The 45,089-nt window shown below is 71.2% G+C and carries 39 protein-coding genes, 1 tRNA gene and 1 pseudogene; 27 read left to right on the top strand and 14 right to left on the bottom strand.

Annotation, left to right across the window (positions count from 1 at the left end):
• Positions 1-2,149: pseudogene (locus ACFPIJ_RS57530) on the bottom strand (hypothetical protein); the annotation flags it as partial.
• Positions 2,150-2,298: 149 nt separating this feature from the next.
• Between ACFPIJ_RS57530 and ACFPIJ_RS57535 the strand changes: the two are divergent.
• On the top strand, positions 2,299-2,661 hold the full coding sequence (locus ACFPIJ_RS57535; RefSeq protein WP_380128047.1) for a VOC family protein: 363 nt from the start codon (positions 2,299-2,301) through the stop codon (positions 2,659-2,661).
• Entirely contained in the window at positions 2,658-3,515 is an 858-nt protein-coding gene (sigJ, locus tag ACFPIJ_RS57540; protein ID WP_380128048.1) for an RNA polymerase sigma factor SigJ, read from the top strand. Before ACFPIJ_RS57535 ends, sigJ begins: the two co-directional genes overlap by 4 nt.
• Here the strand turns inward: sigJ and ACFPIJ_RS57545 are convergent.
• Complete coding sequence (locus ACFPIJ_RS57545; RefSeq protein ID WP_380128049.1) at positions 3,504-4,643, bottom strand: NAD(P)/FAD-dependent oxidoreductase; 1,140 nt, start codon at positions 4,641-4,643, stop codon at positions 3,504-3,506. The genes sigJ and ACFPIJ_RS57545 overlap by 12 nt on opposite strands.
• A 151-nt stretch (positions 4,644-4,794) precedes the next feature.
• Between ACFPIJ_RS57545 and ACFPIJ_RS57550 the strand changes: the two genes are divergently transcribed.
• Entirely contained in the window at positions 4,795-5,268 is a 474-nt protein-coding gene (locus ACFPIJ_RS57550) for an SRPBCC family protein (RefSeq protein ID WP_380128050.1), read from the top strand.
• 69 nt (positions 5,269-5,337) lie between these two features.
• Complete coding sequence (locus ACFPIJ_RS57555; protein ID WP_380128051.1) at positions 5,338-6,156, top strand: MerR family transcriptional regulator; 819 nt, start codon at positions 5,338-5,340, stop codon at positions 6,154-6,156.
• A gap of 67 nt (positions 6,157-6,223) precedes the next feature.
• Here the strand turns inward: ACFPIJ_RS57555 and ACFPIJ_RS57560 are convergent, their stop codons facing one another.
• Positions 6,224-7,108, bottom strand: coding sequence for a dienelactone hydrolase family protein (locus ACFPIJ_RS57560; RefSeq protein ID WP_380128052.1), 885 nt, complete (start codon positions 7,106-7,108; stop codon positions 6,224-6,226).
• A 185-nt stretch (positions 7,109-7,293) separates the two neighbouring features.
• On the opposite strand from ACFPIJ_RS57560, the gene ACFPIJ_RS57565 reads away from it, so the two are divergent.
• The 13 genes from ACFPIJ_RS57565 to ACFPIJ_RS57625 all read left to right on the top strand — a co-directional run bounded on the left by ACFPIJ_RS57565 (position 7,294) and on the right by ACFPIJ_RS57625 (position 22,571).
• Positions 7,294-8,424 (top strand): hypothetical protein, encoded by a 1,131-nt coding sequence (locus ACFPIJ_RS57565; RefSeq protein WP_380128053.1) that lies wholly within the window; start codon positions 7,294-7,296, stop codon positions 8,422-8,424.
• Between the two features lie 102 nt (positions 8,425-8,526).
• Complete coding sequence (locus tag ACFPIJ_RS57570; RefSeq protein ID WP_380128054.1) at positions 8,527-11,607, top strand: ExeM/NucH family extracellular endonuclease; 3,081 nt, start codon at positions 8,527-8,529, stop codon at positions 11,605-11,607.
• A gap of 161 nt (positions 11,608-11,768) precedes the next feature.
• Positions 11,769-13,637, top strand: a complete 1,869-nt coding sequence (locus ACFPIJ_RS57575) for a hypothetical protein (RefSeq protein ID WP_380128055.1) — start codon at positions 11,769-11,771, stop codon at positions 13,635-13,637.
• A gap of 87 nt (positions 13,638-13,724) precedes the next feature.
• Positions 13,725-15,317: a GDSL-type esterase/lipase family protein gene (locus ACFPIJ_RS57580; RefSeq protein WP_380128056.1), complete on the top strand. Its 1,593-nt coding sequence runs from the start codon at positions 13,725-13,727 to the stop codon at positions 15,315-15,317.
• A 70-nt stretch (positions 15,318-15,387) separates the two neighbouring features.
• On the top strand, positions 15,388-16,296 hold the full coding sequence (locus ACFPIJ_RS57585) for a LysR family transcriptional regulator (RefSeq protein ID WP_380128057.1): 909 nt from the start codon (positions 15,388-15,390) through the stop codon (positions 16,294-16,296).
• Positions 16,297-16,403: 107 nt separating this feature from the next.
• Entirely contained in the window at positions 16,404-16,817 is a 414-nt protein-coding gene (locus ACFPIJ_RS57590; RefSeq protein WP_380128058.1) for a VOC family protein, read from the top strand.
• A gap of 148 nt (positions 16,818-16,965) precedes the next feature.
• On the top strand, positions 16,966-17,400 hold the full coding sequence (locus ACFPIJ_RS57595) for a YdeI/OmpD-associated family protein (protein WP_380128059.1): 435 nt from the start codon (positions 16,966-16,968) through the stop codon (positions 17,398-17,400).
• Between the two features lie 85 nt (positions 17,401-17,485).
• The gene (locus ACFPIJ_RS57600; RefSeq protein ID WP_380128082.1) at positions 17,486-18,427 is read left to right on the top strand and encodes an SDR family oxidoreductase; all 942 of its coding nucleotides are present in this window, start codon (positions 17,486-17,488) and stop codon (positions 18,425-18,427) included.
• Between the two features lie 74 nt (positions 18,428-18,501).
• Positions 18,502-19,476 (top strand): sigma-70 family RNA polymerase sigma factor, encoded by a 975-nt coding sequence (locus ACFPIJ_RS57605; RefSeq protein ID WP_380128060.1) that lies wholly within the window; start codon positions 18,502-18,504, stop codon positions 19,474-19,476.
• 9 nt (positions 19,477-19,485) lie between these two features.
• Positions 19,486-20,088 carry a TIGR03086 family metal-binding protein gene (locus ACFPIJ_RS57610; protein ID WP_380128083.1) on the top strand — a complete coding sequence of 201 codons (603 nt, stop codon included), beginning with the start codon at positions 19,486-19,488 and terminating at the stop codon, positions 20,086-20,088.
• 54 nt (positions 20,089-20,142) lie between these two features.
• Positions 20,143-20,682, top strand: coding sequence for a DUF5134 domain-containing protein (locus tag ACFPIJ_RS57615; RefSeq protein WP_380128061.1), 540 nt, complete (start codon positions 20,143-20,145; stop codon positions 20,680-20,682).
• 132 nt (positions 20,683-20,814) lie between these two features.
• Positions 20,815-21,519: a DUF899 domain-containing protein gene (locus ACFPIJ_RS57620; protein ID WP_380128062.1), complete on the top strand. Its 705-nt coding sequence runs from the start codon at positions 20,815-20,817 to the stop codon at positions 21,517-21,519.
• A 305-nt stretch (positions 21,520-21,824) separates the two neighbouring features.
• Entirely contained in the window at positions 21,825-22,571 is a 747-nt protein-coding gene (locus ACFPIJ_RS57625) for an alpha/beta hydrolase (protein ID WP_380128063.1), read from the top strand.
• Between the two features lie 58 nt (positions 22,572-22,629).
• Here ACFPIJ_RS57625 and ACFPIJ_RS57630 read toward each other — a convergent pair whose 3' ends face one another.
• Positions 22,630-23,880 carry an RNA polymerase sigma factor gene (locus ACFPIJ_RS57630; protein WP_380128064.1) on the bottom strand — a complete coding sequence of 417 codons (1,251 nt, stop codon included), beginning with the start codon at positions 23,878-23,880 and terminating at the stop codon, positions 22,630-22,632.
• A 2-nt stretch (positions 23,881-23,882) separates the two neighbouring features.
• The gene (locus ACFPIJ_RS57635) at positions 23,883-24,266 is read right to left on the bottom strand and encodes a YciI family protein (RefSeq protein ID WP_380128065.1); all 384 of its coding nucleotides are present in this window, start codon (positions 24,264-24,266) and stop codon (positions 23,883-23,885) included.
• Between the two features lie 174 nt (positions 24,267-24,440).
• Here ACFPIJ_RS57635 and ACFPIJ_RS57640 point away from each other — a divergent pair, with 174 nt between their 5' ends.
• Positions 24,441-24,884: an SgcJ/EcaC family oxidoreductase gene (locus ACFPIJ_RS57640; RefSeq protein WP_380128066.1), complete on the top strand. Its 444-nt coding sequence runs from the start codon at positions 24,441-24,443 to the stop codon at positions 24,882-24,884.
• Positions 24,885-24,951: 67 nt separating this feature from the next.
• Here the strand turns inward: ACFPIJ_RS57640 and ACFPIJ_RS57645 are convergent, their stop codons facing one another.
• The gene (locus ACFPIJ_RS57645) at positions 24,952-26,379 is read right to left on the bottom strand and encodes an MFS transporter (protein WP_380128067.1); all 1,428 of its coding nucleotides are present in this window, start codon (positions 26,377-26,379) and stop codon (positions 24,952-24,954) included.
• Between the two features lie 208 nt (positions 26,380-26,587).
• On the opposite strand from ACFPIJ_RS57645, the gene ACFPIJ_RS57650 reads away from it, so the two are divergent.
• Entirely contained in the window at positions 26,588-27,598 is a 1,011-nt protein-coding gene (locus tag ACFPIJ_RS57650; RefSeq protein WP_380128068.1) for a sigma-70 family RNA polymerase sigma factor, read from the top strand.
• A gap of 22 nt (positions 27,599-27,620) precedes the next feature.
• On the opposite strand, the gene ACFPIJ_RS57655 is transcribed toward ACFPIJ_RS57650, so the two are convergent.
• Entirely contained in the window at positions 27,621-28,823 is a 1,203-nt protein-coding gene (locus tag ACFPIJ_RS57655) for an MFS transporter (protein WP_380128069.1), read from the bottom strand.
• A 65-nt stretch (positions 28,824-28,888) separates the two neighbouring features.
• On the opposite strand from ACFPIJ_RS57655, the gene ACFPIJ_RS57660 reads away from it, so the two are divergent.
• On the top strand, positions 28,889-29,869 hold the full coding sequence (locus ACFPIJ_RS57660) for an ArsR/SmtB family transcription factor (protein ID WP_380128070.1): 981 nt from the start codon (positions 28,889-28,891) through the stop codon (positions 29,867-29,869).
• Positions 29,870-29,889: 20 nt separating this feature from the next.
• Here the strand turns inward: ACFPIJ_RS57660 and ACFPIJ_RS57665 are convergent, their stop codons facing one another.
• Entirely contained in the window at positions 29,890-30,750 is an 861-nt protein-coding gene (locus ACFPIJ_RS57665) for a LysR family transcriptional regulator (RefSeq protein ID WP_380128071.1), read from the bottom strand.
• Positions 30,751-30,832: 82 nt separating this feature from the next.
• Between ACFPIJ_RS57665 and ACFPIJ_RS57670 the strand changes: the two genes are divergently transcribed.
• Positions 30,833-31,738, top strand: coding sequence for a zinc-binding dehydrogenase (locus ACFPIJ_RS57670; protein WP_380128072.1), 906 nt, complete (start codon positions 30,833-30,835; stop codon positions 31,736-31,738).
• A gap of 172 nt (positions 31,739-31,910) precedes the next feature.
• Here ACFPIJ_RS57670 and ACFPIJ_RS57675 read toward each other — a convergent pair.
• The 3 genes from ACFPIJ_RS57675 to ACFPIJ_RS57685 form a co-directional block, all read right to left on the bottom strand.
• Positions 31,911-31,982: transfer RNA gene (locus ACFPIJ_RS57675), tRNA-Arg, on the bottom strand.
• Positions 31,983-32,026: 44 nt separating this feature from the next.
• On the bottom strand, positions 32,027-32,656 hold the full coding sequence (locus tag ACFPIJ_RS57680; protein ID WP_380128073.1) for a DUF305 domain-containing protein: 630 nt from the start codon (positions 32,654-32,656) through the stop codon (positions 32,027-32,029).
• Positions 32,657-32,666: 10 nt separating this feature from the next.
• Positions 32,667-33,593, bottom strand: coding sequence for a DUF3105 domain-containing protein (locus tag ACFPIJ_RS57685; RefSeq protein WP_380128074.1), 927 nt, complete (start codon positions 33,591-33,593; stop codon positions 32,667-32,669).
• 177 nt (positions 33,594-33,770) lie between these two features.
• Between ACFPIJ_RS57685 and argS the strand changes: the two genes are divergently transcribed.
• Genes argS through thrC form a run of 4 tightly spaced genes read left to right on the top strand, consistent with a single transcriptional unit; the run spans position 33,771 to position 39,152 of the window.
• Complete coding sequence (gene argS, locus ACFPIJ_RS57690) at positions 33,771-35,429, top strand: arginine--tRNA ligase (RefSeq protein WP_380128075.1); 1,659 nt, start codon at positions 33,771-33,773, stop codon at positions 35,427-35,429.
• Positions 35,430-35,432: 3 nt separating this feature from the next.
• Complete coding sequence (lysA, locus tag ACFPIJ_RS57695) at positions 35,433-36,818, top strand: diaminopimelate decarboxylase (protein WP_380128076.1); 1,386 nt, start codon at positions 35,433-35,435, stop codon at positions 36,816-36,818.
• Positions 36,819-36,826: 8 nt separating this feature from the next.
• The gene (locus tag ACFPIJ_RS57700; protein WP_380128084.1) at positions 36,827-38,098 is read left to right on the top strand and encodes a homoserine dehydrogenase; all 1,272 of its coding nucleotides are present in this window, start codon (positions 36,827-36,829) and stop codon (positions 38,096-38,098) included.
• Positions 38,099-38,102: 4 nt separating this feature from the next.
• Positions 38,103-39,152 (top strand): threonine synthase, encoded by a 1,050-nt coding sequence (gene thrC, locus ACFPIJ_RS57705; protein ID WP_380128077.1) that lies wholly within the window; start codon positions 38,103-38,105, stop codon positions 39,150-39,152.
• A 308-nt stretch (positions 39,153-39,460) separates the two neighbouring features.
• Here the strand turns inward: thrC and ACFPIJ_RS57710 are convergent, their stop codons facing one another.
• Genes ACFPIJ_RS57710 through ACFPIJ_RS57720 form a run of 3 tightly spaced genes read right to left on the bottom strand, consistent with a single transcriptional unit; the run spans position 39,461 to position 41,796 of the window.
• The gene (locus ACFPIJ_RS57710) at positions 39,461-39,697 is read right to left on the bottom strand and encodes a type II toxin-antitoxin system antitoxin (protein WP_380128078.1); all 237 of its coding nucleotides are present in this window, start codon (positions 39,695-39,697) and stop codon (positions 39,461-39,463) included.
• An 11-nt stretch (positions 39,698-39,708) separates the two neighbouring features.
• Positions 39,709-40,560 carry an SPFH domain-containing protein gene (locus ACFPIJ_RS57715; protein WP_380128079.1) on the bottom strand — a complete coding sequence of 284 codons (852 nt, stop codon included), beginning with the start codon at positions 40,558-40,560 and terminating at the stop codon, positions 39,709-39,711.
• Between the two features lie 39 nt (positions 40,561-40,599).
• Complete coding sequence (locus tag ACFPIJ_RS57720; RefSeq protein WP_380128080.1) at positions 40,600-41,796, bottom strand: MFS transporter; 1,197 nt, start codon at positions 41,794-41,796, stop codon at positions 40,600-40,602.
• A gap of 41 nt (positions 41,797-41,837) precedes the next feature.
• Here ACFPIJ_RS57720 and thrB point away from each other — a divergent pair, with 41 nt between their 5' ends.
• A complete protein-coding gene (thrB, locus tag ACFPIJ_RS57725; protein ID WP_380128085.1) occupies positions 41,838-42,785 on the top strand; it encodes a homoserine kinase in 948 nt (315 codons plus the stop codon).
• A 289-nt stretch (positions 42,786-43,074) separates the two neighbouring features.
• A partial coding sequence (rho, locus tag ACFPIJ_RS57730; protein WP_380128081.1) for a transcription termination factor Rho occupies positions 43,075-45,089 on the top strand: 2,015 nt, incomplete at its 3' end.

Here is a 45,089-nt window from a genome sequence, read left to right on the forward strand (position 1 = left end):
TGCCGTCCGCGTCCGCGCCTGTTCTGCCGTCCGCGTCCGCGCCTGTTCTGCCGTCCGCGTCCGCGCCCGTTCTGACGGCCGCTCCGGCGTCCGCGTCCACGCTCGTTCTGACGGCCGCGTCCGCTCCGGTGCCCGCGCCCGTTCCGCCGATCGCGGCGGTGGACGCGACGAGCGGCGGCAGCGGCGACGCCGTGACGTACGCGGGCAGCTTCGCGGCGACCCCCGGGTCCTGGTCGAGCAACGCCGTCAGGTCCGAGGCAAGGGAACCGCCGACAACACCGGCAAGAGCGCCGGCCTGCGCGAGGAGCAGGGGCCGCTGGCCCTGTGCGTCGAGATAGCGCAGGACCCGAGCGACCGAGGCGTCCGTCGGCGTCGAGGACCACAGCGCGACGGCGCCCGCCGCGGCGTGTGCGGGGTGGCGCAGCAGCCAGGAGCGGGCGAGGCGGCGCAGCTTCTTGCCGGCGAACGCCTGCACGACCGGCGCGGTGAGCGACACGTGGCCGACCGGCTGTGCCGCCTGCAGGGCGGGCTCCACGCTGCGCGGGTCGGCGAAGGCGGCGAGCAGCGGGGCGACGTGACCGGTGCCGTGCCGGAGCAGCAGGAGCGGCATCAGGTGGCGGATCCAGTAGTGGTGCTGCTCGAACCCGAGCGCTATCAGCCGCTCGTGTGTCCACAACGGCGCGAGGGCGAGCATGGGCAGCGTGGTCGGCAGCGCCCAGTGTTCGCGGTGCTCCAGCCAAGCGGTCACCTGCGCGGTGTCGCACCGGCTGATCGGCACGCCGTCCCACTGGACGCCGTCCTCATGAGTGCTCTGCCGCTCGGCAGCCTCCCGCTCCTCGTCGCGCCAGCGCAGCACCGGCTCGACCACCAAAGCCGCCGCCGCGGGCGAGGCCACCAAGGGCGCCGCCGCCGCGGGCGAGGCCACCAAAGCCGCCGCCGACGAGGCCACCAAAGCCGCCGCCGCGGACGAGGCCACCAAGGGCGCCAGCCAGACCGGGTGCGCGGCGGCGGGCGGCACGTAGTCGCGGGGAATGCCTTCCGGCACGGGGGTCACGGTCGAGGGGTCGGTGCCGGGCTCGAAGGACGCCAGGTCGGCGAGCGGACCCAGCGTCGCCCAGATGTGGCCGGCCTCCCGCTCGCGCCGAAGGGCGTCGCGGGCGGCATCGTCGTCGATGTGGGCGAGCAGGCTGCACCACACGCCGTTGTGGTGCGCGTGGTCCTCGAACGGGTACGCCGGCTTCATCCCGGCCAGGACCGGACCCGCCGCGGCGCCCGCGATCTCCAGGATGCTCGCCAGGTAGATCCGGCCGCCGGACGTGCCGAAGAACTCCCACCGCACCCGCCGCTGGTTGGCCGCCAGGAACCGCTCCAGCGTGCCGAGGTCACCGGCGGCCAGCCCGCACGCGTGGGCGTCGCCGTGGCCGAACTCGACCATGTACCGCAGCGCGGCGGCGTGCGCGCGCCGCTCCGCGTCGCCGGCGAGCGGGCCGAGCGGCAGCAGGAACGACGTGACCCAGAACAGGTCGGCGCGCAGGCCGCCGGTGTGCCGGGCCGCCAGCCGGTCGCGGACCTCCAGCACCGCGTCGCGGGCCTGCGCATAGGTCGGCTCGTCGGCCAGGACCAGCAGCTGCCGGAGCCGGCCGAAGACGCCGACGCCGACATAGGGCAGCTCGACGTGCAGGCCGCCGAGGATGCGCCGGCACCCCTCGACCAGCCCGTGCGCGGCGACGAGGAAGTCGGCGAGCCACTCGTGCGCTGGACCCGACAGGTATTCGAACCGGGACCGGCAGGCCTCGACCAGCCCGCGGTCCTCCGCGGCGGTGCCGACGCGGGGCACCGGGTCGAGCAGCCGCAGCCCGACCGCCCGCTCGTCGGCCGACGACGAGGTGACCAGCTCCCAGACCCGGGAGGCGTAGCCACGCTCGCCGATCGCGCGGTCCTCGGACCACACCCCGCGGCGCAGCCCGGCCCACGCCTCCTCGACACCGGCGAGCGGCCGGACGGGCGTGACGATCCCGCCGCGGCGCGGGTGCAGGACCGACCGCAGCCACGGGCTCACCGCGACCCCGTCCCGCCACTCGAGAGGAGAAGGCGGCGGCAGGAACGGAGGCGGCGCGGGCGACGCCGGCGGCGCGGTCCATGTCATCACCGCGCCACAGTAACCAGACCCCCCGACAAGAAAAGCCGGGAAACCAGGCCCCCCGACAAGGAAAGCCGGGAAACCAGGCCCCCCGACAAGGAAAGCCGGGAAACCAGGCCCCCCGACAAGGAAAGCCGGGAAAGTGGTAGGAACAGAAGATGCTCACGGATTCGAAGGCGTTCAGCGGGTTCTCGGCCGACGACATCCCCGCTGCCAAGCGGTTCTACGGCGACACGCTCGGCCTGCAGGTCGACGAGGCGAACGGCATGCTGCACCTGCACCTCGCCGGCGAGAAGGACGTGCTCGTCTACCCGAAGCCCGACCACCAGCCGGCCACGTTCACCGTGCTCAACTTCCCGGTCGCCGACATCGAGGCCACGGCCGCGGCACTGCGCGCCAGGGGCGTGGTGTTCGAGCAGTACGAGACCACCGACGAGCACGGCATCCACCGCGCCGGTGGGCCGCTGATCGCCTGGTTCAAGGACCCGGCCGGCAACATCCTGTCGATCCTGCAGCAATGATCGCGGCCGAGGTCTTCGATCGGCACCGCGGGCGGTTGAACGCCGTCGCGTACCGGGTGCTCGGCCGCGTCGGCGACGTCGAGGACGTCGTGCAGGACACCTGGCTGCGGTGGAGCACCGTCGACCCGGCGACCGTCGAGGACCCCGAGGCCTATCTGGTGCGCGTGACGACCCGTCTCGCGATCGACCGCCTGCGCAGCGCCCAGGCCCGCCGGGAGCACTACGTCGGGCCCTGGCTGCCGGAGCCCATGCTCACCACCCCCGACGTCGCCGAGCGGGTGGCCCTCGCCGACTCGGTGTCCACCGCGATGCTGCTGGTGCTCGAGTCACTGTCGCCGTTGGAGCGCGCCGTGTTCGTGCTCCGCGAGGCGTTCGGCTACTCCCACGCGGAGATCGCCGGGTTCGTCGGGAAGAGCGAGATCTCGGTCCGGCAGACCGCGGTGCGGGCCCGCGCCCACGTCGAGGCGCACCGCGTCCGCTACGACACCGACCTCGCCACCCGCACCGAGGTGACCGAGCGGTTCCTGGCCGCGTGCGCCGGCGGGGACCTGCGGGAGCTGATCGCCGTGCTGGCGCCGGGCGTGGAGCTGGTCAGCGACGGCGGCGGCCTGGCACCCGCGCCGCGCAAGGTGATCGTGGGCCTGGAGCTCGTCGCGCGGGCGCTGCTCACGTTCGCCGGACGGTTGCCCGACGCCCCGAGCATCCGGCTCGAGCAGGTCAACGGCGGGCCGGCGATCGTGGTGTATTCCGCCGGCACCCCGTCGACGGCCGTCGTCCTGCATCTGGTCGACGGCCTGGTCCAGTCGATCCACCTGATGACGAACCCAACGAAACTCAACGGTCTAACCGCGTGAGGAAAGGAAGGCAGCGGGCACGGTGAACCGCCTCGACATGCGGTACGACGGCAGCGGGCTGCTCGTCACCAGCTCCTTGTAGATCACGGCGGCGCGCCCGGACAGGAACCACCGCCGCGGGGTGTCGTCGGCGTGCGTGAACTGGATGACCGCGTCCTTGCGGCCCAGCGACACCGGCTGGTGGATGTACCCGAACCGGAACGGCTTCGCCGCCTTGCCCGCCAGTACCCGAGCGATGCTGTCGGCGGCGTGCGCCCCGCTGGGGATGCCGCTCTGGCAGGTGCCGTGGATCATGCCCCACGGCTGCCGGATCGCGGCGGCGTCACCGATCGCGACGACGTCCGGGTGCGACACCGACCGCAGCGTCGCGTCGACGACGATCCGGCCGCGCCCGTCGACGGTGAGGCCCGCCTCGGCGGCGAGCGGCGACGCGGTGAACCCGGTCGTCCACAGCGTCGCGTCGGCGGCGACGACCTCCCCGCCGGCCAGCTCGACCGCGCCGGGCCGCACCGCGACGACGTCCACCCCGGCCCGCACCTCGACGCGCAGGCGGGTCAGGGCCCGGTCGAGGTGGGCGCGGGCGCGCGCGGACATCAGCGGGCCGGGCGCGTCGCGGCTGAGGAGCACCACGCGCGCGGCCGGGTGCCGTTCCGCGATCTCGGTCGCGGCCTCCACGCCGGTGAGCCCGCCACCGACGACCGCGACCACCGCGTCCGGCCGCCCGGCCAGGACGTTCGCCAGCCTTCCCGCCGTTTCGACGGTGTTCAAGGTGTACGCGTAAGCCTGAGCCCCCTCAACCGTGACCGTGTCGGCGACACTGCCGATCGCGTACACGAGCGTGTCGTAGCCGATCGTGCGGCCGCCGGCGCTCACCTCGCGGCGCACGGTGTCGATCCGCTCGGCGCGGGCCTGCACGAACTCGATGCCGGTGCCCCGCAGCAGGTCGGGGATGCGCCGGTCGGTCAGGGTCTGCCCGGTGGCGGTCTGGTGCATCCGCAGCCGCTCGGTGAAGCGGTCCGACGGGTTGACCAGGGTCACCTGCGTGCCCCGCCGCCGGGTCCGGCGGGCCACGCGGATGGCGGCGATCATGCCGGTGTACCCGGCTCCGAGGACGACGATCCGGTGCATGGCCGGCTCCTTCTGCCTGGGCGCCGGATCCCGGCGCGCTCACCCCCAGGACGAGACGGCCCGCCGATCCGTGAGCCGGCCCGACGGTGACGCCGGTCACGGGTCGGTAATCTGGGCGGACTGATCGCCGAGCTGCGGATGGTGACCTGGCATGGCCGACGAGGTTGTCGAGCGGATCGTGGTCGCCGCCCCGCCCGGCGCGGTGTTCGACGCCGTGGCCGACGTGCGCCGGATGGCGAAATTGAGCCCGGAATGCTTCGCCACCTGGGTGCTGGCCCGGTCACCCGAGCGGGTGCCGAAACGGTTCGTGGGGTTCAACCGGCGCGGGCCGTACGTCTGGTTCACCACCTGCCGGGTCGTCGTGGCGCAGCCGGCGACCGAGTTCGCCTTCGACGTGACCACGTTCGGGCTGCCGGTGGCCCGCTGGGGTTTCCGGCTCGCCCCGGCCGACGGCGGCACGCAGGTCAGCCAGTACTGGATCGACCAGCGGGTCCGCGGCGCGATGATCCTCGGCAGGGTGTTCACCGGCAAGGTCGCCAACGCGCGACCGGCGGCCAACCGGGAAGGCATGCGGATCACCCTCGACCGGCTGAAACGGGAGCTCGAGCCGGCCCCCGGCGCTTGACCTTGCCCCATGGGAAAGGTCGACCGTGGAGTGCGTCGGGCCGACCGGCCCGACCCGGAAGGAGCACGGGTGGACGAGGACCTGGTGACCATCGGGGTCTTCGCGCGGCGGTCGTGGCTGTCACCGAAGGCATTGCGGCTGTACGAACGGCAGGGCCTCCTCCTGCCCGCCGCGGTCGACGAGCACAACGGCTACCGCTGGTATCGGGAGCAGCAGCTGGAGCAGGCCAGGCTGATCGCCCGGCTCCGCCGCCTCGACATGCCCCTGGCCACCATCGCCGCGATCGTCGCGGCCGGCGACCCGCCGACCCAGGCCCGCCTCATCGGCGACTACTGGGCCGCCCAGGAACACGCCACGGCCGTACGCCGCGAACTCGTCACCCACCTGCGCCACCGGCTGCTCGACGACCCGGAGGGGTACACCATGTATGACGTGAAGGTCCGCGACGTGCCGGAACAGACCGTCCTGACCGAACGGCGGCACGTCAATGCCCAGGACCTGCCGGCCTGGAGCGACGAGGCCGTCGGCCGCCTGCTGAAGGCCGCCGCCGGACACGGGGACGGCATCGTCGGCCCCTGCTTCATCATCTACCACGGCGAGGTCAACGAGGACAGCGACGGCCCCGTCGAGATCTGCCTCCCCGTCGACCCGTCCGGCCCCGTCGAGGCAGCGATCCGGGTCGAGCCCGCGCACCGTGAGGCGTACACCCGCGTCACCAAGGCCCAGGTCGGCTACCCGCAGATCCTGTCCGCCTTCGACGCCGTCGGCCAGTGGGTGTCCTCGCAGGGCCTCCCGGTGAGCCCGGCACCGCGCGAGGTGTACTTTGCCGACTTCGGCGCCGCCGCCCCGTCCGACGAGGTGTGCGACATCGCCTTCCCGCTCGACTGAGCCGCACCCCCGGAACGCCGCAGTGCCCGCCACAAATCGCGTGGCGGGCACTGTCTGGACGACGAGGTCAGCTGAGGTTGGTGCCGAACCAGTCGAGGAGGCGCTGGTACGCCTGGGTCGCGGCGGTGGGGTCGTACCGCTGGCCGGTGTCGTTGAAGAAGGCGTGGTTGGCGCCCGGGTAGGTGACGATCTCGTGCTTCAGGCCGGCCTTCTCCAGTGCTGCCCTGGCGGCGTCGCGGGTGGCGTTGACGCGGGTGTCGAGCTCGGCGTAGATGCCCAGGACGGCCGCGCCCCTGGAGCCGGACAGGTCGGCGGCGTCGGGTAGCGGGCCGTAGAAGGGGACCGCGGCGCGCAGCCGGGGTTCGCCCGCGGCGAGGAGCTGCCAGACCATGCCGCCGCCGAAGCAGAAGCCCATCGCCGCGAGGGACTTCGCCGGGGTGCGGCGCAGCAGCTCGTCCAGGCCGGCCTTCAGGTCGGCGATGAACCGGGCGGGTGGCACGGCGCCCAGGGCGGCGGTGGCTTCGGCGGGGTCGGTGAACTTCGCGGTGCCGCCCTCCTCGGACAGCAGGTCGATTGCGAGCGCCGAGTAGCCGCTGGCGGCGAGCCGGCCGGCGACGGAGCGGATGTGGTCGGTGAGGCCCCGGTTCTCGTGGATCACCAGGACCGAGCCGCGCGGGTCGGCGGCGGCCGCGAAGGCGCCCTGCAGCGTCCCCTGCGGGCCGGGGAACGTGATCGCCTGCGTGGGCAGCGCTGAAGGCCCGGCCGGCCCGGTTCCCGAGGGCCCGGAGGGCTCAGACGTCCCGGCCGGTGAGCAGGCGGCGAGCATCGCCCCGGCCACCGCGAGACCGACCCCGAGCACCGACAGCCGGTGCAGCGCCTCGCGCCGGTTGATCAGGCCGTCGGAGTAGTCCACGACGACCTCGGAGGTCAGGTACTCGTTGATGCTCGACATCGGCGTCGACCCCCTCGGCTCCTGAGCACCGACTGTATCGCCGTGCGCCGGGGACGGGCCGCCGATCAACGCAGCACCACCTCGACGTGGTGCCCTCGAATCACCCGTTGCCGGCCTCATCGATCATGGCCCGGACCGTATCGGCTGTGGCACGCTGTGGCGGACCGTGTCGGGGAGGGACGTGCATGACTGTCGCGGCCGGGTTGCTCAACGGGAACGCGGCGTTGCTGTTCATCGCCGCGGTGATCGGCTTCACCCTCGTGTGTGTGATCGCCTGGGACGACCGGTCGCTGTTCTTCACGCCGCTGGGGTTCGTCCTGCTGCCGATCGTGGTCGCGGTCTGGTTCGGCGGCGCGGCCGTCATCGGGCTGCCCGCCGACGTGCTGCTCGGCCACCATGGCGCCGGGGAGATCTGGCCGGGGCTGGTGGCGGCGCCGGTGGTCGCGCTGGTGCTGGGCCGCCGCTTCCGCACGGTCGGTGAGAACACGATCGGCCAGATCGTCCTGCGCGCCGGCATCCTGCTCGCGGGCTGCACGCTCGCGAAGGTTGTCGCGTACGCGCTCGGCTTCCGGGTCTTCCACTTCTGGACCGGCGGCGCCGTCACGCTCGGCGCTCTCGTCGTGTGCATCGCGGTGTGGCAGTTCGCCGCGGTCGACGGGGTCGTGCACCTGTTCGTCCGGGCCGGGGTGGTGCTCGCCGCCGTCGGCCTGGTCGGTGCCTGGGCGGCCGTCAATCACGTGCCGGTGGCGGGTGACCCCCGCACCGCCTCGACCACGACCCTCGCCGTCATGCTGCTGGTCCTGCCGCTGCTGGCGCTGGCGGGCGCGGTGCTGACCATCGCGGTGCTCCGCCGGGTCCGCCCCGCCACGCCGGACCGTCCCGCCGCGAAGACCCGGGCCGCCGCAAAGGAGCGGGTCCCCGCGGCCCACGAGGTGTGGAATGCCTTCGTCACCTACAAAGACGACGACAAAGACGAGGACGACGAGGACGAGGGCGAAGGCAAGGACCGTCCGGTCCTGGTGCTGAGCGCCGACCGCGAGGCCGCCGAGGTACTGAAGATCACCAGCCAGGACAAGTCCCGGTTCGACGGGTACCTGCCGCTGCCGCTGGAACGCTGCCAGGGCGTGCTGAGCAAGGAGAGCTGGCTGGAACTGCAGCCGACCCGGGTGCCGCTCGAAGCGTTCCGCAGCTACCGGGGGCTGTGCCCGCCGTGGATCTGGGCGGAGCTGCGGACCCGGCGCCTGATCGCGCCGGCGGCGGCGAAGCCGATGGTGAGACAGCGATCGTTCATCGAGCGACTCCGGAACCACGGGTAGACCCTCGTCGAAACCCGCCGTTCAGCTCTCGTCCGGCGACAGCGGGCCGCCGAGCGCCTAGCGTCAGAAGGTCGCCGTCTCGATACCTGGAGGTCCGGGTCAATGTCCCGTGCGCTGATTCCTCGCGCCATCGTTGCCTTAACCGTATCCACAGCCGGGCTGGCCTGGCCGTTATTCGCCGACCCGGCCGCCGCCAACCCGGCCGGCACGGGTCTGGTCATCAGCGAGGCGTACGTCAACGGCGGCTCGTCCGGTGCGAGCTTCCTCAACAAGTTCGTCGAGCTGTACAACCCGACGTCCAGCCCCGTGGACCTGGCCGGTGACACGCTGCAGTACCGTGCGCCGACCAGCACCGTCGTGCCCAGCGGCGCACAGGTGTTCGCGCTGTCCGGCACCGTCGCCGCGCACGGGCACTTCCTCATCCAGCTGCCGAGCAACAACGCGAGCACCAACCCCGGCGCGCCGCTGCCCGCGGCCGACCTGAGCACCGGCAACAGCGTCAACCCCGGCGCGGGCGGCGGGACGCTCTACATCGCCGCCAGCGCGACCGGCGTACTCCCGACCGACGCGTCCGTGATCGACCGGATCGGCTGGGGCACCAGCAACGCCCCGGAGGGCACCGCCGCGGCCGGCAACTCCCTCGTCCTGAGCTACCAGCGCGACGCGGCCGGTGCCGACACCGACAGCAACGCCGCCGACTTCCACACCGCGACGCCGGTGCCGCAGAACGCCGCGTCCGACGGCGGGCCCACCACGGTCACGGTGACGAACCCCGGCCCGCAGAACGCGACGACCGGCACGGCGATCGCGCCGCTGGCCCTCGCCGCGTCCGGCGGCGCCGCGCCGTACACCTGGACCGCCGCCGGACTCCCGGCAGGTCTGTCGATCGCGACGGACGGGGTGGTCTCCGGGACGCCGACCGCCGCCGGTGCCTCGTCGGTGACGGTCACCGCGACCGAGTCGGGCGGCGCGAGCGGCTCGGCGACGTTCACCTTCACTGTCACCACCGCGACGACGGTCGTGCCGGTCGCCGAGATCCAGGGTACGAACACCGACACCTCGCCCCTCGTCGGCCAGAGCGTGACGACCGAGGGTGTCGTGACCGCCGTGTACACCACGGGCGGCTTCAACGGCTTCTTCCTGCAGACCGGCGGCAGCGGCGGCAGCACCGACGCCACCCCCGGCGCCTCCGACGCGATCTTCGTCTTCGGCTCCGTCGCCGCGGGGCAGGTCGCCGCCGGTGACAGCGTGCGGGTCACGGGCAATGTCGTCGAGTTCCAGGGCACCACCGAGCTCAGCGCCCCGACGGTCACGAAGCTCACCACCCCGTTCCCGGCCGTCGTGCCCGGCGCGATCCCGTGGTCCTCGCTGACGACGGACGCGCAGAAGGAGACCCACGAGGGCGAGCTCGTCGCGCCGCAGGGCACGTTCACCGTCGCGGACAACTACGACGCCAACTGGTACGGCTCCTTCACCCTGGCCGCCGGCGACGCGCCGCTGCGCCAGCCCACCGACGCCGGCCCGCCCGGGAGCCCCGCGGCGCAGGCCGCCGTCGCCGACGCCGCGGCCCGCACGGTGACCCTGGACGACGGCGCGAGCGTCAACTACAGCGGCGCCGCGAACACCGGCACCCCGCTGCCGTGGTTCACCTCGACCAACGCCGTCAGCATCGGCTCGAAGGTCACCTTCCACCAGCCGGTGATCCTCGAGTACCGGTTCTCGCTCTGGAACTTCCAGCCGACCCGCCAGGTCACCGGCGACGGCGCCGCGGTCGCGACCTTCAGCGACACCCGCACCGGCAACCAGCAGCCCGCGAACGTCGGCGGCACGATCCGGCTGGCGACGTTCAACGTCGAGAACTACTTCCCCATGACCGGGGAGTTGTACGTCCAGCAGGGTCTCGGCACGTGCACCTTCTACAACGACCGGGCCGGCAACCACATCGCGGTCAACACGTGCACCGGCTCGGGCCCCCGCGGCGCGGCGAACGACGTGAGCTTCCAGCGGCAGCAGGCGAAGATCGTGACCGGCATCAACCGGCTCGGCGCCAGCATCGTGTCCCTGGAAGAGGTCGAGAACTCGGCGAAGTTCGGCCAGCCCCGCGACGCGGCGCTCGCCACCCTCGTCGACGCGCTCAACGCGGCTGCGGGCGCTCCCGTGTGGGCGTACGTGCCCTCCCCGGCCGTCCTGCCCGCCCTCGCGGACGAGGACGTGATCCGCAGCGCCTTCATCTACAAACCCGCCGAGGTCGCGCTCGTCGGCCCTTCGACGATCCTCACCACGTCCTCGGGCCCCGGCCAGCCGTTCTCGATCGCCCGTGAACCCCTCGCCCAGGGCTTCAAGAAGCTCGGCGCCACCGACGCCGACGCCTTCCTGGTCGTCACGAACCACTGGAAGTCGAAGGGCAGCGGCACGCCGCTCTACCCCGGCGACGCCGAGGACACGTCCTCACCGGCGGTGAACCAGGGCTCGTTCAACGCGACCCGGGTCCGCGAGGCCCAGGACACCAGCGCCTTCGCCTCGTCCGTGGCGGCATCCCTCGGCACCGACCGCATCTTCCTGGTCGGCGACTTCAACTCCTACACCCAGGAAGACCCGATGCAGGTCCTGTACGCCGCCGGCTACAGCGACCTCGGCTCCACGTACGACCCGTCCGAGTCGACCTACTCCTTCAACGGCCTGCAGGGCTCCCTCGACCACGTGCTGGCCAACGCGGCCGCCCGCGCCCTGGTCACCGGCGCCGACGTCTGGCAGATCAACGCGCAGGAGGCGATCGCCTACTCGTACAGCCGCTACAACTACAACGCCACCCTGCTGTTCAACGGCAGCGACCCGTTCGCCGCCTCCGACCACGACCCGGTCGTCGTCGGCCTGAACCCGCCGGTGTCGCCGGCCTTCCCGGCCTGGAGCGCCTCGAAGGTCTACCTGAGCGGCGACAAGGTCACCTACCAGGGCTCCGTCTGGCTGGCCAGCTGGTGGACCCAGAACCAGACCCCAGGTGACCCGTACGGCCCGTGGCAGCAGATCTCGGCCGCTCCCGACGGCACCGCCATCTGGACCGCGTCGCGCATCTTCGTCACCGGCGACGTGGTCCTCTACCAGGGCAAGCGGTACGAAGCCAAGTGGTGGACCCGCAACCAGCCCCCGGGCGACCAGTGGGGTCCCTGGAAGCTGCTGCCCTGACCGCTGTTCCGCCTGTTTGACGGGTTGTTTGACGGGGTTGTTTGACGGGGTTGTTTCGACGGGGCCCTCGACCGCTTGGTCGAGGGCCCCGTTGCCTTTCGGTAAGAATCGTCGCCGCCGATGCATTGCCTTGCGACATCTCCGATCGGAAGGCGCAGCTTGTGAGCGAACCATCCCGTTTCATTGCCCGCCGTTGGTTGCCGGCGGTCCTGGCCGTGATCGCTGCGGGTGCCGGCCTCGCGGTCGTCGCGACGACCGACAGCACCGCCGGTATGACGCCGGCGCAGACCGGTCGCGGGCGGCCCGCCACCGCCAGGACCGTGACGCTGCCGACCGGGGACCGGGTCACCCTCGGCGCGGCCACGGGCCGTGACCTGTCGGTCCGGCCAGGACCGGGGCGGGCCGGCACCCGCTTCATCGTGCAACGCACCGCCGACAGCGTGCTCGTCATCCCGCACGACGCGCTGCCGCGCATCGCCGCCGGCACTGTGGACCGCCGGGGTTTCGCCGTCTCGGGTACCGGCGCTGCTTCGAAAACCGGCTCCGCCGATGAGGACCTGGTCACGCTCACCCTGCGCCACCTGGACCTGCGGGGTGCCGGCACGGCGAGCGCGTACTCCGCCGTCACCGGCTGGGACCGCGCGATCTGGGAGTGGCCTCAGGTCGACGCCGAGGGCACGGCGACCCTGCAGTTGCCCAAGGGCCGCTACACCATCGGTAGCTACCTCGAGGACAGCGCCGGCTCGACGCTGCTCGGCGTGCCCGTCGTCGACCTGACCGGTGACACGACCGTCGTCCTGGACGCCCGCGCCGCCCGGCCGGTGCGGCTCAGCGTGCCGGAACCGTCGGCGCGCCTCGGCTTCGTCGAGACCGGATACACGGTGTTCCCCAGCTACCTCGACTACGGCGTCGGCACGCTGCTCATGGGCGACGACCTCAGCCGGCTGCGGGTGGGGCAGATCGGCCTGCCGGCCGCCCCGACCGCGCTCATCGGCAGTGTCACGGCGCAGTGGGCGCGGCCCGACGGCACCGGCGACTTCACCGACAGCCCGTACCTGTACACCGTCGCGGAGTCCCTGCCCGGCCGGGTACCGGACGGGTTCGTCAAGGCGTACCGCGCCGACGACTTCGCCGCCGTGCACCAGCGCTTCGGCACCGCGCTGCCCGGCGCCTCGGCCCAACGGCAGGTGTTCCCGTCCTTCACCCCGCGGATGGACAGCAGCGCGCTGGTCGTGCCGACGACGCTGCCCAGCGCCCGGGTCGAGTACCGCACGACCGCGACCCGATGGACGTCGGAGCTGTGGCCGAGCGACGGCGGCCGGCTGTACCAGGGCCCGACCGCATACCAACGCGGACAGCGCACCACCGACGAGTGGAACACCGCCCCGCTCGGCCCCGCCTTCGGCCAGACGCCGGCGACGACGTGGCAGTGGGCCAGCCGCATCGGGGACGAGATCAACGTCGACCTCCCCCTGTACGGCGACCGGGCCGGGCACGCCGGATCGCTGCTGCTGGCGGGTTCGACGCGGGTCGCGCTGTACCGCGGCGAGGTCCTGATCGGGCAATCCTCGGACTCGGGCCGCTTCGTGGTGCCGGCGGCGCCGGGCAGCTACCGGCTCGAGGTCACCGACGTGCGCGGCGACGACATCGGACCCGCCACCCGGGTCACGGCGCAGTGGACGTTCCAGTCGTCACACATGGCCGGCACAACGCCCGTGCTGCTGCCGCTCGCCGCGGTCCGCTATGCGCCTGTTCCCGACGGGTCTTCCGACCTGCCCATCACCGTCGAGACCCAGCCGGGATCGCCCCGGCCGGTCATCCGCCGGCTCACCGTCGAGGTCTCCTACGACGACGGGGCGACGTGGACCGTGGCGCCCGTACGCCAGACCCGCACCGGTTGGACCGCCACCCTGCGCCACCCGGCCAGCGGTTTCGTCTCACTGCGGACCACCACCGCCACATTTACGCAGACCGTCATCCGGGCGTACCAGGTGAGCTCTGGATCCTTAAATTCTTCTATGCCTCGGTGAACTGTCAGGCAACCTGCGTTACGGTCAGGGAGTGCGACCACGGCGGGTCGCGCTTCCTGACGGCATCGATACAGAGAAATGCGAGCCATGAAGACGAGGAAGCTCATCGCCGTGTTGGCGATCGCCGGCGCATCAGTCCTGGTCCCGTTCATCGGGCCGTCCACCGCCACCGCCGACGTGGCCTGGACCGGCACCTGGGCCACGTCCCCACAGAGCAGCGGCACCACCTTCAACAACCAGACGCTCCGCCAGGTCGTGCGCACCAGCATCGGCGGCACCGCCGCCCGCCTGCGCCTGTCCAACGTGTTCGGCAGCCAGCCGGTCACCATCACCAACGTCCACATCGCGAAACGCACGTCCGGCTCCTCGATCGACCCGGCCAGCGACCGCACCGTGACCTTCGGCGGCGCCACGTCGGTCACCATCCCGGTGGGCGGCAGCGCCACCAGCGACGCGGCGCCGTTCACGGTCGACGCGCTCGCCGACGTCGCCGTGAGCTTCCACCTCCCGCAGCCGACCGGCAACGCGACCGTGCACGACTTCGGCGGCCAGACCAACTACGTGGTCCCCGGCAACGCGGCCGGGAACGCGACGCTGAGCGGCGCGCAGATCCGCACCAACTACTTCTTCCTCACCAACCTCGACGTGCAGAACGCCGCGGCGACCGGCGCGGTCGCCACGCTCGGCGCGTCGATCACCGACGGCATCGGCTCGGGCACCGACGCCAACCGGCGCTGGCCCAACGACCTCGCCGTCCGCCTGGCCCAGTCCGGCCGCACCGTCGGCGTGCTCAACCAGGGCATCAGCGGCAACCGCCTCCTCGCCGACGGCGCCGGCCAGTCCGCCGCCAACCGCTTCGAGCGCGACGTCCTGTCCCAGGCAGGCGTCAAGTGGGTCATCTTCTCCGACGACCCGATCAACGACCTGGGCAGCAACCGCACCAACCCACCGACCGGCCAGCAACTGATCGACGCGGTCAAGCCGCTCATCGCCAGGGCCCACACGGCGGGCGTCAAGTTCCTGTGCTCGACGCTCACCCCGTTCCAGGGTTCGGGCGGCTGGTCGGCGGCGGCGGAGACGTCGCGGGGTGCGTACAACGCCTTCGTGCGCGGTGCGTCGTCGGGCTGCGACGGCGTCATCGACCAGGACAACGCCACCCATGACCCGGCCCGCCCGACGTGGTTCCTGCCCAACCTGGAAACCGGCGACCACCTCCACCCGAACGAGGCCGGCCTGCAGGCCATCGCCAACGCCGTCAACCTCTCCCTGTTCGGCACGACGACAACGCCTCCGCCCACCACGGTGGTCACGTTCCGCGCACGTGCCAACGGCAAGCTGGTGACGGCCGAGAACGGCGGCAACGCTGCGTTGATCGCCAACCGCACGGCGGTCGGGCCGTGGGAGCAGTTCGACCGTATTGATCTCGGGGGTGGGCGGGTCGCGTTGAAGGCCCACGCGAACGGCCGCTACGTGACCGCGCCCAATGGCTCCCCGCTCATTGCCAGCAGCGCCACGATCGGCACCGCCGAGACGTTCGACCTGGTCCGCAATGCGGACGGCAGCGTCGCCCTCCGGGCGGTGGTCAACGGCCGCTACGTGTGCGCCGAGAACGCCGGCGCGGCAGCACTGATCGCCAACCGCACGGCGATCGGCGCGTGGGAGTCGTTCGACCTGCTCTGAGTCTTAGCGGTTGATCAACCATCAGTATGGTGGTGATGAGTTCTGCTAATGACGAGGTTGTGGCTTTTAGATGGAATTGCGTGAGATTGAGATCTTCTTGACGCTGGCTGAGGAGCTGCACTTCGGGCGGACTGCCGAGCGGCTGAACCTCACCCAGTCCCGGGTCAGTCAGTCGATCAAGAAGCAGGAGCGCACGCTCGGAGCTCCGCTGTTCGATCGCAACAACCGGGTGGTGCGGCTGACCGACCTGGGCATTCAGCTCCGTTCGGACCTGGTGCCCGGGTATCGGCAGATCCAGGACGCCGTCGCCAGAGCTTCGGCGACAGGGCGAGGCCTTGCCGGTGTGCTGCGCGTCGGGGTGCAGGCGGCCTGGTCCGGGGACCTTGTTCTTGCGGCAGCGGCGGCGTTCGGTGTCGCGAATCCTGACTGTGACATCCAGATCCGCGAAGTGCCGCTCAGCGATCCGTTCGGCGGCCTTCACGTGGGCCAGCTCGACCTTCAGCTCACCATACGTCCGGCAGCGGAGCCGGACCTGACGGTCGGGCCGGTCATCTTCTCGCTGCCGCGCATGCTCGTCATCGCCTCCGGGCATCCCTTTGCCCAGCGACCGGCCATCAGCATGGAAGACCTGGCTGACGTGTGTATGGTGACCGTCGCTGGGCCTCCGGACTACTGGGTCAACCATCACCTTCCGGCGCAAACGCCCAGCGGACGGCCGATCCCACGCGGCCCCGCGGTCGCCGAGTGGGAGTCGGCATGGTCGCAGGTCGCATCCGGCAAGGGCGCCTTTTTCGCCAGCAACTGGGCGGCCGACGACCGTTACCACTACAGCCGGTCGGGCCTGTCGTTCGTGGCGATACACGATGCACCGCCCTTGGAGTGGGGCCTGCTGTGGCGCACCAATGCCGAGACGGTCATGCTCACCTCGTTTGTCAAAGCCATCCTTGAGCAGCGAGAGGCGATACTCACCCGCGATTAGCCGCACTCATCGCATCATTCCGAAGGCGTCGTTGATCGGCGTCCGGACTCCTTGAAGACTGGCATCAACAGGTGCTGCACCCGCACCTTCCATCAAGGAGACCAAGCATGAAAGCGAACGTGAGCTCGATCCTTCTCGGCGTCGGGGACATGGACCGGACCAAGCGGTTCTACACCGAGGGTCTCGGCTGGACGATCGATCGGGACTACGGGCTGTCGGTGTTCTTCGCCCTGGACGACGGTCCGCTCGTCGGCTTCTACGGCCGCGAAGGTCTGGCCGCCGAGATGGGCACGAGTGCGGAGGGCAGCGGCTTCAGCGGGCTGGCCCTCACCTACGTCGTGCGCACCGAGGCACGGGTCGATGAGATCCTCGCGGAGGCCGAGAAGGCCGGAGCCGCGATCCTCAAGCCCGCAGCCGCAACGCCGTGGGGCGGATACGGCGGTACATTCGCCGACCCCGACGGTTACATCTGGAGCATCGGCTACAGCGCCCAGGGCAAGGACCAGCCCTACGCGGAATAGCCGCCGGGAGTAAACCCCTGGTGCTCGGCGAATCGCTCGTTGAGCCGGTCCTGTTCGATCATCCGTCGCATTCCTTGTCGGCGACCTGGACCGCGCCAAGCATTCCTATGCTGGTGACCTGAGCTTCAAGGTCGATAAGGAGCATGCCGTGAAGTTTCGCACCCTCGTCGAGCCGCCCGAGCCCATGCGAGGACTGGAGGTCCCGGCCAAGGTGGTGGAGTCACTCGGCGGGGGCGCGCGGCCGCCGGTGACCATCACGATCAACGGGCATTCCTGGAAGAGCCGGGTCGCCATCATGCGAGGCCGCCATCTGCTCGGCCTCAGTAACTCCAACCGGCAGGCCGCCGGTGTCGCGACCGGCGAGGAAGTCGAGGTCGAGCTGGAGCTCGACACCGAGCCGCGCGTCGTCGTCGAGCCTGCGGACTTCGCCCAGGCGCTGGACGACGACCCGGTCGCCCGCGCCGCGTACGACAATCTTGCATACAGCCACAAGCGTGAGCATGTGCGCGCCATCGAGAGCGCGAAGCAGGCCGAGACGCGTCAGCGGCGCATCGAGAAGGCCATCGCCACCCTGCGGGGCTGACCCCGGAAGCAAGACTCCGCGCGGCAATGCAATCGCTGAGCTTTCCCGCGCGCACCGTCCGGCCCGCAACGAGGGTTTCGTCGTGATGCCCGCTGGTCAGGACGGGTGCGGAAACCGTGCGGCTCCTGATAGGACGGCAGTCAACCGGGAGCCTCTTGGCCACACGGTGCCGCGTCGGCTCGAAGGCCCGGAGCCGCCGAGCGGCAGCCCGGCAGCAGAAGTTGCGGACGGCGCGATGAATTTCCGGCCGCGGCCGAGTCTCTACTGGGTGCGAACTCCACAGATTGACCTGTCCGGAACCACCGCCATCGTGACCGGCGCCGGCCGCGGATTCGGCCGAGCCGTCGCGGTGGCGCTGCGTGCGGCCGGCGCGACCGTCGTCGGCGTCGCCCGGTCCGCCTCCGACCTGACGGAGGTCGGGTCGCTCCTCGGCGACGGGTTCGTCCCGGTCGAGGCTGATGCCGCGGATGCGGCCGTGGCCATGGAAGTCCTCGAGCGGCACCGGCCGCGCACATTGGTGCTCAACGCGGGTGCGACGCCACGGATGGGGTCGCTGCGTGAGCAGACCTGGCAGTCGTTCAGCCGTAACTGGGAGGTTGACACACAGCAGGCATTTCATTGGTCGCAGGCGGCGCTGCGGGTCCCGTTGCCGGCCGGAAGCACGGTCGTCACCATGTCCAGCGGGGCCGCTCTACGCGGTTCACCGCTGAGCGGTGGGTACGCCGGAGCGAAGGCCACGGTCCGCTTCATCACCGCGTACGCCGGGCAGGAGTCCCAGGAAGCCGGGCTCGGCATTCGCTTCGTCGCCGTGCTTCCGCAGCTGACGCCCGAGACGGCGCTCGGCCAGGCCGGTATGCGGGCGTACGCGAAGCAGCAGGGCGTCGACATGGCGGACTTCGTCGAAGCCCGGCGGCCGGTGCTGACACCTGATCAGGTGGGTCAGGCCGTCGTCCGCCTCAGCACCTCGCCGGATCACTCGCATCCGGCCTACCTGCTGACTGCCAACGGCTTGCAGGAGGTGCCGTAGCCGGGCCCGGTCGAGCATTTTTGGACGAGAACAACCACGGCTGATGAGGAAAGCGGTGTTGCGTGATGCATGTCGTGGAGGATGAGGACGCGTTCGTCCGCCTGACCCACCCGTTCCGTCAGGAACTGCTGGCGCATTGCTATCGGATGATGGGTTCATTCCAGGACGCCGAGGATCTGGTCCAGGAGACATACGTGCGGGCGTGGCGTTCGTACCACGACTTCGAGGGGCGATCGTCCACGCGATTGTGGCTCTATCGGATCGCGACCAATGTCTGCCTGACCGCTCTGGATCATCACAGCCGGCGCTTGCTGCCGTCCGGCCTGGGGCCGCCCAGCGACGACCCGGATCATCCGTTGTCGGTGCTGGAGCGCAGCGCCTGGCTCCAACCGCTGCCCGGTTCGCCGGGCGACGCGACCGATCCCGCGGTGATCGTCGGCTCGCGGGACAGCGTCCGCCTCGCGCTCATCGCCGCTCTGCAGCATCTACCGGCCAAGCAGCGCGTCGCGCTGATTCTGCGGGATGTGCTGGCCTGGCGGGCGACCGAGGTGGCGGAGTTGCTCGGCACGACGAGCGCTGCCGTGAACAGTCTGGTGCAGCGTGCACGAGTGCACTTGCAGCGCGTGTCACCAACGGAAGACGGACCGGCCGACATTCCCGAGCCGAGCCTGCGCGCCCTGCTCGACAAGTACATCGCCGCCTTCGAGAACGCGGACGTCAACGCGCTCGTCGGCGCGTTGCGGGATGACGTCGCACTGGAGATGCCGCCGAACGTCGAGTGGTTCTCCGGCCGGACGGCGGTCGTCCGGTTCCTCGAGCGCAATGTGTTCGCCGGCCCCGGTCTTGCCCGCCTGGTCCCGACCACGGCGAATGGCCAGCCCGCGGTGGCGATCTACTGGCGTGCGAGCGACGGGTCATACCGGCCGCACGCGCTGCAGGTGCTCACCATCACCCCGGCGGGGATTTCGCATGTCGTCTCCTTCAACGATCCGGAGTTGTTCCCCGCCTTCGCCCTTGCCGACGAGTTGGTCCCCGGGCCACCGAGGTAGACCGTGACGATGACCAGTGGTCCGGTTCGGCTGCTCGGGTATGCGATCCGTTATGCCGCCGAGAGCGTCGACGCCGTCGTGCCCGGTAGCGAATCGCTGCCGACACCGTGCGAAGGCTGGGATCTGCGGACCCTGCTGTCGCATCTCAACGACTCGGTCGATGAACTCCGCCGGGCCGTTGCATCCGAACCCGGGGACCGGGACCCCGCAGGCGCGCCGGTGGCGCGGCCGGCCTCGACCTTCCGATCGCAGGCCCGGCTGCTGCTGCAGAGCTGTGCCGAGACCGGGGGAGCCGGTCGCCGGATCGCGGTGGGTGATCAGTCCCTGGCCATCGGCTGGGTGGTCGTCACCGCGGCGGGGGAGATCGCCGTGCACGGCTGGGACGTCTCCGTCGCCTGCGGCGTGCCGAGATCGATCCCGGATCCGCTTGCCCTCGGCCTGCTGAGCCTGCTGCAACTGGTCGTCACCGATGCGACGCGGCCGCCCTTGTTCGGACCCGAGATCCCCGTTTCGCCGCTGGCCAGTCCGAGCGACCAGCTCGTCGCCTTTCTCGGTCGCCGCCCGGTCCCGGTCTCGTCGGGCCGAGTCAATGGCGGCGCCGCATTTCCTTGATCACGAGGAGCTCCATTGATCGAGTCGGTACTCGTCAGCTGGACGCTGACGGTCGTGTTCGGTGCCGCCGGCCTGATGCTCTTCACGGGGAACGGCTCCGACCCGCTGTCCCGTGGCATCCACGTCGCGGGCTGCGCCGCCATGATCCTCGCGTCCTGGTCGTGGGCTTCGAAGCTGCCCGTCTGGCCTCAGGAAGCCGTATTCACCCTGGCCGCCGGCTGGTTCTTCGTCCGGGCCGTCCACGGGCCACGCCTCCGGGTGCAATCGGGCGGGCAACGGTGGCGCGACCTGCACCATGCGGTCATGGCCGGCGCGATCACCTGGTCGGCTGCCGGGATGACTGACCCGCACTCCACGGCCGAGCACATCCATTCGTCCATGCCCGCGCAGGCGGCGAATCCGGCCGGCGTGGACACCACGGCCGTGCTCACTGTGTATTTCGTCGCCGCGGCACTGCCGTGGTTGTCCGCGGCTTTCCGGGCCGCGTGGAAATCGGACCACCGCGAGCCGCAGAGGCGCCGCCATGCAGTCGAAGCCGCAAGTCACGGTCTGATGAGCATCGGCATGGCTGCCATGTTCCTTGCCATGGCCTGACCGCTCGACATCGCGCTCTTCCCGGCCGGCGAGTGAGGAGCGACACCGTGAGCGCGGCGATTACCGGCCGATGAAAAACGTCCTCCCGAAAAGTCTTTATCAGTAAGCAGAAACCGAGACGAAGGAATGACCATGGATCTGCCGCAGGTGGTAAACCGCGACGAATGGCTCACCGCTCGCAAGGAGCTCCTCACGGCCGAGAAGGAGGCCTTGCTGGCGCAGGACGCGGTGAGCGCCCGGCGCCGGGCGCTGCCGATCGTCAAGATCGACAAGGACTACACGTTCGAGGGGCCGGAGGGCAAACTCCGCCTGGTCGACCTGTTCGAGGGCCGGCGCCAGCTGATCATCTACCACTTCATGTTCGGCCCGGACCAGGACGAGGGCCACAACAGCTGCTCGCTGCTGGTGGACAACATCAGCCATGAAGAGCACCTGCACGCCAACAACACCACCATCGCGCTCGTCTCGCGGGCGCCGATCGCGAAGCTCACGCCGTTCCGGAACCGGATGGGATGGACCATCCCCTGGTATTCGTCCTTCGGCGGCGACTTCAACTACGACTTCCATGCCACCAATGACGAGGCGGTCGCACCGGTTGAGTACAACTACAAGGACAAGGACACCCTCATCGCGAAGGGCACCCCGTGGTACACCGACGGTGAATGGCAGGGGCTGAGCGTCTTCCTGCGTGACGGAGACGATGTCTACCACACCTATTCCGCGTACGAGCGCGGCATCGACCCGCTGGTCAACACCTACACCTACCTCGACCTGACGCCGCTCGGACGGCAGTCACACGTCACGCAGTTCGCCCTGCACGACACCTACGACGCATGACCACCGACGGCGAGATTCGAGCTTGCTGCCGATCGCCGGTCCAAATCGGGGCGGGGTCGACGTCGTGTTCATGAGGGTTGCCGCGGAAGCACGCGGCAGCCGTCGGACGCGACCATTGCAGGTAAGAAGGGCGGAGCATCATGGCGAGTGAACGGTCAGCGATGATCAGGGATCACTGGCGCAGCATGACGGAGGCGGCAGTCGCGAATCCGAACCAGACTCCTCAGGACGTCCGCGACAGGGTCGAGCGGTACTGGCCCGGCCTGACCGCCGAGCCCGGCGGTGTGGACTACCGCGAAGTGGAGGTGGGCGGCCTGCCGGCGCTGTGGGCCGTGCCGAAGGAGGCCGTCGAGGACCGGGTGATCTTCAGCGTGCACGGCGGTGGCGGCGTCAGCGGCTCCATCTACACGCATCGGAAGCTCTTCGCTCACCTCGCCAAGGCGGCGGGAGCACGCGCGTTGCTCGTCGAGTACCGCCAGCAGTCCTATCCCGTGCCGCTGGACGACGTGACAACCGCGTACCGGTGGCTGCTCGATCAAGGTGTCGATCCCCGGCGCACCGCTTTCATCGGTGACTCGATCGGCGGCAACCTGGCCATCTCGACGATGTTGCGGGCGCGGGATTCGGGCCTGCCCCTTCCGGCCGCGCTGATGCTGATCTCGCCGTGGGTGGACCTGACCGTCAGCAACGAGACCTTCGAGTCGAATCGGGAGAACGAGGAGTTCTTCTACAAGGAGGTGGTGTCGTATCTGGCCTCGGCCTACCTGGCCGGCGCGAGCCCGACGGAGGCGTCGGTCAGCCCGCTGTACGCGGACCTCAGCGGTCTGCCGCCGATGTACATCCAGGTGGGCGGGCATGAGACGCTCCTCGGTGAGAGCCTGGAATTCGAGCAGAAGGCTCGCAAGGCCGGCGTCGATGTCCGGCTCGACGAGTTTCCCGAGCAGCTGCACACCTTCCAGATGGGTGCCGGAAACTCGCCCGAGTCCGATGAGGCGATCCGCAGGCTCGCCGAGTGGGTCCGGCCTCGGCTGACGACGCCCGTCGCTCGGTGACCGTTGCGGGATGACGACGTCGGGGTGGTGGCGCCCACCACCCCGACGTCGCTGTTCGTCAGCGTGCCGTCAGCGCGTCCAGCCGGCGCTCCAGTTCGGCGCGCTCGACGCCGTTCGCGGACAGCGCGATCGCCTGTTCGTAGGCGCGGGCCGCGGCGGTGACGTTCCCGGCGCGCTTGAGCAGTTCGGCGTGTGCGGCATGCAGTGGCTGATAGCGCTGCAGCACGGGATCGGTGAGCAACGGCTCGAGCAGTTTCAAGCCGGCGTCACCTCCGTGGGCGAAACCGACCGCGGTCGCCTGGTTGAGTTTGACCACCGGCGAGGGGTCGAGCCGGCCGAGGGCCTCGTACAGCTCGGCGATCTGCGCCCAGTCCGCGACGTCACCGTCGGCGGCGCGGAGGTGCAGGGCAGCGATCGCCGCCTGGATCTGGTATTCGCGGGGACGCCCGCTCCGCAACGCGTGCTGGAGCGCGCTGAGCCCTTCGCGGATCCGGTCGTGGTCCCATCCGGGTCGGTGCTGCGCCGGCAGCGCAACGAAGCCTCCGTTGACGTCGACGCGGGCGGTGCGGCGCGCGTCGTGCAGGAGCATCAACGCCAGTAGCCCCCGGGCCTCGGCATCGTCGGGCATCAGCTCGCATACGAGGCGGCCGAGCCGGATGGCCTCGTCACACAGTTCCGCTCGCACCAGAAGGTCGCCCTCGGTGGCGGAATAGCCCTCGTTGAAGATCAGATAGACGACCTGGAGCACGCTGCGAACCCGGTCGGGCAGGTCCTCGCCGGCCGGTACGCGATAGGGGATGCGGGCATCGGCGATCTTGCGCTTGGCGCGGACGATGCGCTTGCCCATCGTGGGCTCGGCGACCAGGAACGCGCGGGCGATCTCGCCGGTCGTCAAACCGCCGAGCGTCCGCAGCGTCAGCGCGACCCGGGCCGGCATGTCCAGCGCCGGATGGCAGCAGGTGAAGATCAATCGCAGCCGGTCATCGCCGATCGGGCCGGCCTCGTCCATCGGCACCTCCGCCGGTCGGTTCAGCAGTTGCATCGCGGCCAGCCGTTCGGCGCGATCGGCGATCGATTGGTCGCGCCGGAGCCGATCGATCGCCCGTCGCCGGGCCGTGACCGTGATCCACGCTGCCGGATTGTCCGGGATCCCATCGCGCCGCCAGGCCGCGAGCGCGGCCTCGAACGCATCCTGGACGGCATCCTCGGCGATCTGGAAGTCGCCGACGTACCGGATCAGCGTCGCCAGCACGGCCGCCCGCTCGTCCCGGAACACGCTGATGGCCGCCGCGGCGGTAAGGTCGGCCATCGTCAGTCCCCGCCCGCCTCCGGGCCGTTCGAGTCCGCGGGAATCTCGCCGGTACTCATGATCGGCCGGACCTCGACGGAGCCGCGGAGCGCCATCGGCATCCGCGCCGCGTGGTGCAGGGCCTCGTCGAGGTCGGTGCAGTTGAGCACGTAGTAGCCGGCGAGGATCTCCTTGGTGGTGGCGAAGGGCCCGTCGGTGAGCTGCGTCTCGCCGCTGCGGACCCGCACGGTGGTCGCGCTTCCCGCCGAATGCAACGGGGCGTTCGCGACCAGCAGCCCCGACTTCCGGAGGCTCTCGGTCAGCTCCCGCCACAGCGGCATGTCCGCCCACCTGTCCTGCTGTTCCTCACCTTCGGGGGCGTACAGCAACAGCATGTACTCCGGCATCGCTACTCCTCGGGGGCTCGCTGTCTCAAGACGATCGTCGTCGGTACGACGCAGCACCATGCGGAATTTGGACGACTCAGCCGCAAAGAAGCACTGGCGCTGTCCAAATCCGCAGGGGTGCCGCGTCGGTCAGTGGAGCCACAGATGGTGGCCCGCTGATCTCCGGAGGACGGCATGAGTTCAGATCATCACGGACAAGCGGCGGAAACGCGGCCGGTTGGCGTCTCCTCGGCTCGGGACGAGGAGCACGCCGTGCGCGCGTTGTTCGACGCGACGTCACTCGCCTGGCGGGATGGCGACGCCGCGGGATTCGCCGGCCGATACGCCGATGACGCCACGGTGATCCTCCCCGGCGTCCACCTGCGGGGCCGAGCCGACATCCGCAAGGCCATGGCAGAGGCGTTCACCGGTCCGCTGAAGGATACGAGGCGCGTCCACACGCCACAGAGCATCCGGTTCCTGGGAGTGGACGTGGCCGTGGCGGTGACCCGCAGCGTCACCGTGCACCCGGGCCAGGCCGACCCTCCGCAGGAGCAGTGGGAGCCGGCGACCTGGACACTCGCACGGCGCGATGGCACGTGGTTCGTCGAGGCGTACCACAGTTGCCCCGCGAGCTGAGCTGACGGATGTGCGGGGTGGCGGTCAACCAGGACCGCCATCCCGCACAGGCGCTGATCAATGTCCTTCAGTCGGTGGTCTGAGCGGTGGCGGGTGCGAGGCGTCCTCCGGTGGTGGCAGGTGCGGGGCGGTGTCGTGGCAGCACGATGCCGGCAGCGGCGGCGGCGACAGCGAGCGCCGTCGAGACGCTCATCGCCACGATGTAGCCGTCGCTGAACTCGCGGGCGGTGGCGTAGCCGCCGGCTGCGGCGAAGGCGGCGCCGGTGAGGGCGATCCCGAACGCGCCACCGAGCTGGCGGCTGGTGCTGAACGTCCCCGACGCCCGGCCGATGTCCTGGGGTGCGACCCGGCTCACGACGGCCTTGGTGACGGCCGGCAGCGCCAATGAGAACCCGATGCCACCGACGGCCATGGCCACCGCCGTCGTGAAGTAGCCGATGCCGGGTTCGGAGATCAGGGCGATCCAGCCCATGCCGATCGCGAGCAGGAGCGTGCCGATGACGATCAGCGTCCGCTCGCCGATCCGGTCGGAGAGTGCGCCGGCCCGGGGCGCGATGAGGAACGGCGCAATGCCCCACGGCAGCAGCCGCAGGCCGGCCGCCACCGGCCCGTGGTCGAGCGCGACCTGGTGGAACTGGGCCGTGAAGAAGATCGCGCTGGTCAGCGACCCGTTGAGGAAGAAGATTGCCGCGTTGCCGGCGGAGAAGGCGGGCGACCGGAACAGCCGCATCGGCAGCATCGGGGCCCGGGCGCGCAGCTCCCGCACGACGAACAACACGCCGAACACGATCCCGCCGGCCAGCGTGGCAAGCGTTTCGGCGCTGCTCCATCCGGCCGTGTTGCCACGCACCAGTGCCCACGTGACGCCCAGCGCCGCTCCGGCGGCCAGAGCCAGACCTGGCAGGTCCAAGGTGCCGCCCGGCCCGTGTGCCTCGGCGATGCGCCTGAGCACCAGCGGAATCGCGATCAGCGTGATCGGGACGTTCAGCCAGAAGATCCACTGCCAGGCCAGGTGCTCGGTCACGATGCCGCCGAGGACCGGGCCGACGATCGCGGCCAGCCCGGTGACGCTGCCGTAGATCCCCGTGGCCCAGCCGCGGCGCTCGGGCGGGAACGCGCCGTTGAGCAGGCCGAGCGCCACCGGCATGATCAAGGCGGCACCCGCACCCTGCACGGCGCGGGCCGCAACCAGCGCGCCGACCTGGGTGGACAGCGCACAGGCAGCGGACGCCACGGCGAACAGGCCGAGCCCGATCGCGAACAGGCGGCGCCGCCCGTAGCGGTCGCCCAGCGCGGATCCGGTCATCAGCAGGACTGCGAAGCTGAGCGTGTAGGCATTGACGGTCCACTCAAGGTCCTCGAGCGAGGCGCCGAGGTCGTGCTGAATCGCGGAGAGCGCGGTCGCCACCACGAGCATGTCCAGCACCACAACGAACGAAGCGAGGGCGCTGAGGCCGAGCACCCACCGCTGTGCCGGCGTCGTTTTCTGGTCCACGTCTTTCCCATCTGTAGTCGGTGCCGGCCGGAAGCGCGTCCGGCATGAATGCAGACTCAGCGGCACGCGCGGACTGGTCGGCCGCGGGCACTTGACGTGGGCTTGGCCACATCGGGCGCGCGGGCCGATGAATTCCCGGCCGGCTTCTGGTCTCCACCGAACAGGTCTCTACCGAACAGGCAAGAGCGCGGGCGGGTGGAGTGACGAGATGGCACAGGCAGCTCAGGACCTGTTCGCCGGGGCCGGGGCCGGGGAGTTCTCCCAGCTCACCGAGCCGTTCCGCCGGGAGCTGCTCGCCCATTGCTATCGCATGCTCGGCTCGGTGCATGACGCCCAGGACATCGTCCAGGAGACCTACCTGCGGGCCTGGCGCGGCTTCGACGGCTTCGAGGGGCGCTCGTCGTTGCGGGTCTGGCTGTACCGCATCGCGACCAGCGCCTGCCTCACTGCGATCGAGCACCGCAGCCGAAGGGTCCTGCCCTCCGGGCTCGGCCCGTCCGCCGACCCCGATCTGCCCCTGACGGTTGCCGGCCCGGCGGTCGCCTGGGTTCAGCCGTGGCCGGACACGACCGTGCCGGACGCGGATCCGGCCATGATCGTGACCGCGCGCAGCAGCGTCCGGCTCGCCCTGGTGGCCGCCCTGCAATACCTTCCGGCCAGACAACGGGCGGTGCTGATCCTGCGCGACGTGCTCGCGTGGCACGCCGCCGAGGTCGCCGGCCTGCTCGACACCACCACCGAGGCGGTCAACAGCGCGCTGGCCCGTGCCCGCGCGCAGCTGGCTCGCATCGGCCTCACCGAGGACATGCTGACCGAACCGGCCGACCCGGCCGACCGGACGCTGCTGGACCGGTACGCCCGGGCCTTCCAGGAGGCGGACACCGCCGCGTTGCTGCAGGTGCTACGCGAGGACGTGACGATGGAGATGCCACCGCACCTGAGCTGGTTCGCCGGGCGCGACGCCGTCCTCGGCTTCCTCGCCACCACAGTGTTCGACCGGCCCGGGACGATCCGCACGCTGCCGGCCACAGCCAACGACCAGCCGGCCCTCGCCACCTACACGGCCGGCACCGATGGGCTTTATCACCCGCACGGCCTGCAGGTGCTCACCGTCACCCCGATGGGCGTGTCCCAGATCGTCTCGTTCCACGATCCGAGCCTGTTCCATCCTTGCGGTCTCCCCACACGCATCGACTCGACCGGCCAACCCGCCGGATGACTCGAACTGGTCGCACGGATCGTCACTTCCTGACCGGCCGCAGGTGGTTGAGCCGCAGGGACAGCGCCACCACCAGGATCGCTGCGCCTGCCAGGGCGATGACCGGCCCCGGCCCGAGTTGTTCGGCGGCCAGGCCCATGAGCAGCGGCCCGAGGCCCTGGAGCGTCATCATTCCCGTGGACAGCAGCGTGAACCCGTGCCCGCGTGCCTGCGGCGGCAGCGCGTCCAGGAACGGTCGCTGCAGCCCGAGCAGATAGGACAGGCCGAATCCGGCGGCCGCCAGCAGGGCGACGGCGATCGGCGCGGCGGGGTGCGCGGCCAGGAGGGTCAGCGGCGCGCCGAGCAGGGCGATGAGCAGCGGGGCGGCACGTTCCCGGCCGGCCGGGCCCAACAGCCGGCCGACCAGCAGGTCGCCGACGAGCATGCCGAGCGGGATGGCGGCGAGCAACAGGCCGGCGGTCCCGGCGGGCCAGCCGTGGGCCGACGCGTACGGGATGAGCAGGGACTCGCTGCCGGTGGAGAACGCGGGCGGCAGCCACTGGACCAGGAGGAGCCGGCGTGCCGTGCGATCGGCCAGCAGTGCCCGCGTGCCGGTCCAGCTCTCCCGCAGGACCGGCCCCGTGCGCGGCGGGGTGGGGGCATCGCCGGCGAAGAGGACGAAGAGGAGCGCGGCCAGCAGGTGACCCGCGCACGCCACCAGGAGAGCCGGGGTGGGGCCCAGCGCCGCGACCGCCGCGCCGCCCGCGGCCAGGCCGACCAGTTGCGCCCCGGAGGACGACATGCTGATCGCGGCGCGGCCCAGGACGTACGCATCGCCGGTCAGCGTGTCGGCGACCAGCCGACCCGTTGCGCCGTTGCCGAGCGGAGCCAGGCAGCCGACCGCGGCGATCAGGGCGAGCGACGCGGCCACCGGCGGGTGCAGAAGGGCGAGGGCGGCCGCGACGGTGGCCTCGAGAAGGTAGCCGGCGAGGATCAGCCGGCGCGGCGACACCCGGTCGGCGGCCGCACCGAGCAGGATGCCGCCGGCGGCCTGCGGCAGGAAGCCCGCACCGAACGCGAGCGCGCCCAGCAGGGGCGAGCGCGTGTCGCGGTAGACGACCACGGACACGGTGAGGATCTGCAGCGTGCCGGCGGCCATCCAGACCGTACGGGCGGCGAACAACGCCCGGAAACGCGGCTCGGCGAACACGTCGAGGTACCGGGCAGGCCCGGTTTCGGTCGTCACGCGGCCAGCCTCCCGCCCGCGTCGCCGGCACTCGAATGTTTCACGCACCGCTGTAAGGTCGAGTCATGATCCGGTTCTTGGCCGGGGCCGACGACCTGGCGCGCAGCCGGTTCGCGCTGTCGCCGGCCTTCGAGCTGAACAACCTGATCCAGGACCTCGGCCGCCCGCGGGCGCGGCGTCGGCTGCCGCCTGCCTGGTTCGCGCGGCTGCGGCCCGCCTTCGACCGGTTGCGCGCGGAGACTGCCGTGGACGCGGTCGTCGCGCTGTCGGTGCCCCGGCACGGTCCCGACTTCGTGGCACCGCCGCCGACCCGCGGGCTGGCCCAGACCATCGACGACGACCTGACCGCCGTCCGCGCCACGCCCGCGTCCGACGCCCGCGCCGAGATCGAGTACTGCCTCAGCCTGCGCCCGCCGGTGGACGCGCGCACCCGGGCAATGCTCACCGGCAACGGGGTGGTGGCCCGGATCGCCGACGCGCTCGAGCAGGCGTGGCGGGAGCTGCTCGCGCCGGACTGGCTCCAGGTGCGGATGATCTGCGAGCGGGACGTCGTGCACCGCGCCGGCGAGCTGGGCCGGCACGGCTGGGCGGGCGCCCTCGCCGGTCTGCACCCCTCGGTGCGCTGGCGGGACGGCGCGGTCGAGGTGCTGCGCCTCGAGGACCACGAGGTCCGGCTGGGCGGTGCCGGCCTGCTGCTGGTGCCGTCGGCGTTCGTCTGGCCGCAGATCGCGGCACACATCGACGACCCCTGGCCACGCACGCTCATCTATCCGGCCCGGGGCATCGCCGCCCTGCTCGGACCCGCCGAGCGCCACGCCCCGCCGGAGGCCCTGACGAGGCTGCTCGGCCGGTCGCGCGGCCGGCTGCTGGTGGCGCTCGCCGAGCCGGCCAGCACCAGTCAGCTGGCGTACACCCTCGGCATGACGGTCTCCGCGGTCGGCAATCACCTAGCCGTGCTGCGCGACGCCGGTCTGCTCGACCGGGCCCGCGCCGGCCGCTCAGTCCTCTACCACCGCACCCCGCTGGGTGACGCGTTAGCCGGCTGAGGGCGCCCTGGTGACACGCCTCATTCGATCGTCGCGCAGGCGTCGACGAGACGGCGCAGCGGCGCGGCAGCCGGGCCGGGCGGCACGGCCAACGAGGTGACCACGTCGGGCGAGGCCAGCGGCCGAAACGCGACACCCCGCACCGGCACGGTGGCGGCCGCGGCGTACAGGACGGTCCACGACGGCTCGCCGACACCGATCTCGGCGAGCGTGTCCTGCAGGTTGGTGAACGGGGCCGCCGGGGTGAGAGCGATCCCGCTGCCGGCGATGAGGTCGTGGAACGGCGGGTTGTCCCGGCGTGGCGCGAGCCGGACGGGCAGGCCGGCCAGCTGTTCCAGGCTCAGCTCGGGACAGTCGGCGAGCGGGTGGGCCTCGGGCAGGGCAACGACGAGCCGGTCGGTCCAGAGCGGGAGGAGCTCCAGTTCGGATGCCGAGGTGAGGACACGGACGAAGGCCGCGTCCAGGTCACCGCGGCGGACGGAGGCGAGCCGGTCGGCGAGGGGCAGCGCCTGCAGCCGGACCGGCGCCCGCAGCGCCGCGAGCACCTCGTTGAGACGGTGGCCGAGTCCCTGACTGGTTCCGACACGCAGGACGGCGCCCGTCTCGGCGGCGATGGCAGAGGCTACCGCGCCGACCCGTTCGGCCGCGGCCAGCGCTGCGCGCGCCTCAGGCAACAGGCGCTCGCCCGCCGTGGTGAGCGAGACCCGGCGGGTGGACCGGTCGAAGAGGCGTACGCCGAGCTCCCGCTCCAGCCGGCGGATCTGCTGGCTGACCGCAGGCTGGACGACGTTCAGCCGCTCGGCCGCACGGCCGAAGCCCAGTTCTTGCGCCACCGTCACGAAGTACCGCAGTTCTCGCAGCTCCATGTCCAGCCTCGTCATTGTGTACTCATCACCGGCGGTGATCGGTGTGGGGTACAACTGGCCCTTGGTCCGGCTCTGTTCCCGCGGTCGACTGAGACCCATGAGAGCTGTAGTGAACACCCCGCAGGGACCGGTCATCCGTGAAGTCGCGGAGCCTGAGCGGACAGCAAACGAGGCGCTGGTGGCGGTCCGGGCGTTCTCGGTGAACCGGGGCGAGCTGGCCCTGCTGGCGGCCCGTACTCAGGACTGGCGCCCCGGGCAGGATGTGGCGGGCCTGGTGATCGAGCCCGCGGCCGACGGGACCGGACCGGCACGCGGCACCCGCGTCGTAGCGCAGGTGGAGCAGGCCGGCTGGGCCGAGCTCGTTCCGGTGCGCACTGACCGCTTGGCCGTGCTTCCGGGCGCGGTGAGTATCGAACAGGCCGCGTCGCTGCCGGTGGCGGGCCTGACCGCACTGCGGGTCCTGCGGCTCGGCGGTGACCTGCTCGGCCGCCGGGTCCTGATCACCGGGGCGAACGGGGGACTGGGCAGGTTCCAGACCGAGCTGGCGGCCCTCGCCGGGGCGTCGGTGACGGCGGTCGCCGCTCCAGTGCACACGAAGGAGCTGATCGCGCTCGGCGCCACCGAGGTGGTGGCGAACACCGCGGACGCCGCCGATGGCCAGCACCTCGTCGCCGAGTCCGTCGGCGGCGACTCCCTCGCCGCAGCACTGAGCAGGGTTGCTCCCGGCGGGACGGTCGTGGTCTGCGGCACCAGCAGCGGCGCCAAGACGCCGATCGACATCTACGACTTCATCGGCCACGAGGGCGCACGGCTGGTGAGCTACCTCTCGTACGCGCACCCGCAGCCACCGGGTCCGGACCTGGGCATTCTCGTCGACCTGGTGGCGACGGACCGGCTGCACCCCACGCTCGGGCTCGCCGCCGACTGGTCCCAGCTGGACGATGTGCTGGCCGCCCTGCAGCAACGCCGGTTGTCGGGCAAGGCCGTGCTCACCATCGGCTGACTCCCTGTCCCGGAGCACCGCCAGGCCACGGAAACTTGGAAGCGTATTGGCCGTGCCTGGCCGATCGGCCCGTGAAAGGCCATTGACAGCCGGACATACGAGCGAAGCCCTAGGCCGCGTTTCCGCTGGTCTAGGGCTTCGTTTTGGCTGATCAGAGCCACTTCTCAAAGTGTGCCCCCGGCAGGATTCGAACCTGCGCCCCCGCCTCCGGAGGGCGGTGCTCTATCCCCTGAGCTACGGGGGCCTTGCGGCCTCGCAAAGGATAACAGATCCGTTGTGGCGCCTGAGTCAGGAGGGGAGGGGTTGGGCGCCGAGGTCCTTGAGCTTCTCGGTGAGGGCCGTGATGTCGTACTGCTGGGAGACCCGCATCTTCTCGGCGCCGTCGCGGACCTCGGTGGTGGAGGCCTTCTCGGCGGCGGTCTCTGACATGTGGATGCCGCCCAGGTGGTGGCGGAGCATGAGCTGGCACCACATGGTGTCGAAGTCCTTGCCGGTGGAGGACTTGAGCTTCTTGAGCTCGTCCTGGGAGGCCATGCCGGGCATGCGGCCGTCCGGCTGGAGGGCGTTCTTGCCGTCGGGCATCCAGGACATCGGGGCGTTGTCCGTGTTGGGGGACAGGTGCCACTGGGTCAGCCAGGTCTGCATCTGGCCGATCTGCCACTGCTGGCTGGTGGCCATGTCGTAGCCCAGGGTGCGGATGTCGTCGGTGGAGCCGAGGCGATACGCGAACATGGCCATCTCGACGGCCTGGGCGTGGTGGACGCTCATGTCGCGGGCGAAGCCGGCGTCGACGGAGTCCTCGCCGGGGGCGCGCAGGGTCGGGATGAGGTATCCGACGGAGACGCCCACGGCGAGGAGGAGAACGGCGGCGAGCACGCCCAGGGTCAGGCGTGCCCGCGCCGTGAGTTGTCCGAACATTGCTTGGTGCTCAGCCGCCCGTCTGCTGCTGCTGCGTGCCGTCCTTGCCGAGGTCGCGCGGGACGGTGCCGGTCTCGGTGATGATGTCACCGCTGGAGCAGGGGGTGCCGGGCTCGAGGCTGGCGTTCTGGCGGAGCGCCTTGATGAACTCGTCGATGCGGCCGTCGCTGGCCTTGTCGACCTGCAGCTGGAAGCCCCACGCCTGCAGGGAGATCGGCTTGGCCTGGCCCTCGTAGGGGCTCATCATCATGTAGTCCTTGCCGCGGACCTTCTTGGCGAGCGCTTCGACCTGGTCGGCGGGCAGGTTGGGCTGGTACGTGATCCAGACCGAACCGTGCTCCATGGCGTGCAGGGCGTGCTCGGTGGCGATCGGTGCGGTGTAGACGTCGCCGAGGCAGCGCTGCCAGTTCTGGTTGTGGTTGCCGGCGACCGGGGGGTTGGCGATGGTCAGGTCGTACTTCTGCTGACCCCAGACGTGGCTGCGCTCTTCGGTGTAGGCCTTGTTGATCTTGCGGAAGTCCTTGAGGCCGTCGATCCGGTCGGCGCGCTCCTGGACGGTGAGGCCGTTTTCGTTGACCTGCCAGACGGCGAAGCCGACGATGCCGAGGGCCAGCAGGCCGACCACGGAGAACAGGATGATCGGGCCCCACGCGGCGCCCTGCTTCACCTTGACCGGGGCGACCTTGCGCGCGGCCGGGCGGCCGGCGGGGCGCTTCCCGGCCGGGGCGGTCTTGCGCGCCGGGGCGGACTTGCGCGGGCTCGCCTTCGGCTTGCCGAGCGAGACCGGCGCGTCCTCCTCCTCCGAAGCGGCCGAAGCCTCGACGTCGAGGTCCTCGTCAACGGGGTCCTCGTCGCCGCCCTGCTTCGGCTTGGCGCCGGCCACGGGCTTGGTCGACGGCTTGCGGTTGCCGCCGCCGTGCTGGGTGCTCATGCTCATGTCGTCGCCTCGCAACGCTCAGCGTGGTGCTCGCTCATCGGGCCTCGTCTGGTCAACGGTCGGGGGGTCGGGCGGGACGCGGGGTCGGTGAACACCGCCGCAGCGGCCGTCCCGCATTGTGACCAGCAGAACGGGCCGCCGCCAAGTACCGGAGTCTACCCCCGATAACATTTGTCGGTGACTCCCGCTGAACTCGCCGTAGCAGTCCTCGAAGCCGCCCGAGCGGCGCTTACTGAGCGTGACCTCGACGCGTCCGTTCTTCCTGCGACGACCAGCGTGGAGCGACCGCGAAACCCGGAGCATGGTGACTATGCGTCGAATATCGCCCTGCAGTTGGGCAAGAAGGTCGGGCTGAACCCGCGCGAGCTCGCCGCGGCGGTCGCGAAAAACTTGCAGGAAACTCCCGGGATCGATGCCGTGGAGATCGCCGGTCCGGGGTTCCTCAATATCCGGCTGTCGGCGGCCGCGGCCGGGGAGCTGGCGCGGATCGTGGTGACGGCCGGCCGGGCCTACGGGCGCAGCGAGACCCTCGCCAAGGAGAAGATCAACCTGGAGTTCGTCTCGGCGAACCCCACGGGCCCGGTCCACCTGGGGCACACCCGCTGGGCGGCGGTCGGCGACGCGCTCGGCCGGATCCTGTCGGCGGCCGGCGCCGACGTGACCCGCGAGCACTACATCAACGACGCCGGCGTGCAGATGGCCCGCTTCGGCGAGTCGGTGAAGGCCGCGGCCAACAACCAGCCGACGCCCCCGGACGGCTATCCGGGCGAGTACATCCAGGACATCGCGCGGCAGGTCGTCGCCGCGAATCCCGAAATTCTCGACAAAACGGACGAAGAGCAAGAAGTCGCGTTCCAGAGCGAGGGCTACAAGGCCATGCTCAAGGAGATGCAGGACAGCCTCGACCGCTTCAAGGTGCACTTCGACGTGTGGTTCTCCGAGAGGACCCTGCACGACGGCGGTGCGGTCGAGCACGCCCTCGACGAGCTGCGCAAGCAGGGCCACATCTTCGAGGCCGACGGCGCGATCTGGCTGCGCACCACCGAGTTCGGCGACGACAAGGACCGGGTGCTGATCCGGTCCAACGGCGAGAAGACGTACTTCGCCGCCGACGCCGCGTACTACATCAACAAGCGCGAGCGGGGCTTCGACCGCTGCATCTACATGCTCGGCGCCGACCACCACGGGTACATCGGGCGGTTGAAGGCGATCGCGGCGTGCGCGGGCGACGACCCCGACCGCAACATCGAGGTGCTCATCGGCCAGCTGGTCAGCCTGCTGCGCGGCGGCGAGCCGGTCCGGCTCAGCAAGCGCGCCGGCACGCTGATCACGCTCGACGAGTTGATCGAGGTCGTCGGGGTCGACGCGGCGCGATACTCCCTCGCCCGCTCCTCGACCGACTCGCCGCTCACCCTCGACATCGAGGTGATCACGCGGCAGAAGAACGACAACCCGGTCTTCTACGTCCAGTACGTCGGCGCGCGCACCGCCTCCGTCGCCCGGAACGCGGCCGAGCTGGGGCTGCACCGCACCGACACCTACGAGCCGGGGCTGCTGGTCCACGAGAAGGAGCTCGACCTGCTCAAGGCGCTCGGCGACTTCCCGGCGGTGGTCGCCACGGCGGCGGAGCTGCGCGAGCCGCATCGCGTGGCACGCTATCTGGAGGAGCTCGCGGGGTCCTACCACCGCTTCTACGACAATTGCCGGGTGTTGCCGCAGGGCGACGAGCCCATCACGGAGACCAACCGGGCGCGGCTGTGGCTCAACGACGCGACGCGTCAGGTCATCGTCAACGGGCTCGACCTGCTCGGCGTCTCAGCACCGGAACGGATGTAAGCAATGCGTGCACATGAGGCCGGAGCGCTGCACGGGGACCTGGGCTTCAGTGGTCCCTCCTGGCTGCGCACCCCGCAGGACGTCAACGCCCTCGTGCCCCAACTCTGGTCCAAAACGGTCGAGCGCACGGCGAGCGGCGAGATGGCCGTCGGCGGGGTGAACGTCCGGAAGATCGCCGAACAGCACGGCACCCCGGCGTACGTCTTCGACGAGGCCGACTTCCGCGCCCGCTGCAAGGCGTTCAAGGAGGCCTTCGGCGGCGCCGAGGTCTTCTACGCCGGCAAGGCCTTCATCGCCACCGCCGTCGTCAGGATCCTCGTCGAGGAGGGCCTGTCCCTGGACGTGTGCACCGGCGGCGAGCTTGCCGTCGCGCTGCGCGGTGGCATGCCGCCGGAGCGCATCGGCCTGCACGGCAACAACAAGTCGGTCGCCGAGCTCACCAGGGCCGTCGAGGCCGGGGTGGGCCGGATCATCGTCGACTCGTTCGACGAGATCGACCGGTTGACGGCGATCGCGGAGAGCACGAACACCAGGCCGAAGGTGATGGTCCGGGTCACCGTCGGTGTCGAGGCGCACACCCACGAGTACATCGCCACCGCCCACGAGGACCAGAAGTTCGGGTTCTCGCTGTCCGGGGGAGCCGCCGCCCAGGCCGTCGACAAGATTCTCGCTGAACAGAAACTCGAGCTCCGCGGCCTGCACTCGCACATCGGCTCGCAGATCTTCGACACGTCCGGGTTCGAGGTCTCGGCCCGGCGGCTGCTGTCGCTGCAGGCCGCCATCCACGAGAAGCACAAGATCGAGCTGCCCGAGCTGGACCTCGGCGGCGGGTTCGGCATCGCGTACACGACCCAGGACACGCCGGCCGAGCCGCGGGACCTGGCCACGGACCTGATGCGGATCGTCAAGCAGGAGTGCGCGGCGCTGCAGCTCAGCGTGCCGCACCTGTCGATCGAGCCGGGCCGGGCGATCGTGGGTCCGGCGATGTTCACCCTGTACGAGGTCGGCACGGTCAAGGACGTCGACGGCATCCGCACGTACGTCTCCGTCGACGGCGGGATGAGCGACAACATCCGCACCGCGCTCTACGACGCCGCGTATTCGGCGACGGTGGCCGGCCGGGCCTCCGCCGAACCGCCGATTCTCGCCCGCGTGGTGGGAAAACATTGCGAGGCCGGGGACATCATCGTGAAGGATGAGTTCCTGCCGGCAGACGTTCGCGCCGGAGATCTTCTTGCGGTGCCGGGCACAGGCGCCTACTGCCGCAGCATGGCGAGCAACTACAACCACGTCCCCCGTCCGCCGGTCGTGGCGGTGGTTGACGGGGAGTCGCGGGTCATCGTCCGCCGGGAGACCGAGGACGACCTGCTCAAACTGGACGTGGGGTGACCATGAGTGTGAAGGTGGCGCTGCTGGGCTGCGGGACCGTCGGGGCGGAAGTCGTCCGACTCCTGCACGAGCATGAACGGGACCTGACGGCCCGCATCGGCGCGCCGCTGGAGCTCGTCGGCGTCGCCGTGCGCCGCGCCGGCCGGGCCCGGGACCTGCCGATCGACCCGGCGCTGTTCACCACCGACGCGCTCGGCCTGGTCAAACGCGACGACGTCGACGTGGTCGTCGAGGTCGTCGGCGGCATCGAGCCGGCCCGCACCTGGCTGCTCGAGGCGCTGCGCGCCGGCAAGAGCGTCGTCACGGCCAACAAGGCGCTGCTCGGCGAGGACGGCGCGACGCTGCACAAGGCGGCCGCCGACGCCGGCGCCGACCTGTACTACGAGGCGTCCGTCGCCGGTGCGATCCCGCTGCTGCGCCCGCTGCGCGACTCGCTGCACGGCGACCGCATCACCCGCGTCACCGGCATCGTCAACGGCACCACCAACTTCATCCTGTCCTCGATGGACAGCACCGGCGCCGGCTTCGCCGAGGCCCTCGAAGAGGCCACCGCGCTGGGCTACGCCGAGGCCGACCCGACCGCCGACGTCGAGGGCTTCGACGCCGCCGCCAAGGCCGCGATCCTGGCGTCCATGGCGTTCCACACCCGGGTCACCGCCGCCGATGTGCACCGCGAGGGCATCACCGAGGTCACCGCCGCCGACATGGCCAGCGCCAAGGCCATGGGCTGCACGATCAAGCTGCTCTGCATCGCCACCAAGCAGGACGACGCGGTGTCGGTGCGCGTGCACCCGGCGATGATCCCGCGCACGCACCCGCTGGCCGGCGTCGGCGACGCGTTCAACGCGGTCTTCGTCGAGGCCGAGGCCGCCGGTCAGCTCATGTTCTACGGCCGTGGCGCGGGCGGCGCGCCCACCGCCAGCGCGGTGCTGGGCGACCTGGTCGCCGTGTCGCGCAACCGGCTTGCCGGTACCCACGCCGCATCGGAATCCGCGTATGCCGACCTGCCGATCCGCCCGATCGGCGACGCGCTCACCCGGTATCACATCTCGCTGGACGTCGCGGACAAGGCCGGCGTGCTCGCCGCCGTCGCGGGCGTCTTCGCCAAGCACGGGGTCAGCATCGCGACCGTGAACCAGTCGGGCCGCGGCAACCAGGCCGTGCTGGTCATCGTCACGCACGCCGCCGCGGACCGCGCCCTCGCGGCCACCGTCGCCGAGCTGCGGGCCCTGGACATCGTTCGCGCCGTGGCGAGCGTCCTGCGTGTCGAAGGGGAGTAGCGCCATGTGGCGTGGATTGATCGAAGAGTTCCGGGACCGGTTACCGGTCGGACCGCAGACCCCGGTGGTGACCCTGCACGAGGGCAACACGCCCCTGCTGCCGGCACCGGAGCTGTCCGCCCGCACGGGCTGCGACGTGTACCTCAAGGTCGAGGGCGCGAACCCGACCGGCTCCTTCAAGGACCGGGGCATGACCGTCGCCGTCTCCAAGGCCGTCGAGGAGGGCGCGAAGGCGATCATCTGCGCCTCCACCGGCAACACGTCGGCCTCCGCCGCCGCGTACGCCGCCCGCGCCGGCATCACCTGCGCCGTCCTCGTCCCCACCGGCAAGATCGCCCTCGGCAAGCTGGCCCAGGCCCTCGTCCACGGCGCCCGCCTCCTGCAGGTCTCCGGCAACTTCGACGACTGCCTGGCGCTGGCCTCGAAGCTCTCCCTCGACTTCCCGGTCTCCCTGGTCAACTCGGTCAACCCCGACCGCCTCGAGGGCCAGAAGACCGCCGCCTTCGAGATCGTCGCCGGCCTCGGCGACGCCCCGCACATCCACTGCCTCCCGGTCGGCAACGCCGGCAACATCAGCGCCTACTGGATGGGCTACCAGGAAGACTTCGCGGCCGGCAACGCCACCCGCCGCCCGCGCATGTTCGGCTTCCAGGCCTCCGGCGCCGCCCCGATCGTCAACGGCGCCGTCGTCCGCGAGCCCTCGACGATCGCCACCGCCATCCGCATCGGCAACCCCGCCTCGTGGACCAAGGCCGTGGACGCCCGCGACGAGTCCGGCGGTGTCATCCAGGCGGTGACCGACCGCGACATCCTGCAGGCGTACCGGCTGCTCGCCCGCTCCGTCGGCGTCTTCGTCGAGCTCGGCAGCGCGGCCTCCGTCGCGGGCCTGCTGCAGGCGAGCGGTCAGGGGCTCATCGAGCAGGGGCAGACGGTCGTCTGCACCGTCACCGGTCACGGGCTGAAGGACCCCGAGTGGGCGATCTCGACCGCACCCGCACCGACGACGATCCCGGCCGACGCGCTCGCCGCCGCGAAGGCGCTTGATCTGGCTTGAGGGTCCCGGCTCGGGCCCGTGGTGGTCCGGGCCGTTGCTCCCGCCAGACACCGGGCCGGGGCCCAGCTAACGCTGGCCCTGGCCCTGCCGGCTCCGCGGACAGTTGCGCAGACACGACCTTCGGTCGTGACCAGGCGTCGCGGCCGTGGCCGGCCGCGACGCGACCTTCGGCCGCGATCAAGCGTTTCGCCGAGCCACCCGCGCCCGAACAGCGATCTCCCGCCCCGGCTCGTGATCGAAGTCGCCCAGTGGCCACCGGGGTGGCCAGGACGCTCCTTCGATCGCGAGCGGGACGGTGTCGATCGCTGCTATTCGTCGTCGGCGGAATCGTCGGTCGAATCGTCGGTCGAATCGGCGGCGGCATCGGAAGGGGCGGAGCTGTCGGTGGCCGAAGGGCGTGGGGTGCGGCCGGCCTGGCGCAGGGCGAGTCGCAGCGCGAACTCGATCTGCGCGTTCACGCTGCGCAGGTCATCGGCGGCCCATCGGGCGACCGCGTCGTAGACCTGTGGGTCGAGGCGCAGGAGCAGCTTCTTGCGTTCGGCCACGGCCACAGACCTCAGCTGTACAGCGAGCCGGTGTTGACGACCGGCTGGACATTGCGGTCGCCGCAGAGCACGACGAGCAGGTTCGCCACCATCTGGGCCTTGCGCTCCTCGTCGAGCTCGACGACCTCCAGCTCGCGCAGGCGGTCCAGGGCGCTCTGCACCATGCCGACGGCACCCTCGACGATTTTGAAGCGGGCGCCGACGATCGCGCTGGCCTGCTGGCGGGCGAGCATGGCCTGGGCGATCTCCGGGGCGTACGCGAGGTGCGTGATCCGCGACTCGAGCACCTCGACGCCGGCCAGGGCGGCGCGCTCGCTCAGTTCAACCGTCAGCTCCTCGCTGACGACGGTGCCCTCGCGGAGGCTGGTCCGGCCGTCGTCGTGCGACTCGTACGGGTAGCTCGTCGCGAGGTGCCGCACCGCGGCCTCGGCCTGGACGGCGACGTAGGAGATGTGGTCGTCGACGCCGAAGGACGCCTTGAACGTGTCCACGACGCGCCAGACGACCACGGCGGCGATCTCCACCGGGTTGCCGTCGGCGTCGGAGACCTTCAGGCGGGCCGTCTCGAAGTTGCGCACGCGCAGCGAGACGCGGCGCTTGGAGCTGAGGGGCACGGTCCAGTGGAACCCGGCGGTCTGGATGGTGCCGACGTAGCGCCCGAAGAACTGCACGACCCGGGACTCGTTCGGGTTGACGACGGTGAGGCCCGTCATGAGCAGGGCGGCGAGGGTGACCGTGGTCGCGACGAGCACGCCGGCGGTGTCCTCGGGCTGTCCGGCCACGACGGCGGCGACCACGCCGATCAGCGCGAGCAGAGCGAGCAGGATCAGGAACCCGGGCGCGCGGAACGCTCGTCTTTCCATGACAGCCTCCCAAACGAAGTAGCTATCGAAGTGATATCACTACGATACCGCACGATGTTGTCGTCTGGTGACCGCCGCCCATCCGATCGCGTAGACGAGCGTCACAGCGCCGCAGACCGCGACCAGCAGGCGCGGGTCGACGCGGTCGACGAACGCGCCGACGATCAGCTGGGACGCCCCGACCGCGAGCAGGGCGAGCATGACGTCGGTGGCGAAGACCCGGCCGCGCAGCGCGTCCGGCACCTCGGTCTGCAGCGCGAAGTTGGACATCATCCAGTTGCCGCCGGCGGCCAGGTGCGCGACGGTCACGCCGGCGAGGACCAGCGGAAACCAGGGGGAGGTGCTGACGGCGAGATACGTCAGGCCGTACACCGACATCGACACCGCCAGGCCCGGCAGCAGCCACGAGGGGTGGGTGAGCACCCGGCGCAGCACGAACGGGCCGATCAGCGCGCCCAGCCCGCGCGCCGCGAACAGCAGTCCCACGCCGAGCGGGCCCACCCCGTACAGGGCGGCGAGCAGCGGAAACGTGGTCAGCACGCCGTTGCCCAGCCCGACCGCGGCCTTGACCGTGACCAGTGAGGCGACCCTGGGGTGCTTGCGGATGTACCGCACCGCCTCGCCGATCTCGGGCCGCACCGCCGGCCGGGCGGCCTGCAACGGGCGGCGGACCCCGGCCACGAGCAGGGCCGACACGAAGCACAGTGCGCTGGAGAAGGCGAAGCACCAGTACGGGCCGAACAACGCCGACGCGATGCCGCCCAGCGAGGCGCCGAGGACCAGCATCGTGCCCCAGGCCGAGCCGGACAGCGCGTTGGCCGCGGGCAGGTCCTCGGCGTCGACCACGTTCGGCAGGGCCGCCGAGGCGGCCGGCACGAAGAACGCCTTCGCCACGGCGACGACGGCGATCGCGGCGACCGCCAGCCAGGCCGCGGCGGCGGTGCGCACCAGCAGCAGCACGAGGGTGGCGACGGCCATCGCGACCTCGGCGGTGATGAGGATCCGGCGCCGGTCGAAGCGGTCGGCGATCACCCCCGCGTAGGGCTGCAGCAGCGCGATGACGCCGACGTCCGCGGCGAGGATCAGCGCGCCCCAGACCCCGGAGCCGGTCAGCTGCAGCAGGAGCGAGAGCAGCGGGATCTGCACGAACCAGTCGGCGCCGAGCCCGATCAGGTCGGCCGAGAACAGGCGGCGGAAGTCGCGGTTGCGGGCCAGGATCGACAATGTGGGCGGCACCGGCCCACCTTAGGGGCCCGTGCGGAAGCCGTGATCTCATTATCCGTATGGCTCTGCTGTCCACCCCGGTCACCGTCCGCGTGCCCGCGACGAGCGCGAACCTCGGACCCGGCTTCGACGCGCTCGGGCTGGCGCTGTCGCTGCACGACGAGGTCGAGGCGCGCATCGCCGGCGACGGGGTGACCGTCGAGGTGACCGGTGAGGGGGCCGGCGATCTGCCGGGCGACGAGTCGCACCTGGTCGTGCGGGCCATGCGGCGGGTGTTCGACGAGCTGGGGGAGCGGCCCGCTGGGCTGGCCCTGCGCTGCCGCAACCACATCCCGCAGGCCCGTGGCATGGGCTCGTCGTCGGCCGCGATCGTGGCCGGGGTGACCCTGGCCCGCGCCCTCGTGCGCGACGGCGCCGAGCGGCTCGACGGCCATGACCTGCTCCGGATCGCCGCAGAGCTCGAAGGGCACCCGGACAACGTGGCGCCGTGCCTGCTGGGCGGCATGACGATCGCCTGGACCGAGGATTCGGGTGCGGCGGCGGTACGGGTGGAACCCGCCGCCTCGATCCGCCCGTTCGTCTTCGTGCCGCAGGAACGCGGGCTGACCGAGGTCGCCCGGGCCGCGCTCCCGGCGACCGTGCCGCACGCCGACGCCGCGCTCAACGCCGGCCGGGCCGCGCTGCTCGTCCATGCGATCACCGTCGATCCGTCGCACCTGTTCGTGGCGACCGAGGACCGGCTGCATCAGGGATATCGGGCGCCGTCCATGCCCGGCAGCGCCGACCTGGTCGCGGCGCTGAGAACCGAAGGCGTCGCGGCCGTCATCTCCGGCGCCGGCCCGAGCGTCCTGGCGCTGGCGACGGGCGGATGGGCGCCGTCGCCGTTGCCGGGTTGGCGAGTATTGCCGCTCGACGTCGATCTGGTGGGTGCCCTCGTCGGGGTTGACCTGGTGTGGGGTACGCTGGAACACGCCGATCGGGACCCTGTTGCCGCTGGCTAGGTGAGTTGATTACTCTCTAGTCCTACGCAGCCGCTCCGTGCGGCGATCTCATGCGGGGCGGCGTGCTCCGATTTCCGTGGCACCCCTTGCGCACGCCCGGCCGCCAACCCGCGTCTCCTGTGGTCGCGCGCGCACGGCTGGGCCAGGCCGCAGATGGTGGCGCCCGGCTCACCGCACAGCGCTGCAACACCTCCCGCTCCGCTCGATCGCAGCGAGGCGGGAGCCCCCGGGCCGCCCGGCCACCGTGTCTCGTCTCCGGGCATCCCGGCCTAACGAGGGAAGGAATCCATTGAGCGACACCACCGACGTCACGTCGGATGTCTCGAGCGACCGCGCCGCGGTCGAGGCCGACGGCGCCGAGGCCGGGGCGACGCGTCGGCGCCGCTCAGGCACCGGGTTGTCCGGCATGCTGCTGCCTGAGCTGCAGAGCCTGGCCGCCTCGTTGGGCATCTCCGGCACCGCGCGGATGCGCAAGGGTGAGCTGGTGACGGCCATCCAGGAGCGTCAGGCCGGCGAGTCGCGCCCCGCCGCCGCTGCCGCCACTTCGGCTGCCCCTGCCGCCACGGCCGCCCCCGCCCGGGCCGCCCGGGCCGCCCGGGCCGAGGCGCGGACCGCCGAGCCGTCGGAGCAGGACTGGCCGTCCGCCACGCAGGGCGCGGCCGAGGCTCCTGTTGCCCGTTCCCCTCGCCGGGCCACCAGGGCCGCCGGGCCGCCGGAGCCGCGTGCGGCCGCGTCGGCCGCCGAGGCCCCCGCCGCTCCCGCGGCCGTGGAGCAGGCGGCCGAGCCGGCCGCCGAGGCTGCCGAGCGTCCGGCCCGCACCCGGAGCGCCCGGGCCGAGCGCACCGCCGAGCGGGTGGAGCGCGCCGAGCGGGCCGAGCGTCCGGAGCGCACCGAACGCGCGGCCGAGCGTCCCGAGCGCGCCGAGCGCCCGGAGCGGGCCGAGCGCCCGGAGCGGGCCGAGCGTCCGGAGCGCGCCGAGCGTCCCGAGCGGGCCGAGCGTCCCGAGCGGGCCGAGCGCACCGAGCGGGGTGAGCGCGCCGAACGCGGCGAGCGGACCGACCGGGCCGAGCGGGGTGAGCGGGCCGAGCGCAACGACCGGGCCGAGCGCACCGGCGAGCGGACCGCGGAGCGCGCCGACCGCAACAGCGGCGGCGACCGCGGTGACCGCGCCGCCGGCGACCGCAACCAGCGTGGCAACTTCAACCAGGCCGAGGACGACGGCGACGACGACGGCACCGGCCGGCGCGGGCGCCGCAGCCGGTTCCGGGACCGCCGCCGCGGCCGTGACCGCGACGGTGTCGAGCCGCAGCCGGCCGGCGCCGCGGGTGCCCGTGGCGGCAACGAGCCGCAGGTCAGCGACGACGACATCCTCGTGCCGGTCGCCGGCATCCTGGACGTGCTCGACAACTACGCGTTCGTGCGGACCACCGGCTACCTGTCCGGGTCCAACGACGTGTATGTCGCGATGTCGCAGGTCAAGCGCTATGGGCTGCGTCGTGGCGACGCGGTGACCGGTGCCGTGCGCCAGCCGCGTGACGGTGAGCAGCGGCGGGACAAGTACAACCCGCTGGTGCGGCTGGACACGGTCAACGGCATGGACCCGGAGGAGGCCAAGCGCCGTCCCGAGTTCTACAAGCTGACCCCGCTCTACCCGCAGGACCGTCTGCGGCTGGAGACCGAGCCGCACATCCTCACCACCCGCGTCATCGACCTCGTCATGCCGATCGGCAAGGGTCAGCGGGCGCTCATCGTGTCGCCGCCGAAGGCCGGCAAGACGATGGTGCTGCAGTCGATCGCGAACGCGATCACCCGCAACAACCCGGAGTGCCACCTGATGGTGGTCCTGGTGGACGAGCGGCCCGAAGAGGTCACCGACATGCAGCGGTCGGTGAAGGGTGAGGTCATCGCCTCGACCTTCGACCGCCCGCCGACGGACCACGCCACGGTCGCCGAGCTGTCGATCGAGCGGGCCAAGCGGCTCGTCGAGCTGGGCCACGACGTCGTCGTGCTGCTCGACTCGATCACCCGGCTCGGCCGCGCGTACAACAACGCGTCGCCGGCCAGCGGCCGCATCCTGTCCGGTGGTATCGACTCGACGGCGTTGTACCCGCCGAAGCGGTTCCTCGGCGCGGCCCGCAACATCGAGAACGGCGGCTCGCTGACGATCATCGCCACGGCGCTGGTCGAGACCGGCTCCACCGGTGACACGGTCATCTTCGAGGAGTTCAAGGGCACCGGCAACGCCGAGCTCAAGCTCGACCGGAAGATCGCCGACCGGCGCATCTTCCCGGCGATCGACATCGA

It is taken from the genome of Dactylosporangium cerinum (assembly GCF_042653625.1).
GTDB classification, from domain to species: Bacteria; Actinomycetota; Actinomycetes; order Mycobacteriales; family Micromonosporaceae; genus Dactylosporangium; species Dactylosporangium cerinum.

Coding starts and splice junctions, on each gene's coding strand:
- ACFPIJ_RS57535 (WP_380128047.1), top strand. CDS start 2,299: ATGCTCACGGATTCGAAGGCGTTCAGCGGGTTCTCGGCCGACGACATC.
- sigJ (WP_380128048.1), top strand. CDS start 2,658: ATGATCGCGGCCGAGGTCTTCGATCGGCACCGCGGGCGGTTGAACGCC.
- ACFPIJ_RS57545 (WP_380128049.1), bottom strand. CDS start 4,643: ATGCACCGGATCGTCGTCCTCGGAGCCGGGTACACCGGCATGATCGCC.
- ACFPIJ_RS57550 (WP_380128050.1), top strand. CDS start 4,795: ATGGCCGACGAGGTTGTCGAGCGGATCGTGGTCGCCGCCCCGCCCGGC.
- ACFPIJ_RS57560 (WP_380128052.1), bottom strand. CDS start 7,108: ATGTCGAGCATCAACGAGTACCTGACCTCCGAGGTCGTCGTGGACTAC.
- ACFPIJ_RS57565 (WP_380128053.1), top strand. CDS start 7,294: ATGACTGTCGCGGCCGGGTTGCTCAACGGGAACGCGGCGTTGCTGTTC.
- ACFPIJ_RS57570 (WP_380128054.1), top strand. CDS start 8,527: ATGTCCCGTGCGCTGATTCCTCGCGCCATCGTTGCCTTAACCGTATCC.
- ACFPIJ_RS57580 (WP_380128056.1), top strand. CDS start 13,725: ATGAAGACGAGGAAGCTCATCGCCGTGTTGGCGATCGCCGGCGCATCA.
- ACFPIJ_RS57585 (WP_380128057.1), top strand. CDS start 15,388: ATGGAATTGCGTGAGATTGAGATCTTCTTGACGCTGGCTGAGGAGCTG.
- ACFPIJ_RS57590 (WP_380128058.1), top strand. CDS start 16,404: ATGAAAGCGAACGTGAGCTCGATCCTTCTCGGCGTCGGGGACATGGAC.
- ACFPIJ_RS57600 (WP_380128082.1), top strand. CDS start 17,486: ATGCCCGCTGGTCAGGACGGGTGCGGAAACCGTGCGGCTCCTGATAGG.
- ACFPIJ_RS57610 (WP_380128083.1), top strand. CDS start 19,486: ATGACCAGTGGTCCGGTTCGGCTGCTCGGGTATGCGATCCGTTATGCC.
- ACFPIJ_RS57620 (WP_380128062.1), top strand. CDS start 20,815: ATGGATCTGCCGCAGGTGGTAAACCGCGACGAATGGCTCACCGCTCGC.
- ACFPIJ_RS57630 (WP_380128064.1), bottom strand. CDS start 23,880: ATGGCCGACCTTACCGCCGCGGCGGCCATCAGCGTGTTCCGGGACGAG.
- ACFPIJ_RS57635 (WP_380128065.1), bottom strand. CDS start 24,266: ATGCCGGAGTACATGCTGTTGCTGTACGCCCCCGAAGGTGAGGAACAG.
- ACFPIJ_RS57640 (WP_380128066.1), top strand. CDS start 24,441: ATGAGTTCAGATCATCACGGACAAGCGGCGGAAACGCGGCCGGTTGGC.
- ACFPIJ_RS57650 (WP_380128068.1), top strand. CDS start 26,588: ATGGCACAGGCAGCTCAGGACCTGTTCGCCGGGGCCGGGGCCGGGGAG.
- ACFPIJ_RS57660 (WP_380128070.1), top strand. CDS start 28,889: ATGATCCGGTTCTTGGCCGGGGCCGACGACCTGGCGCGCAGCCGGTTC.
- ACFPIJ_RS57665 (WP_380128071.1), bottom strand. CDS start 30,750: ATGACGAGGCTGGACATGGAGCTGCGAGAACTGCGGTACTTCGTGACG.
- ACFPIJ_RS57670 (WP_380128072.1), top strand. CDS start 30,833: ATGAGAGCTGTAGTGAACACCCCGCAGGGACCGGTCATCCGTGAAGTC.
- ACFPIJ_RS57680 (WP_380128073.1), bottom strand. CDS start 32,656: ATGTTCGGACAACTCACGGCGCGGGCACGCCTGACCCTGGGCGTGCTC.
- ACFPIJ_RS57685 (WP_380128074.1), bottom strand. CDS start 33,593: ATGAGCATGAGCACCCAGCACGGCGGCGGCAACCGCAAGCCGTCGACC.
- lysA (WP_380128076.1), top strand. CDS start 35,433: ATGCGTGCACATGAGGCCGGAGCGCTGCACGGGGACCTGGGCTTCAGT.
- thrC (WP_380128077.1), top strand. CDS start 38,103: ATGTGGCGTGGATTGATCGAAGAGTTCCGGGACCGGTTACCGGTCGGA.
- ACFPIJ_RS57715 (WP_380128079.1), bottom strand. CDS start 40,560: ATGGAAAGACGAGCGTTCCGCGCGCCCGGGTTCCTGATCCTGCTCGCT.